This is a genomic window from Pararhodobacter sp. CCB-MM2 (assembly GCF_001691415.1).
Lineage (GTDB): Bacteria > Pseudomonadota > Alphaproteobacteria > Rhodobacterales > Rhodobacteraceae > Pararhodobacter.
In genome coordinates this window covers 1-57,089 of the sequence record NZ_LRRR01000026.1, presented here as the reverse complement: position 1 = coordinate 57,089, position 57,089 = coordinate 1, and the positions used below count along the sequence as shown (strand labels likewise).

47 protein-coding genes and 1 tRNA gene (1 of these 48 running past the window's edge) are annotated in these 57,089 nt (G+C 66.7%); 31 read left to right on the top strand and 17 right to left on the bottom strand.

Annotated features, from left to right (window positions below; translation table 11 throughout):
- Nucleotides 1–338, bottom strand: partial view of a DUF2125 domain-containing protein gene (locus tag BCY78_RS19115; RefSeq protein WP_068305042.1) — the start only. Its footprint begins 643 nt before the window's first position; 338 of the gene's 981 nt are visible here — the first part of the coding sequence; its start codon is at nt 336–338; its stop codon lies beyond the left edge, outside the window.
- Between the two features lie 106 nt (nt 339–444).
- Here BCY78_RS19115 and BCY78_RS19110 point away from each other — a divergent pair, with 106 nt between their 5' ends.
- From BCY78_RS19110 to BCY78_RS19090, 5 genes are all read left to right on the top strand, one after another.
- Nucleotides 445–984, top strand: coding sequence for a gamma-glutamylcyclotransferase (locus tag BCY78_RS19110; RefSeq protein WP_068305040.1), 540 nt, complete (start codon nt 445–447; stop codon nt 982–984).
- Between the two features lie 142 nt (nt 985–1,126).
- Nucleotides 1,127–2,263, top strand: a complete 1,137-nt coding sequence (locus tag BCY78_RS19105; RefSeq protein WP_233499443.1) for a biopolymer transporter ExbB — start codon at nt 1,127–1,129, stop codon at nt 2,261–2,263.
- Nucleotides 2,263–4,668, top strand: coding sequence for a peptidoglycan -binding protein (locus BCY78_RS19100; protein WP_068305038.1), 2,406 nt, complete (start codon nt 2,263–2,265; stop codon nt 4,666–4,668). The genes BCY78_RS19105 and BCY78_RS19100 overlap by 1 nt, the downstream gene beginning before the upstream one ends.
- 86 nt (nt 4,669–4,754) lie before the next feature.
- Nucleotides 4,755–5,849: an ABC transporter permease gene (locus BCY78_RS19095; RefSeq protein WP_068305036.1), complete on the top strand. Its 1,095-nt coding sequence runs from the start codon at nt 4,755–4,757 to the stop codon at nt 5,847–5,849.
- Entirely contained in the window at nt 5,846–6,511 is a 666-nt protein-coding gene (locus tag BCY78_RS19090; protein ID WP_083195155.1) for a TetR/AcrR family transcriptional regulator, read from the top strand. Before BCY78_RS19095 ends, BCY78_RS19090 begins: the two co-directional genes overlap by 4 nt.
- Nucleotides 6,512–6,701: 190 nt before the next feature.
- Here the strand turns inward: BCY78_RS19090 and nusB are convergent, their stop codons facing one another.
- The 3 genes from nusB to ribB are packed head-to-tail and all read right to left on the bottom strand — an operon-like array spanning nt 6,702 to nt 8,827.
- Nucleotides 6,702–7,169, bottom strand: coding sequence for a transcription antitermination factor NusB (gene nusB / locus BCY78_RS19085; RefSeq protein ID WP_068305035.1), 468 nt, complete (start codon nt 7,167–7,169; stop codon nt 6,702–6,704).
- Nucleotides 7,166–7,705, bottom strand: a complete 540-nt coding sequence (locus BCY78_RS19080) for a 6,7-dimethyl-8-ribityllumazine synthase (protein ID WP_068305031.1) — start codon at nt 7,703–7,705, stop codon at nt 7,166–7,168. Before BCY78_RS19080 ends, nusB begins: the two co-directional genes overlap by 4 nt.
- 3 nt (nt 7,706–7,708) lie before the next feature.
- Nucleotides 7,709–8,827, bottom strand: coding sequence for a 3,4-dihydroxy-2-butanone-4-phosphate synthase (gene ribB, locus BCY78_RS19075; RefSeq protein WP_068305027.1), 1,119 nt, complete (start codon nt 8,825–8,827; stop codon nt 7,709–7,711).
- Between the two features lie 313 nt (nt 8,828–9,140).
- Here ribB and BCY78_RS19070 point away from each other — a divergent pair, with 313 nt between their 5' ends.
- From BCY78_RS19070 to BCY78_RS19060, 3 genes are all read left to right on the top strand, one after another.
- A complete protein-coding gene (locus BCY78_RS19070; RefSeq protein WP_068305025.1) occupies nt 9,141–9,857 on the top strand; it encodes a hypothetical protein in 717 nt (238 codons plus the stop codon).
- Between the two features lie 294 nt (nt 9,858–10,151).
- A complete protein-coding gene (alaS, locus tag BCY78_RS19065) occupies nt 10,152–12,803 on the top strand; it encodes an alanine--tRNA ligase (RefSeq protein WP_068305024.1) in 2,652 nt (883 codons plus the stop codon).
- Nucleotides 12,803–13,105 carry a DUF1330 domain-containing protein gene (locus BCY78_RS19060; protein WP_068305023.1) on the top strand — a complete coding sequence of 101 codons (303 nt, stop codon included), beginning with the start codon at nt 12,803–12,805 and terminating at the stop codon, nt 13,103–13,105. The genes alaS and BCY78_RS19060 overlap by 1 nt, the downstream gene beginning before the upstream one ends.
- A 215-nt stretch (nt 13,106–13,320) precedes the next feature.
- Here the strand turns inward: BCY78_RS19060 and BCY78_RS19055 are convergent, their stop codons facing one another.
- A complete protein-coding gene (locus BCY78_RS19055; protein ID WP_083195154.1) occupies nt 13,321–13,776 on the bottom strand; it encodes an Lrp/AsnC family transcriptional regulator in 456 nt (151 codons plus the stop codon).
- Between the two features lie 118 nt (nt 13,777–13,894).
- Here BCY78_RS19055 and BCY78_RS19050 point away from each other — a divergent pair, with 118 nt between their 5' ends.
- Genes BCY78_RS19050 through BCY78_RS19035 form a run of 4 tightly spaced genes read left to right on the top strand, consistent with a single transcriptional unit; the run spans nt 13,895 to nt 18,282 of the window.
- On the top strand, nt 13,895–14,101 hold the full coding sequence (locus BCY78_RS19050) for a DUF6356 family protein (protein ID WP_068305021.1): 207 nt from the start codon (nt 13,895–13,897) through the stop codon (nt 14,099–14,101).
- Complete coding sequence (locus tag BCY78_RS19045; protein ID WP_068305019.1) at nt 14,102–14,896, top strand: class II glutamine amidotransferase; 795 nt, start codon at nt 14,102–14,104, stop codon at nt 14,894–14,896. It abuts the gene before it with no gap.
- Between the two features lie 32 nt (nt 14,897–14,928).
- Complete coding sequence (locus tag BCY78_RS19040) at nt 14,929–15,825, top strand: fatty acid desaturase (protein WP_139103227.1); 897 nt, start codon at nt 14,929–14,931, stop codon at nt 15,823–15,825.
- A 57-nt stretch (nt 15,826–15,882) separates the two neighbouring features.
- Nucleotides 15,883–18,282, top strand: coding sequence for an ATP-dependent helicase (locus BCY78_RS19035; protein ID WP_068305017.1), 2,400 nt, complete (start codon nt 15,883–15,885; stop codon nt 18,280–18,282).
- 755 nt (nt 18,283–19,037) lie between these two features.
- Here BCY78_RS19035 and BCY78_RS19030 read toward each other — a convergent pair.
- Nucleotides 19,038–19,259, bottom strand: coding sequence for a DUF1127 domain-containing protein (locus tag BCY78_RS19030; protein WP_068305016.1), 222 nt, complete (start codon nt 19,257–19,259; stop codon nt 19,038–19,040).
- Between the two features lie 390 nt (nt 19,260–19,649).
- Between BCY78_RS19030 and BCY78_RS19025 the strand changes: the two genes are divergently transcribed.
- The 12 genes from BCY78_RS19025 (at nt 19,650) to BCY78_RS18970 (ending at nt 35,791) form a co-directional block, all read left to right on the top strand.
- Nucleotides 19,650–20,753 (top strand): Mrp/NBP35 family ATP-binding protein, encoded by a 1,104-nt coding sequence (locus BCY78_RS19025; RefSeq protein ID WP_068305014.1) that lies wholly within the window; start codon nt 19,650–19,652, stop codon nt 20,751–20,753.
- Between the two features lie 1,094 nt (nt 20,754–21,847).
- Entirely contained in the window at nt 21,848–22,270 is a 423-nt protein-coding gene (locus tag BCY78_RS19020) for a division/cell wall cluster transcriptional repressor MraZ (RefSeq protein ID WP_369808713.1), read from the top strand.
- Between the two features lie 11 nt (nt 22,271–22,281).
- A complete protein-coding gene (gene rsmH / locus BCY78_RS19015) occupies nt 22,282–23,274 on the top strand; it encodes a 16S rRNA (cytosine(1402)-N(4))-methyltransferase RsmH (protein ID WP_068305012.1) in 993 nt (330 codons plus the stop codon).
- Entirely contained in the window at nt 23,274–23,597 is a 324-nt protein-coding gene (locus BCY78_RS19010) for a hypothetical protein (RefSeq protein ID WP_068305010.1), read from the top strand. The genes rsmH and BCY78_RS19010 overlap by 1 nt, the downstream gene beginning before the upstream one ends.
- Before the next feature lie 3 nt (nt 23,598–23,600).
- The gene (locus BCY78_RS19005; RefSeq protein ID WP_068305009.1) at nt 23,601–25,376 is read left to right on the top strand and encodes a penicillin-binding protein 2; all 1,776 of its coding nucleotides are present in this window, start codon (nt 23,601–23,603) and stop codon (nt 25,374–25,376) included.
- A gap of 30 nt (nt 25,377–25,406) precedes the next feature.
- Nucleotides 25,407–26,879, top strand: a complete 1,473-nt coding sequence (locus BCY78_RS19000) for a UDP-N-acetylmuramoyl-L-alanyl-D-glutamate--2,6-diaminopimelate ligase (RefSeq protein ID WP_068305008.1) — start codon at nt 25,407–25,409, stop codon at nt 26,877–26,879.
- A 1-nt stretch (nt 26,880) separates the two neighbouring features.
- Entirely contained in the window at nt 26,881–28,311 is a 1,431-nt protein-coding gene (gene murF, locus BCY78_RS18995; protein WP_068305007.1) for a UDP-N-acetylmuramoyl-tripeptide--D-alanyl-D-alanine ligase, read from the top strand.
- Between the two features lie 3 nt (nt 28,312–28,314).
- Complete coding sequence (gene mraY / locus BCY78_RS18990; RefSeq protein ID WP_068305004.1) at nt 28,315–29,400, top strand: phospho-N-acetylmuramoyl-pentapeptide-transferase; 1,086 nt, start codon at nt 28,315–28,317, stop codon at nt 29,398–29,400.
- A gap of 116 nt (nt 29,401–29,516) precedes the next feature.
- Nucleotides 29,517–30,917, top strand: coding sequence for a sigma-54 dependent transcriptional regulator (locus BCY78_RS18985; RefSeq protein ID WP_083195153.1), 1,401 nt, complete (start codon nt 29,517–29,519; stop codon nt 30,915–30,917).
- Between the two features lie 24 nt (nt 30,918–30,941).
- Entirely contained in the window at nt 30,942–32,888 is a 1,947-nt protein-coding gene (locus BCY78_RS18980; protein ID WP_068305002.1) for a HAMP domain-containing sensor histidine kinase, read from the top strand.
- Between the two features lie 270 nt (nt 32,889–33,158).
- Nucleotides 33,159–34,880, top strand: a complete 1,722-nt coding sequence (locus tag BCY78_RS18975) for an OFA family MFS transporter (protein ID WP_068305000.1) — start codon at nt 33,159–33,161, stop codon at nt 34,878–34,880.
- 134 nt (nt 34,881–35,014) lie between these two features.
- On the top strand, nt 35,015–35,791 hold the full coding sequence (locus BCY78_RS18970; RefSeq protein ID WP_068304998.1) for an enoyl-CoA hydratase: 777 nt from the start codon (nt 35,015–35,017) through the stop codon (nt 35,789–35,791).
- 147 nt (nt 35,792–35,938) lie between these two features.
- Here the strand turns inward: BCY78_RS18970 and BCY78_RS18965 are convergent, their stop codons facing one another.
- The 4 genes from BCY78_RS18965 to BCY78_RS18950 all read right to left on the bottom strand — a co-directional run bounded on the left by BCY78_RS18965 (nt 35,939) and on the right by BCY78_RS18950 (nt 39,853).
- Nucleotides 35,939–36,199, bottom strand: a complete 261-nt coding sequence (locus BCY78_RS18965) for a DUF6455 family protein (protein ID WP_068304996.1) — start codon at nt 36,197–36,199, stop codon at nt 35,939–35,941.
- 123 nt (nt 36,200–36,322) lie between these two features.
- Nucleotides 36,323–37,795, bottom strand: a complete 1,473-nt coding sequence (der, locus tag BCY78_RS18960; protein ID WP_068304994.1) for a ribosome biogenesis GTPase Der — start codon at nt 37,793–37,795, stop codon at nt 36,323–36,325.
- 59 nt (nt 37,796–37,854) lie between these two features.
- Nucleotides 37,855–39,165: a PQQ-like beta-propeller repeat protein gene (locus tag BCY78_RS18955; RefSeq protein ID WP_068304992.1), complete on the bottom strand. Its 1,311-nt coding sequence runs from the start codon at nt 39,163–39,165 to the stop codon at nt 37,855–37,857.
- Between the two features lie 28 nt (nt 39,166–39,193).
- The gene (locus tag BCY78_RS18950) at nt 39,194–39,853 is read right to left on the bottom strand and encodes a tetratricopeptide repeat protein (RefSeq protein WP_068304990.1); all 660 of its coding nucleotides are present in this window, start codon (nt 39,851–39,853) and stop codon (nt 39,194–39,196) included.
- Between the two features lie 382 nt (nt 39,854–40,235).
- On the opposite strand from BCY78_RS18950, the gene BCY78_RS18945 reads away from it, so the two are divergent.
- Together BCY78_RS18945 and BCY78_RS18940 are read left to right on the top strand one after the other, a co-directional pair.
- Entirely contained in the window at nt 40,236–41,387 is a 1,152-nt protein-coding gene (locus tag BCY78_RS18945; RefSeq protein WP_068304988.1) for an efflux RND transporter periplasmic adaptor subunit, read from the top strand.
- A complete protein-coding gene (locus BCY78_RS18940) occupies nt 41,384–45,094 on the top strand; it encodes an efflux RND transporter permease subunit (RefSeq protein WP_068304986.1) in 3,711 nt (1,236 codons plus the stop codon). The genes BCY78_RS18945 and BCY78_RS18940 overlap by 4 nt, the downstream gene beginning before the upstream one ends.
- A gap of 32 nt (nt 45,095–45,126) precedes the next feature.
- On the opposite strand, the gene dddP is transcribed toward BCY78_RS18940, so the two are convergent.
- A complete protein-coding gene (gene dddP / locus BCY78_RS18935; RefSeq protein WP_068304985.1) occupies nt 45,127–46,461 on the bottom strand; it encodes a dimethylsulfonioproprionate lyase DddP in 1,335 nt (444 codons plus the stop codon).
- A 51-nt stretch (nt 46,462–46,512) separates the two neighbouring features.
- On the opposite strand from dddP, the gene BCY78_RS18930 reads away from it, so the two are divergent.
- On the top strand, nt 46,513–47,319 hold the full coding sequence (locus tag BCY78_RS18930) for a DUF3445 domain-containing protein (protein ID WP_233499442.1): 807 nt from the start codon (nt 46,513–46,515) through the stop codon (nt 47,317–47,319).
- Nucleotides 47,320–47,326: 7 nt separating this feature from the next.
- On the opposite strand, the gene BCY78_RS18925 is transcribed toward BCY78_RS18930, so the two are convergent.
- The 4 genes from BCY78_RS18925 to BCY78_RS18910 form a co-directional block, all read right to left on the bottom strand.
- Nucleotides 47,327–48,172 (bottom strand): hypothetical protein, encoded by an 846-nt coding sequence (locus BCY78_RS18925; RefSeq protein WP_068304981.1) that lies wholly within the window; start codon nt 48,170–48,172, stop codon nt 47,327–47,329.
- 151 nt (nt 48,173–48,323) lie between these two features.
- Nucleotides 48,324–48,731, bottom strand: coding sequence for a hypothetical protein (locus BCY78_RS18920; protein ID WP_068304979.1), 408 nt, complete (start codon nt 48,729–48,731; stop codon nt 48,324–48,326).
- Nucleotides 48,732–48,871: 140 nt separating this feature from the next.
- On the bottom strand, nt 48,872–50,278 hold the full coding sequence (glnA, locus tag BCY78_RS18915; RefSeq protein ID WP_068304977.1) for a type I glutamate--ammonia ligase: 1,407 nt from the start codon (nt 50,276–50,278) through the stop codon (nt 48,872–48,874).
- A gap of 34 nt (nt 50,279–50,312) precedes the next feature.
- Nucleotides 50,313–50,651 (bottom strand): P-II family nitrogen regulator, encoded by a 339-nt coding sequence (locus BCY78_RS18910; protein ID WP_068304975.1) that lies wholly within the window; start codon nt 50,649–50,651, stop codon nt 50,313–50,315.
- 157 nt (nt 50,652–50,808) lie between these two features.
- Here BCY78_RS18910 and BCY78_RS18905 point away from each other — a divergent pair, with 157 nt between their 5' ends.
- Nucleotides 50,809–52,395, top strand: a complete 1,587-nt coding sequence (locus BCY78_RS18905) for an NAD(P)H-hydrate dehydratase (RefSeq protein WP_255403163.1) — start codon at nt 50,809–50,811, stop codon at nt 52,393–52,395.
- 4 nt (nt 52,396–52,399) lie between these two features.
- Here BCY78_RS18905 and BCY78_RS18900 read toward each other — a convergent pair whose 3' ends face one another.
- On the bottom strand, nt 52,400–52,912 hold the full coding sequence (locus BCY78_RS18900) for a Hint domain-containing protein (protein ID WP_068304973.1): 513 nt from the start codon (nt 52,910–52,912) through the stop codon (nt 52,400–52,402).
- 240 nt (nt 52,913–53,152) lie between these two features.
- Here BCY78_RS18900 and BCY78_RS18895 point away from each other — a divergent pair.
- A tRNA-Leu gene (locus BCY78_RS18895) sits at nt 53,153–53,236 on the top strand.
- 17 nt (nt 53,237–53,253) lie between these two features.
- Here the strand turns inward: BCY78_RS18895 and BCY78_RS18890 are convergent.
- Nucleotides 53,254–54,276: an AraC family transcriptional regulator gene (locus BCY78_RS18890; protein WP_068304971.1), complete on the bottom strand. Its 1,023-nt coding sequence runs from the start codon at nt 54,274–54,276 to the stop codon at nt 53,254–53,256.
- A 135-nt stretch (nt 54,277–54,411) separates the two neighbouring features.
- Between BCY78_RS18890 and BCY78_RS18885 the strand changes: the two genes are divergently transcribed.
- Together BCY78_RS18885 and tig are read left to right on the top strand one after the other, a co-directional pair.
- Complete coding sequence (locus BCY78_RS18885; RefSeq protein WP_068304970.1) at nt 54,412–55,485, top strand: prolyl oligopeptidase family serine peptidase; 1,074 nt, start codon at nt 54,412–54,414, stop codon at nt 55,483–55,485.
- A 97-nt stretch (nt 55,486–55,582) separates the two neighbouring features.
- Nucleotides 55,583–56,914: a trigger factor gene (tig, locus tag BCY78_RS18880; RefSeq protein WP_068304968.1), complete on the top strand. Its 1,332-nt coding sequence runs from the start codon at nt 55,583–55,585 to the stop codon at nt 56,912–56,914.
- The last annotated feature ends 175 nt before the right edge of the window (nt 56,915–57,089 follow it).

Sequence of the window (57,089 nt, the reverse complement as noted above, 5' to 3'; positions counted from 1 at the left end):
TCCTCGGAATGGATCAGCAGCTCCTGCCCATTGGCGTTGAGGATCTGGTCGGGGGCCATCACGGCCACCAGATGCTGCGGCTTGTAGGTCAGCGCGAAGAGCTGCAGGAACGGGGTGCTCCAGCTGACGCCTGCCGCCTCGATGCGGGGGGCGTCGAAGGTCACGTCGAAGCGGTTGGGGAAGCCGTGGATCTCGTAGCTGTCGACCTGAACCTCGGGCCGATGGGCAAGGCCCGCCGAGATCGCGCGATCCAGCGCGCGCACGCCGATGAACCAATAGGCACCCCAGGCCAGCACCGCCAGAACCGCCAGCACGGTCAATCCCTTGATGGCCCGCATTCCGGCCCCCCGTTGTTCTTTTGTCCCCCGCTGTGTACAGCCGGGATCGGCGCGCGGCCAGTCCCGCATCGCGCCGATCACCTTTGTCTGACTGTCGGAGACGACGATGCGCCCGCTTTGGGTCTTCGGATATGGCTCGCTGGTGTGGAATCCGGGCTTCGCCTGGACCCAGCGACAGGTCGCGGTGCTCAAGGGCTTCCGCCGCTCCTTCTGCATGCTGTCCATCCATCACCGCGGCACCGAGGAGCTTCCGGGCCTCGTTCTGGCCCTCGACGCCGCCGAGGCCGAAGCCGAATGTCACGGCGTCGCCTTCGAGATCGCACCCGAGATCGCCGATGAGACGCTGGAATACCTGCGGGCGCGCGAGTTGATCTCGGCTGCCTATCTGGAGGAATGGCACCCGCTGACGCTGGAGGACGGCCGCGAGGTCGAGGCCGTGGTCTATGTCATCGACCGCGCGCATGAGCAGTATCGCGGTGACCTGACGCTGGAAGATCAGGCGCAGCGCATCGCGCGGGCCACGGGCGGGCGTGGGCCCAACTGCGAATACCTGCACCAGACGGCCGCGCATCTGGCCGCGCTGGGCCTGCGTGACCCCGAGCTCGACTGGCTCTCGGATCGCGTGAAGGTGTTGAAAGGCGAGTAAAACCCGGTTGGCAAAGCCGGAAACGCCCTTTAACTTTCCCCAAACTTTGCAGGTGCAGCGAATGGCCAGACAGTTGAGAGCAGGGGCTCTGGGACCGATCGGACGGGTCCAGTTCACACCGCCCTTGCGCCAGCTCACGCTGATGCTGATTTCGCTGGCGCTGGTGGGTTCTGGCGTCGCGCTCGCCTATCCGCGCATCTCGGGCATCTTCCTCGCCAATATCTGGCTCAATGGTTTCATCGCACTGGTCTTCGTGATCGGTGTGCTGGCGACCTTCTGGCAGTTGCTGCAGCTGTTCTCGTCGGTGCGCTGGATCGGCGGGTTTGTCGCCGGAACGCCGGGCCATCAGGTCACCATCGCGCCGCGGCTTCTGGCACCGCTGGCCTCGCTGCTGCGGCAGCATGGGTCGGGCAGCCATATCTCCTCGACCTCGGCGCGGTCCATTCTGGAATCCGTCGGCACGCGGATCGATGAGGAACGGGACATCACCCGATACCTCGTCAACCTGCTGATCTTCTTGGGTCTTCTGGGCACCTTCTACGGCCTCGCCACCTCGGTTCCGGCCGTGGTGGAGACCATCCGCTCGCTGGCCCCGCAGGAGGGTGAGAGCGCGCTGTCCGGCTTCGGGCGGCTGATGAGCGGGCTCGAGGCGCAGATGGGCGGCATGGGCACGGCCTTCTCGTCCTCGCTGCTGGGCCTTGCGGGCTCGCTGGTGGTCGGCATCCTCGAACTCTTCGCCTCGCAGGCGCAGAACCGTTTCTACCGTGAGCTGGAGGAATGGCTGTCCTCGATCACCCGTCTGGGCACGGCGCTGAACGACGGCGAGAGTGGCGGCATGGGTGCGGTGGCCGAGGTGCTGGACGCGCTGGGAGAGCAGATGGAGGCCATGCGCCTCGTGCAGGAACAGGCCGAGGAAAGCCGCGCGCGGCTGGACGATGCGCTGCAGACCTTGGCGCAGGCCGTCACCCGGCTGGCCAAGCGCGGCGAGGATGGCTCGACCGAGGCGCTGCTGCGCGTCGCCGAGGGGCAGGACAAGCTTCTGGCGCAGTTGCAGGGCATGGCCGAGAGCGAAGCCTCGGGCGAGGCGGAGCCGCATATCGAGGCCGAGACGCGCCTGCGCCTGCGTTCGATGGACGTGCAACTGGTCCGAATCCTTGAGGAACTTTCCGCCGGCCGACAGGAGGCCATGGCCGACCTGCGCTCGGATCTGGCGATGCTCACGCAGGCCGTGCGCCAGCTCAACCGTCAGCACCCGCCCTCGATCGAGGACGAATACTGATGGGCCTTTCGCGCCGATCGAACCAACGGTTCTCGGCCTCGATCTGGCCGGGCTTCGTCGACGCCATGACGGCGCTGCTGCTGGTGCTGATGTTCGTGCTGTCGATCTTCATGATCGTACAATCGGTGCTGCGCGAGACGATCACCAATCAGGACACCGAATTGCAGGGCCTGACCGAACAGGTCGCCGGCCTGACCGATGCGCTGGGCCTGTCGCGCGCCCGCGTCGGCGCGCTGGAAGGGCAGGTGGCGGGGCTGAACAGCGACCTTGACGCGCTGCGTAGTGAGTCCGAACAGCAACTCGCCCAGATCGCCGCGCTGGGCCGGGATCTTCAGGCTCGCAGCGACGCTTTGTCCGCGGCCGAGACCCGCATCACCTCGTTCGAGGCGCAGGTCGCGGCGCTGATCGCCGAACGCTCGGATCTGACGGACCGTCTGGCCTCGACCGAGGCGCGGCGCGATGCGCTGATCTCGGAATCCGAGGCGTTGAACCTCGCGCTGGCACAGGCCCGCGGCGAGATCGACGCGCAGGCCGAAGCCGCCCGGTTGGCCGCCGCCGAACGCGAAGCCGTTGAGGCCGCCTTGGCCGAGATGCGCGCGCGGGCCGAGGCCGGCGAGGCCTCGCTGGCGCAGATGCTGGCGCAATTGACCGAGACCCAAACCGCTCGGGACGAGGCGCTGGCTTCGCTCACGCAGACGCAGCAATCCCTGCAGGCGCTGCAGACCCGTCAGGACGCGACACTGGCGCAGGTCACCGCCCTGCAATCGGACCTGAGCGCCGCCCAATCGGCTCGGGACGCTGCCGCCGCCGACCTTGCCGCGCGCGAGGCCGCCTTGGCTGAACTCGCCAGCCAGTCCGACGCCGATGCCGCCCGCATCGCCGCCCTCGACGCGCAGCTGTCGGATGCAGAGCTGGCTCGCCAACGGGCGCTGGCGGAACTGGCCGCATTGGATGACGAGACCCGCGCCCGCCTCGAGACCCTGCAGGGCCAACTGACCGAGGCCGAGGCCGCGCGCCAACGCGCGCTGGCGGAATTGGCAACGCTGGACAGTGACCTGCGCGCCCGGATCACCGAGCTGGAAGCGCAATACAGCGACGCCGATCTGGCCCGTCAGCAGGCCCTCGCGCAGTTGGCCAGCCTTGATGGCGAGACGCAGGGCCGCATTGCCGCCCTCGATGCCCAGCTGACCGATGCCGAGGCCGCGCGTCAGCAGGCGCTGGCCCAACTCGCCACCCTGTCGGATGAGACCCGCGCTCGCATCGCCACGCTGGAAAGCCAGTTGTCCGAGGCCGAGTTGGCCCGCCAAGCGGCGCTGGCGCAGGTCGCGCAGTCGGAGACGCAACTGACCGAGGCCGAGCGGGCGCGTCTGGCCGAAGTCGCCGCCGCCGAGGCCCTGCGCGCGCGTCTGGCCGAGGTCGAGGGATCGCTGTCGGCGGAAGAACAGGACCGTCTCGCACAAGCCGCCGCGGCCGAGGCCTTGCGTCAGCGTCTGGCGAACTCCGAGACCGAATTGACCGCGATGACTCTGGCGCTGGAGGAACAGCGCCGCCGGGCCGAGGAGACGCTGACCCTGCTCGCCGCCGCTCAGGCCGCCCGGGACGAGGCGCAGGCCGCCCGCGACCAAGGCGTGACCGAGGCCGAGACCCGCGCCGCCCTTCTGGCCTTGGCCCAGCAGGAATTGACCGATGCTCAGGCCGTCTCGGCCGAGGATCAGCGCCGCCTCGCGCTGCTCAACCAGCAGGTCGCGCAATTGCAGCGGCAGGTGGCAGGGTTGCAGGACCTTCTGGGCGAGTCGCGCGCCCGGGAATCCGAGGCCTCGACCCAGATCGAATCGCTGGGGTCCGACCTGAACGCCGCCTTGGCCCGCGTCGCGGCCGAGGAACGCCGCCGCGCGCAGCTGGAAGAGGCCGAGCGCCGCCGACTTGAAGCCGAGGCTGCCCGACTGGAACGCTATCAGTCTGAATTCTTTGGCCAGATGCGCGAGATCCTTGATGGCCGCGAAGGCGTGCAGGTCGTCGGCGACCGCTTCGTCTTCCAGTCCGAAGTGCTTTTCCAGCCGGGCTCGGCGGATCTGTCCCCCGCCGGTCAGGCACAGATCGCCAATGTCGGGCGCATCCTCCTCGATGCCGCGCGCGAGATCCCGGACAGCATTGACTGGGTGCTGCGGGTCGACGGCCATACCGACGATGCCCAGCTGCGGCCGGGCGGGGAATATGCCTCGAACTGGGAACTCAGTCAGGCGCGCGCACTGTCGGTTGTCCTCTATCTCATTGACAACCTTGACTTCCCGCCCGCGCGCCTCGCCGCCACCGGCTTTGGCGAGTTCCGTCCCGTGGTGCCCGGCTCCTCGGCCGAAGCCCGCGCGGCGAACCGTCGGATCGAGCTGAAACTCACCGAACGCTGAGATCTGAAAACCCGCGAAACGGCAGGGGATTGACGCAGTGCAGAAATGTGAGTAATCACTCACTCGCAAAATCTGGAGCCCTCCCCATGACCTTCCTCTCCGCCGCGCTGCGCGAGCGCCCGATCCTGCGCGGCGCCTTGATCGTGCCTTCGGTCATCGCGCTGATCTTCTCGCTCTTCAACCTGACCGTGGCCCCCGATCCGGCCGCCATGGCCGCGCATGTCACCATCGCCACCGTCAACGAGGACACGGGCCTGCCGTTCCCGCCGGTCAACATGGCCAGCCGCATGATCGAAGGCCTTGGCAGCCGCCTGCCGATGCATCTGCAGGCCTTTGACACCGAAGCCTCCGCCCGCGCGGCGCTCGAGGCGGAAGAGGTCGCGGCGCTGATCGTGTTCCCGGCAGATTTCTCGACGGCGATCGCAGGACAGGGGCCGGTGCCGCTGACGCTGGTGACCTCGGGCAGCCTGACGATGGGCGAGGCACAGATGACCGGCGCGCTGCCGGCAATGCTGGAATCGGGCGTGGCCTCGGCGGTGCAAGGCATCCGCCTCGCGCTGGCACAGGGCCGCATGCCGGACATGACCCCGCCCGTGGCCCTGCAATCCGAGGTGCTAAACGCCCCGGTCAACGCCGCAGCCCGCATGGCCCCCTTCATCGCCAACTTCGTGACCGCCCTGTCGGCGCTGGTCGGCGGGATCATCGGCTGGGTCGGCACGCGCGGTCTCGCGGGCACCCGTGGTGCCGCGCTGCGCACGTTGTTCCCGGTGATTGCGCTGCCCCTGTCGGCCGCAGTGCTGGCCGCCATCGTCACCAGCCTGGCCGGCGGAAGCTTCCTCGCGCTGTGGCTGGCCGTCGCGGGTCTCGGCATTGCCTTCGGCTGGTTCTTCGCGGGATCGCTGGCACTGTTCGGCCCGCTTGCCCTCGTGGTGCTGGTGCCGCTGGTGTTCTGGCAGCCGGCTCTGGGTGGTGCACAGATGCCGCTGGCCGCGGGGCCGGCTTGGCTGCAGAACGCGTCGGTGCTGGGCCTTGACCAGATCGGCGGCCATTACCGCGCAATCCTGCTCGGCGGCAGCACCGGCTTCCCTTGGGCGCTGGCGGGCATCGCCGCGGTGGCCGGCCTGACGATGATCTGGCTGCGCGGCGCGCTGGTGCGTCAGACCGCGCCGGTCGCGGCATGAGCGGCAGCGATCCCGTTGCGGTAACCGAGGCGGTGGCGGCCGTGATCGCCGCCGTCGAGGCCGAGGAGGGCAAACTCGCCCCCAAGAAACGGGCGGTCCTCGAGGCCGCCCTGTGCTGCTTTGCCGAGCAGGGTTTCGCCGCCACCTCGACCCGTTCCATCGCCGAGCGGGCCGGCGTGGCCGAGGCGACGATCTTCCGCCACTTCGCCTCGAAGGAGGACCTTCTGCTGCGCATCGTCCGACCGCTGGGCATGCGCCTGATGGCCCCCGCTGTCGCCGAAGCCGAGGCCGTCTTCGCGCAGGCGGATGGCGACCCCGAGGAGATGATCCGCGGCATCTTCCGCGCGCGCCTTGCCTTTGCCGACCGCTACGCGCCGCTGGTGCGCATCCTGCTGCAGGAACTGCCGGTGAACCCGGCCCTGCAGGGGCTGCTGCAGGAAGGCGTTATCGCCCGTCTGGCCCGCTTTGCCGAGGACCGCCTGACCCGCGAAGCCGAGCAAGGCCACATCCGGCCGATCGCCGCGGGACGCTTCCTGCGGATCGTCGCCTCGGTACTGATCGGCTATTGGGTCTCGCGCTCGATGGTCGCGCCGGGCGACTGGGATGACGAGGCTGAAATCGCCGTCATGGCCTCGGTCCTCGCCCGCGGCCTGCAACCCTGACGGTCGAAACGCAAAAGACGGCGCCGTTTCTCCGGCGCCGCCCCTTTGATCCCATCCGGACGGGAAATCTCGCAACGCGTCCCCAAGACCCGCCGCCCCTTTTTCCTATCTTCGTTCTGAAAATATCCTCGGGGGTGAGCCCGAAGGGCGAGGGGGCAGACAGCCCCCTTCTTCTTCTCAGCCCGGACTTTTACGCAAACGCCTCGGGCTTCGCCTCGCGCGCCATGTGATCCAGCACCGCGTTGACGAACTTGCTTTCCTTGCCTTCCGGGAAGAAGGCCTGCGCCAGCTGCACGAATTCGACGATCACCACGCGCGGGGGCGTGTCGCATTCCACGAACTCGGCCCCGGCCGCGCGGAACAAAGCGCGCAGCGTCGGGTCGATGCGCGCGATCGGCCATTTCGCCACCAGCGCGCGGTCGGTCATCTGGTCGATCTTCGCCTGTTGGTCCACGGCCATTTCCAGCAGCGTCCGGAACAGGGTGATATCGGCCTCGACCCAAGTCTCATCCTCGCCCTCGGCGCCGATGCGGAAGTTCTCGAACTCGGCGCGGACCTTCTCGACGGTCTGGCCCGAGGTCTCCATCTGGAACAGGGCCTGAACCGCGTAAAAGCGGGCGGCCGAGCGCAGCGCGCGTTTTTCGTCAGCCTTGCTCATGCCTTGGCACTCCCTTCGGCCAGTTGGATCGTCTCGCCCAACGGCCGGAAACCGATCGAGCCCTTCGAGCCACCCCATTTGCGTTGCAGCGCCACCAGATGCAGGGCCGCCGCGGCCGCGCCGCCGCCCTTGTTCTGATCGGTCGGGTTGGCCCGGACGGCGGCCTGCTCGTGGTTCTCCACGGTCAGGATGCCGTTGCCGAGGCAGCAGCCCTGCAGGGACAGCAGCGTCAGCCCGCGCGAGCTGTCATTGCAGACTGTGTCGTAATGCGTGGTCTCGCCACGGATGACGCAGCCCAACGCGACAAAGGCGTCGAAATTCGTCATGCGCCAGGCTTGGCTGATGGCGGCCGGGACCTCGAGCGCGCCGGGAACCTCGATCAGCTCCCAGCTGGCGCCGGCTTCTTCCAGCGTCGCCTTGGCGCCGGCGATCATGTCATCGGCGATGTCGCGGTAATAGGGCGCGACGACGATCAGGGCCTTCACCGGCTTCTCGAAGCTCGGCAGCGGCAGGGTGTAGTGGCTGGCTCCGGCCATGGCTCACTCCTTGGGAATGGGGCGGGTGCCCGCGATATTGAGCCCGTAGGCATCGAGGCCCACCACACGCGGGGTGGGCGAATTGGTGACCAGCGTCAGGTTGTGCAGCCCCAGCGCGGCGAGGATCTGCGCGCCGAGCCCGTATTGGCGCAGCGTTTGCGGCGAGGAAGCGTCATCCAGCGCCAGTTTCATGTCGGTGTCACGCAGCAGCACGACCACGCCACGGCCCTCGGCGGCGATCAGCTTCATCGCGCGCTGCAGGTCGCCGGCATGGCCCGCGCCGATGCCAAGCACGTCTTCCAACGGGTTCAGCGCGTGCATCCGCACCAGCACCGGCGCCGGATCGGTCAGGTCGCCCATCGACAGGACGACATGCTCGCTGCCCTGCGTCTGGTCGGTAAAGACGCGCATCATCCACTCGCCGCCATGCACCGAGGCGACCGAGCGCTGCGCGGTTTCGCGCACGAGGTTGTCGTGGCGACGGCGGTAGGCGATCAGGTCCGAGATCGTGCCGATCTTCAGATTGTGCTTCTGCGCGAAGGCCACGAGGTCCGGCAGACGGGCCATCTCGCCATCGTCCTTCATGATCTCGCAGATCACGCCCGAGGCATTGAGGCCCGCAAGGCGCGAAATATCAACGGCGGCTTCGGTATGACCCGCGCGGACCAAGACGCCGCCCTCACGGGCGCGCAGCGGGAAGATATGGCCGGGCGTGGCGATATCGGCGCCGGTCTTCGACGGGTCGATCGCCACGGCGACGGTGCGCGCGCGGTCATAGGCCGAGATGCCGGTGGTCACGCCTTCGCGGGCCTCGATGGACACCGTGAAGGCGGTCTCGTGGCGCGAGGCGTTGTTCGTCGACATCAAGGGCAGGCCGAGCGCGTCGATCCGGGCGCCGGGCATCGACAGGCAGATCAGCCCGCGGCCATGGGTGGCCATGAAGTTGATCGCCTCGGGCGTGGCCATCTGCGCCGGGATCACGAGGTCACCCTCGTTCTCGCGGTCCTCGTGGTCGACGAGGACGAACATGCGACCATTGCGCGCTTCGTCGATGATCTCCTCGATCGAAGAGATCGCGTCGCGCCAGTTCTCCTCGACGGGGCCGGGATTTTCGTAGTCCATCGCGGAATCCTTGGGTCAGGGGCGAGAGCGTGTGTGGGCTGCAGATAACGCAAGGTCGGTGTCTGTGAAAGGGGGAGGGCGCCTGCGACGCTGGGACAAAAGCCTGCAAAGCTGCACATCCGGCGTGCAGGAGCGCCCGAGGCGGTCTGTGACGGGCCGTCGGGTTGCCGGATCGGCGAAGAGATGCTGCGGATGCGAGGATGCGGCTGCGGAATCTGGACTTGGCGGTCAAATGGTGCGACTCAGGACGTTCCCGCATCGCGGGTATTCCCATTCCCTTGTCCGATCCCTTTCAGCGCCGAGCCTTGTCCCGATGGAAACGCATACGATTATCGCCTACCACCTTTGTACTTACACTTGGGCACTGACCTATATCGGCATCATCTACCGGGGCTTCAAAGACCAGTCCTACGGCATGCCGATCGTGCCGCTGACGCTGAACCTGGCCTGGGAGATCGTCTTTGCGCTGTTCATCCCGCCCTATGGCAGCGCCGACAGCGAGCTGATCCCCTACGGTGGTCTGAAGGCGCAGGTCATCTTCCTGATCTGGGCCACGCTGGATATCGTGATCCTGTATACGTACTTCAAATACGGCCACAAATATTTCCAGCGTTCCTATAATCTTAGCAAGGGGCACTGGATCGGCTTTACCGTCTTCATGATGATCTTCTCGTTCTTCATCATGTATTACGGCGGGCTCTTCTTCTGGCAGTTCGAGGTCTATTTCAACAACGACCAGATCGAGGGCGCGAAGATGATTGCCTTCATCCAGAACGCCATCATGTCGATCTCGTTCATCGCCATGTATTACATGCGTGGCAACACCGATGGCCAAAGCTTCACCATCGCCTGGGCGAAGTGGATCGGCACCTCGATGACCGGGGGCATCATCTACATGCTCACCCGCCCTGAGGACGGGAAGTTCGTCATCACCTTCATCGTCGCGATCTTCGTGGCCGACGTCTATTACATGTGGCTGATGTACCGGGCGCTGAAGAAGCAGGGCATCAACCCCTGGACGCGGCTCTGAGCCACCGTCTGGCGTTTCATCGCAACCCGGTGGCGCAACCCTGAGCCGTGGCAGCGCAAGCGCCGGCCCGTCCCCACGGGCTGGCGCTTTGGGCATCCACCCGCGCCGATCAGCGCTTCCGCGGATTTGGCGCGATAAAGCGCTTCGCTCCAACGGTGCTGCGCCATCCCACGGGCCGGCGCTCGCGCGGCTTGTGCCCCGTGACGGGTGTGTCCCATGCGATTCCCCTTGGAACACCGGCGGGATTTCCTCTAAATGGCCCCCAAACCCGCAGACCGAAGGGCCCCCTCGCCAATGGCAAGCCTCAACGACATCCGCTCGACCTATCTCGACTATTTCCGCCGTCAGGGCCACGCCGTGGTGGACAGCTCGCCGCTGGTCCCGCGCAACGACCCGACGCTGATGTTCACGAACTCGGGCATGGTCCAGTTCAAGAACGTGTTCACCGGCCTCGAACACCGCCCCTACCAGCGCGCGACCACCTCGCAGAAATGCGTCCGCGCCGGCGGCAAGCATAACGACCTGGACAATGTCGGCTACACCGCGCGGCACCACACCTTCTTCGAGATGCTCGGCAACTTCTCGTTCGGCGATTACTTCAAGACCGAAGCGATCCCCTTCGCATGGGAGCTGCTGACCAAGGATTTCGGCATCGACAAATCGCGCCTGCTGACCACGGTCTACCACACCGATGACGAGGCCTTCGAGATCTGGAAAAAGGTCGGCGTGCCCGAGGACCGGATCATCCGCATCGCCACGGATGACAATTTCTGGCGCATGGGCCCGACCGGTCCCTGCGGCCCCTGCACCGAGATCTTCTACGACCACGGCGACCATATCTGGGGCGGCCCTCCGGGCTCGGCCGACGAGGATGGCGACCGGTTCATCGAGATCTGGAACGTCGTGTTCATGCAAAACGAGCAGTTCGAGGACGGCTCGATGCGCCCCCTCGACATGCAGTCGATCGACACCGGCATGGGGCTGGAGCGGATCGGCGCGCTGCTGCAAGGCAAGCACGACAATTACGACACCGACCTGATGCGCGGCTTGATCGAGGCCTCGGCTAATGTCACCGACGGCGCGCCGGACGGTCCGGGCAAGACCCATCACCGCGTGATCGCCGACCACCTGCGCTCGACCGCGTTTCTCATTGCCGACGGCGTCATGCCCTCGAACGAGGGTCGCGGCTATGTGCTGCGCCGCATCATGCGCCGCGCTATGCGCCACGCCCATATGCTGGGCGCGCAGGACCCGGTGATGCACAAGCTGGTGCCGGCCCTCGTGCGCGCCATGGGCGGCCACTACACCGAGCTGAAGACCGCCGAGGCGCTCATCACCGAGACGCTGAAGCTGGAGGAAACCCGTTTCCGCACCACGCTGGACCGGGGACTGAAGTTGCTCGACGGCGAACTCGACAAGCTGGCCGACGGTGCCAATCTGCCGGGCGAGGCCGCGTTCAAGCTGTACGACACCTACGGCTTCCCGCTCGACCTGACGCAGGACGCCCTGCGTGAGAAGGGCCGCGCGGTCGACACCGCCGGCTTCGACGCGGCGATGGCGGAACAGAAGGCCAAGGCCCGCGCGGCCTGGTCGGGCTCGGGCGATACCGCCAATCAGGCGGTCTGGTTCGACGTGGCCGAGAAGCACGGTGGCACTGAATTCCTCGGCTATGACACCGAAACCGCCGAGGGCGTGGTTCTCGCGCTGGTCGAGGGCGACACGCAGGTCGACGAAGCCAAGGGCGAGGTCTCGGTCGTCGTGAACCAGACCCCGTTCTACGGCGAATCCGGCGGTCAGGTCGGCGATACCGGCTTTATCCGCTGGGATGGCGGCGCGGCCCGCGTGAAGGACACGAAGAAGGTCAATGGCGTCTTCGTGCATCAAGCCGTGGTCGAGGAAGGCGCCCTGCGCAAAGGCGCGGCGGTCAAGCTGGAGGTGGAGCATTCCCGCCGCTCGGCCATCCGCGCCAACCACTCCGCCACCCACCTGCTGCACGAAGCCCTGCGCCGCGCGCTGGGGGATCATGTCGCGCAGCGTGGCTCGCTCAACGCGCCGGATCGCCTGCGCTTCGACTTCAGCCACACCAAGGCGCTGGAGCCGGCGGAGCTGGTCTCGGTCGAGGCCGAGGTCAACGAATTCATCCGCCAGAACGGCGCGGTGGACACGCGGATCATGACGCCCGACGACGCCCGCGCGCTGGGCGCTCAGGCGCTCTTCGGCGAGAAATACGGCGACGAGGTTCGCGTCGTCTCGATGGGCTCGCTGCTGGATACCGGCAAGGGTCAGGACGGCAACACCTATTCGCTGGAGCTCTGCGGCGGCACGCATGTGAAGCGCACCGGCGATATCGGCGCCTTCGTGCTGCTGGGCGATTCCGCCTCCTCGGCCGGCGTCCGCCGGATCGAGGCGCTGACCGGCGAGCCCGCTCTGGCCTATCTGCGCGCGCAGGAGGCCCGTCTGGCCGAGGTCGCGGCGCTGCTGAAAACGCCGATGGCCGATGTCGTCGAGCGGGTTAAGGCGCTGGCCGACGAACGCCGGGCGCTGTCCAACGAGGTGGCGCAATTGAAGCGCGACCTCGCCATGGGCGGCAGCTCGGGCGGTGGCGTGGAAACCAAGGAGATCAACGGCGTGAAGTTCATCGCGCAGGTGCTCTCGGGCGTCTCGGGCAAGGACCTGCCGGCGATGATCGACGCGCTGAAGGATAAGCTCGGCTCGGGCGCGGTGCTGCTCATCGCGGACACCGGTGCGAAACCGGCGGTGGCGGCGGGCGTGACGGACGACCTGACTGGCGCGCTGTCGGCAGTGGACCTGCTGAAAGCGGCCGTGGTCGAGCTGGGCGGCAAGGGCGGCGGTGGCCGTCCGGCCATGGCGCAGGGCGGCGGCGCGGATATCGCCGGGGCCGAGAAAGCCATCGCCGCGGCCGAAGCCGTGATCGGAGGGAAGTGATGCCTAAAGCGCTCTGGATTGCCCACGTCGAAGTGACGGATGCCGAGGCTTATGGCCGCTACGCCGAAGGCGCTGGTCCGGCCATCGCCAAGCACGGCGGCAAGTTCATCGCCCGCGCGGCACGCTATGTGACGCTCGAAGGCGCCGACCGCGCGCGCCATGTCGTCTCGGTCTTCCCGTCGCTGGAACAGGCCGAGGCCTGCTACCATTCGCCGGAATACCAGGCGGCGTTGGACCATGCCCGGGGGGCCTCGGTCCGCGATCTGGTGATCGTGGAACTGGTGGACGACGCCGAACTCTGATCCACGCCGCGCGCGGGGTGGAAAGACCCAAAGGGGGCTGTCTGCCCCCTCTGGACACCCCCGAGGATATTTCGGGAGTAAAGATGCGGGCCTAGCCTGAGGATATGCGCAACTTGATATAAATTGCCCATCTTTACTCTTTAAATATCCCGGGGGGTGAGCCCGAAGGGCGAGGGGGGCGGCCCCCCCCTTTTTTCGTCTCTAGGTCTGCTTTCTTAGAGGGGTAGGGCGGTCGTGTCCTTCAGATCCTCCATCACGAAGCTCGCCGAGACATCCGCCAGATCTACGCGCCGGATGAGCCGCTGGTAGAGCGCATCGTACGCCTTCACATCCGCGACGCGCGCCTTGATCAGGTAGTCGAGATCGCCGGTCATCCGGTAGGCGCCGAGGATCTCGGGCAGGTCTCGCGTGGCCTTGGCGAAGCTCTCCAGCCAGCCCGGCCGGTGGTCCGAGGTCCGCACCATCAGGAAGACGGTCAGGCCCAGCCCCAGCGCCTCGGGGTCCAGAAGGGCCACGCGGGCGCGGATGATGCCGGCCTCCTCCATCAGCTTGATGCGCCGCCAGACGGCGTTGCGCGACAGGTGCACGCGGGTGCCGATCTCTTCCAACGGCAGGGCGGCATCCTGTTGCAGAAGGGCGAGGATGCGGCGATCCATCTCATCAAGTGTCATACGATATGCCATAAACGCGGGACATTATCCCGTCATTCTGCCGCATTCCCCGGATCTTTGCGACCCCTTCCCGCCGCCCGGCGGGTAGAATGTTCGCAACAAACCGGGAGATACGACAATGATCCAGCGCCTGTTCCTCGAACATCCTTCCTCCGTCGACGAAAGCTATCTCGAGCATGCGCGCTTTGCCGCCGGTTTCTCGGGCTGGCTGCTGCTGGCGGGTCTGGCGGCCGCCGTTCACGCCGTGTTACCCTTTGCCTGCGAAACTACCGCGAGCAGGATCGTCCGTCGCCTGCATACGCGCATCGAGAACCGGAGCCGCTGAATGTGCCGCTGGGCCGCCTATATCGGAACGCCGATCTTCCTTGAGGATGTCGTCAGCCGGCCCGGCCATTCGCTGATCCACCAGAGCCATTGCGCGACCCAGTGCAAGACGGCGATCAATGCCGACGGCTTCGGCATCGCCTGGTATGGCGAGCGTCCGGAGCCCGGCCTCTACCGCGACATCTACCCGGCCTGGTCGGACCCCAACCTGCGCTCGATCACCGCGCAGGTGCGATCAAGCCTGTTCCTCGCGCATGTCCGCGCCTCGACCGGCACCGCGACCAGCCGCAACAATTGCCACCCTTTCGCGGTCGGTCGCTGGAGCTTCATGCATAACGGCCAGATCGGCGGCTATGACAGCTTCCGCCGCGACGCCGACATGATGATCCCCGAGGATCTGTACCCGTATCGCAAGGGCGCAACCGACAGCGAGGCGCTGTTCCTCATCGCTTTGGCCGAGGGGCTCGATGCCGATCCGCAGGGCGCGCGGGAACGGGCCGCCGCGCGACTCATCGCGCTGAGTAAGGCGAAAGGGCAGGGGCCGCATCTGCGCCTCACCTGCTGTTTCAGCGATGGCGAGACGCTTTATGCCGTGCGCTATGCCTCGGACGACATGGCGCCGAGCCTCTGGCACCGCTGGTCCGACACGCGCGGCGGGCGGGCCGTGGTCTCCGAGCCCCTGGAAGCGGACGAGGCCGATTGGGAGCAGATCCCGCAGGGCTCGTTCTGCCTGTTCCGCGGTCAGTCCGTCGAAATCCGCCCCTTCGCCCCGAGCGCGCTGCAGCAGGCCGCTTGACAGGCGAGGGGCGCGTTGTACAGCTTTGTACAATGACCGAGACGCCCCTGACCCATTCGGATTTCCTCCGCACCCTTCCGGCCGAGACCCGCGCCGCGCTGACCCAGCGGTCGGCCCGTGCTGGGCTCTGGCATTTGGCCGGGCATGGCGGGTTGATCTTGCTCATCGGCGCCTTGATCGCGATGAAAGTGCCGGGCTGGTGGGCGCTCCTGCCCGTGCAGGGCGTGCTGATCGTCTTCCTCTTCACGCTGGAACATGAATGCACGCATAAGACGCCCTTCGCCTCGGATGTCCTGTGCGACCGCGTGGGTTCCGTCTGTGGCGCGCTGATCCTCAACCCCTTCCAATGGTTTCGCTATTTCCACCTCGCGCATCACCGGCACACCAACACGCCGGGCGACCCCGAGATTGCTTATCCCAAACCCCAGACCCGCGCCGACTGGATCAAACATGTCTCGGGCCTGCCGCTCTGGCTGGCCTCGGGGCAGCTGATCCTCCGGCTGGCCTTAGGGCGTGAGCGTCCCGCCTACCTGCCCGACCGCGCCCGCCCGCGGGCCGAACGCGAGGCGCGGATCCTGCTGGCGGTCTATGCGCTGGCGGCCCTGAGCTTCCTGTGGACCGACCTGCTGCTTTGGGTCTGGATCGTCCCCATCCTTCTGGGCCAACCCTTCCTGCGCCTCTACCTGCTGGCCGAGCATGGCGATTGCCCGCAGGTCGCAGACATGTTCCTCAACACCCGTACGACCTTCACCAATGCTGTCGTGCGCTTCCTCGCCTGGAACATGCCCTACCATGTCGAGCATCACACCTTCCCCAGTGTTCCCTTCGACAAACTGCCCGCGCTCCATCGCCTGATGCGCGATCACTTGGGCGTCACCGCGGACGGATACGTGGCATTTTCCCGCGCCTACCTCGCCCGTCACCGCTGACGGGGCTTGCACCCCGGGCCCAAGACGGGCATGACGGGAACAAGTGGGGAACGATGCATGAGTGAACGCAGCCTCTCGGAAATGGCCATGGGCGGCATCGCCGCCAGCCGGTCGGCCTCGTTCGTCGAGGGCCTGAACCCGGCGCAGCGCGAGGCTGTCGAGACGCTCGACGGCCCGGTCCTCATGCTGGCCGGCGCCGGCACCGGCAAGACCAAGGCCCTGACCGCCCGCATCGCGCATCTCATTGCCTCGGGCAAGGCGCGCCCGAACGAGATCCTCGCCGTCACCTTCACCAACAAGGCCGCGCGCGAGATGAAGATGCGCGTCGGTGCCCTTTTGGGCGACGCGGTCGAGGGGATGCCCTGGCTCGGCACCTTCCACTCGGTCGGCGTGCGCTTCCTGCGGCGGCATGCCGAGCTGGTGGGGCTGAAGCCGAATTTCACCATCCTCGATACCGACGACCAGCTACGGCTGATGAAACAGCTGATCCAGGCCTGGAACATGGACGAGAAGCGCTGGCCGGCGCGGCAGCTGGCAGCGCTGATCGACAATTGGAAGAACCGCGCGTGGCGGCCCGAGCAAGTGCCGGGCTCGGATGCGGGGCATTTCAACAACCGAGGCACGGAGCTTTACGCGGCCTATCAGGAGCGTCTGCGGACGCTGAACGCCTGCGATTTCGGCGACCTGCTGCTGCATGTCGTGACGATCCTGCAGAAGAACCCCGACGTGCTGGCGCAATACCAGCGCTGGCTGCGCTACATCATGGTCGACGAGTATCAGGATACCAACGTCGCCCAATACCTGCTGCTGCGGCTGCTGGCGCAGAGCCATCAGAACATCTGCTGCGTGGGCGATGACGACCAGTCTATCTATGGCTGGCGCGGCGCCGAAGTCGGCAACATCCTGCGGTTCGAGCGCGATTTCCCGGGCGCCAAGGTGATCCGGCTTGAGCAGAATTACCGCTCGACCCCGCATATCCTCGCGGCGGCCTCGGGCGTGATCGCGGGCAATGAGAACCGGCTCGGCAAGACGCTGTGGACCGAAGTCGAGGAGGGCGAGAAGCTGCGCCTGATCGGCCATTGGGACGGCGAGGACGAGGCCCGCTGGGTCGGTGAGGAGATCGAGGCGCTGGAGCGGGGCACGCGGGGCATGGCCCCGGTCAGCCCCGACGGCATGGCGATCCTCGTGCGCGCCTCGCACCAGATGCGCGCCTTCGAGGATCGTTTCCTGACCATCGGCCTGCCTTATCGCGTCGTCGGCGGCCCGCGCTTCTATGAACGGCTCGAGATCCGCGATGCCATGGCTTATTTCCGGCTGGCCGTGTCGCCGACCGACGATCTGGCCTTCGAGCGCATCATCAACACCCCCAAGCGCGGCATTGGCGACAAGGCGCGCCAGACGATCCAGCGCGTCTCGCGCGAGGCGGATTTGCCGCTTCTGATGGGCGCGGCTCTGGTGCTGCGCGATGGGCTCTTGGGCGGGAAAGCGGCCGGCAACCTGCGGGAATTCATCGAGAACATGGCGCGCTGGCATGACATGGTGCGCAGCCCGGTCGCGGCGCTCAGCGAAGACGCGGTGATCGAGCCCGACGAGCCCGAGGGCAATGGCGTCAACCATGTCCGCCTCGCCGAGATGATGCTCGACGAATCCGGCTATACCGCCATGTGGCAGAACGAGAAGACGCCCGAGGCCGAAGGGCGGCTGGAAAACCTCAAGGAATTGATCAAGGCGCTGGATGAGTTCGACAGCCTGCAGGGCTTCCTCGAACATGTCGCGCTGATCATGGACAACGAGAGCGAAGAGACGCAGGAGAAGGTCACGATCATGACCCTCCATGCGGCCAAGGGTCTGGAATTCCCCGTGGTTTTCCTGCCGGGCTGGGAAGACGGGCTGTTTCCCTCGCAACGCTCAATGGATGAAAGCGGGCTGAAGGGGCTCGAGGAAGAGCGCCGGCTCGCCTATGTCGGCATCACCCGGGCCGAGGAGTTGTGCCTCATCTCCTTCGCCGCGAACCGCCGGGTCTTCGGCCAGTGGCAGAGCCAGTTGCCCAGCCGCTTCATCGACGAATTGCCGCGCGACCATGTCGAGGTGCTGACCGCGCCCGGCCTGCACGGGGGCGCCTATGGCGCGGCCTCGGCGCATTCGGCGGGGCCGTCATCGTCCTCCAGCGCCTTGGAAACCCGCGCGACGAAGGCCGATGTTTATAACGCGCCCGGCTGGCGACGCATGCAATCGCGGGTGAAAACCACGCCGGCAGTGCCAGCGGAAGTGCGCGGTCCGGCGGCGGATGTGCATTTCGCACCGGGTGAGCGGGTCTTCCACCAGAAGTTCGGCACGGGCACGGTGATGGCTGTCGATGGCGACAAGCTGGCGGTGACCTTTGACCGGGTGGGCGACAAGCATATCGTCGCGCGCTTCGTGGTCCCCGCCGACGGCATGGATGACGTGCCGTTTTGACTCTGCTCACTGAATGGGCAATCGCCCGTTTGTGACGGATTTATTATAGTCATTGAAGAAATGATGTCGGCCTTCGCGCGATGACGCGAAGGCTGTGTCGTCATTGCCGCCAATAACGGCGCGCCAGATCGCTGAAAGCGGCATCGGGCGACGGTGCCGGCCACGAAAAACAACTGTCGGAAAATGAAAAGCGCGGTTGCCCAGGGAGGAGGAGGGGCAACCGCGCTTTGGGTCACGGCCATCGGGGGAGGAGGATCCGAGGGCCGGATGGGGAGGGCGCGGCGCTCCTAGGGAGGAGGAGTGGAGCGCCGCGCCTCTAACGGACAGCCCAGGGAGGAGGAGAGGGCGTCCGCATCTGCTTGGGGCATCGTGCCCCGGAATTCTGGCGCGATCACCCAGGGAGGAGGAGGGGCGACCGCGCTAACCGGGATCGCGGGAGGAGGTGCGACCCGGATGTTTTCGGCGCGACCCCCGAGGGAGGAGGAGAGGGTCGCGCCGCTGACGGATGCCGAGGGAGGAGAGAGGCATCCGGTCTCTGTCGGGGTGATAAACCCCTGAATTCGGGGCGCGGTTCCCAGGGAGGAGGAGGGGAACCGCGCCGGAGTGCATTCGGCCCAGGGAGGAGGGGGGGCCTCAGCAACTGGTCGGAACCTGGCCGCAGGGAGGAGGAAGCGGCGGGGTTCCTTGCACGATCGGCCCAGGGAGGAGGAGGGGCCGGCTCGTTTGGTGACCGGACCCTGAGGTCCGGGAATTCGTCAGGCGTCGCGGCCGTAGGCGGCTTCGTACGCGAGGCGCGTGATCATCGAGCGCGAGATGCCGAGGTCGGCCAGTTCGCGGGTGCTCAGCGCGCTGAGTTCGTTGTAGGTCCGCATGTAGACGCGCGAGCGGGTCCAGGCGGTGCGGAGCGAGGCGATGCCGTCGGCGATCGAGCCGAAGATGCCGGCGCTGCGGGTCTGATGAGCAGAGGCGAATGCCATGATTGCTACCTTTCGTTTCGTTGGCGTTAAGTCCGTCGGGCGGTCCCGACGAATTTCTTCCGCCGTTGAAGCAAAGATGGCGTAATTGCTGCATCTGCACAATCCCTTTCCTCGGCATTGCTGCTATGCAGAAACGGCATGGCGACGTAGGGGAAACCGGGGATTGGCGCCTTTTCCTACGACCAAGGTCGCGACTTTTCCAGCCCAACCTTGCATCCCTGTCAGCTTTCTCGCGCACGGCCGATTCCCTGTAGCAGCGGACAAATCTTTTCGCGCGTGCGCGCGCGTGTGCGAAAGCTTTTGCGCAGGGATGATTCTTGGGGGTTGTCTTGCGCCGATTCCTGGACAGGTTAGGGCCAACGACAGACGACCCTCGAACAGGAGACTTCCATGCCCGCCAGCCCCACGCGCGATGACATCCTCGCCACTCTCGGGCGCATCGCCTTGCCGCAGGGCGGCACGCTGGTCAGCGCCGATCTTGTGCGGGCGCTGGTGGTCGACGGCGGCGTCGTCCGCTTCGTCATCGAGGCCGAGAACCCCGATGCCGCCCGCGCTTTGGAACCCGTGCGGGCCGAGGCCGAGCGGGCCGTGGCGGCGATGGCCGGGGTCGACAAGGTGTCGGTGGCGATGACCGCCCATGGTCCCGCACCGAAGCAGGCGCCGCATTCCCATTCGCATGCTGCGCCGCAGGGCGAGGCCCCCTCGCTGAAGATCGGCCGACACCCGACGGCCGGTCCCTCGGAAGTGCCGGGGGTGAAGCGCATCATCGCCGTGGGCTCGGGCAAGGGCGGTGTGGGGAAGTCGACGGTCTCGGCCAACCTCGCCGTGGCGCTGGCGCGAGAGGGCTGGAAGGTCGGGCTGGTCGATGCCGACATCTATGGCCCCAGCCAGCCGCGCATGATGGGCGTGACGAAGAAGCCGGCCTCGCCCGACGGCAAGACGATCATCCCGCCGGTCGCGCATGGCGTGCGGGTGATCTCCATCGGGATGATGCTGCCCGAGGATCAGGCGCTGATCTGGCGCGGCCCGATGTTGATGGGTGCTCTGCAGCAGTTGATGACGCAGGTGGCCTGGGGCGATCTGGATGCGTTGGTGATCGACATGCCGCCGGGGACGGGGGATGTGCAGATGACGCTGTGCCAGAAATTCCCGGTGACCGGCGCGATCGTGGTGTCGACCCCGCAGGACGTGGCCCTTCTGGATGCGCGCCGCGCGCTGAACGCCTTCGAGGTGTTGAAGACGCCGGTGCTGGGCCTGATCGAGAATATGTCGACCTTCATCTGCCCCAACTGTGGGCATGAGGAGCATATCTTCGGGGATGGCGGTGTCGCGCGCGAGGCCGAGAAGCTGAACCTGCCGTTCCTTGGCTCGCTGCCGCTGGCGGTCGAGGTGCGCTTGGCCGGCGACGGCGGTCTGCCGGTCGCCGCAACGGACAGCCCCAATGCCGAGGCCTACCGCCGGATGGCCAAGGGGCTCATTGGCCAGCTGGCCTGACCCCGGCGCCATTTCCAAGCTTTCGATCCCCGGCCGGCCCTGCGCCCGCCGGGGTTTTTCATGCGGTGCCGGATTGTGCCACGCCGTGACGGGCGTTCGGGCCCCAACACTGGAGGATCGCAGCCCCTTCGAGGATTGGCTTTGGGATTTCATGGCCCGCGGTGGGTGAGGGGCCCTTCAGGTGGGGGTGAATGACCCTCGGTGCCGGGAATTCCCGGGACGCGGTGCCATGAGGTGCCGACAGCGCGCCGTATCTTGGGAATTTCCGGCACCGGATCGAAGCGTTCTGCTTCTGGATTGGGAATTCCCGGCACCGATCTTTCGCGGATCAGTCTCACAGACTCCTCTCGACTCTGTGAGCGGGATGCGACTCGGAGAGGCTGCTCCGATTCGAGGGCGAGAATCGGGGTGAATCGCGTCGATTCAGGGGGTTCCGGGGCGAAGCTGATCGGATGCGCCAGAACCTGCCATTGGGATCGGTGAGACGAATCGCGAACATAGAAAGTTATTCACAGGCCTGTTATCATTTGCCTGTGTCGCATGGGCCACAGGGCGGATTTTCGGCTCCGATTCTCTTGCGGTGATTGTTGCATCTCTGCGCGCATCATTTGGTGCGGCATGCCCCGTTTGCGTCAACATCTAGGCATTTTCGGCCGTCCGACTCGGGATCTAGGGGTGGGGCTGCCTCGATTGTTCCACAAAAAGGACAGTCGGTGCCGGAAAATGCCATTGAATGCCGGGTGCTGCCATGGCATTCCTAGTTTCACGGAAGCGGAACAACAAACCAAACGCTCCGTAAAGGCAGACTACAGGCAACCACCAATGACAAGAATCTAGAGCGTAGCGAGCAGACGTCTTCGACCCCCCCCCAGTAAGACGGTTACGCATCTGGACGACCCCAGGAATGGGACGAGGGCGCCGGCCCGGGTATGGCAGCACCCGGGTCGGCGTTACTCATTTCTGGCCCCGGATTTATGGGCCCTTCACCGGGCCGTGACATGAGGCGCATCACCGTGGCGCGTGGCTTTCGCGGAAGCGAGACACAGACGATCGACGCAAAGGGGCGGGTATCCATACCGGCCTCTTTTCGGCGTGTGATCGAAGCCGGTGACCCGACATGGCAAAGCGGTGAACGTGCGAACATGGTGATCGTCTATGGCGGGCGGACCCAGGATCACCTGAAGTGTTACACCCTTGAGGGAATCGAGGGAATCGAGAAACGAATCAAGTCGCTGAAACTTGGCTCGCCCGAGCGCAAGGCGCTGGAACGCATCTATCACGGTCAGTCCTGCGAGGTTCAGGTCTTCGAGGATGGCCGCATCCAGCTGCCGCAGAAACTGCGCGAGAAGTTGGAGCTGGGCAAGCAGGCCTTCTTCACCGCCGCATCGGACAAGTTCCTGATCTACAACCCGGATGTCTTCAGCGAGCAGGAAGACGATATCGACAGCTGGATCGAGGAACAGGGCGAGGAATTCGACCCCGAGACCCTGCTGCCCGAACTTGAAGACATTGAATGACGGGAGGTCCCATGCCTGCTGAACCTTCCGACGCCCCGCATATCCCCGTTCTTCTCGGCCCGATCCTCGAGCGCATTGCGCCGGTGTCGGGCGTCTGGCTCGATGGCACGCTTGGGGCCGGCGGCTATACCCGTGGCTTGCTCGAGGCCGGAGCCGACACGGTGATCGGCATCGACCGTGACCCGCTGGCGCTGGACATGGCGGCCGTGTGGGGCAAGCCCTATGGCGACCGGCTGCGCGTGGTGGGCGGCACGTTCTCGGACCTCGATACGCTGGCCGGCGAGGCGCTGGACGGCGTGGTGCTGGATCTCGGCGTCTCGTCGATGCAGCTCGATCTGCCGGAGCGCGGCTTCTCCTTCATGAAGGACGGCCCGCTGGACATGCGCATGAGCCAGTCAGGCCCCAGCGCGGCCGACATCGTCAACACCGAGGATGAGGGCGCGCTGGCCGACATCCTCTACCATTACGGCGAAGAGCGCGCCTCGCGCCGGATAGCGCGGGCCATCGTCAAGGCGCGTGACGAGCAACCGATTGAAACCACGCTGCAATTGGAGAAGATCATCTCCTCGCAGCTGCCGCGTCCGAAGCCGGGGCAGAGCCATCCGGCGACCCGGTCGTTTCAAGCCTTGCGCATCGCGGTGAATGCCGAGTTCCACCAGCTCGCCGATGGTCTGGAAGCCGCCGAGCGCGCGCTGAAGCCGGGCGGCTTGCTGGCGGTTGTCAGTTTCCACTCGCTCGAAGACCGGATCGTCAAACGCTTCTTGCAGCTGCGCTCGGGCCGGATGGGGCAGGGCAGTCGTCATGCGCCGGTGACCCAGCAGGATGAGCCGCGGTTCGAGACGCTGACCCGCAAGGCCGTCAGCGCCGATGAGGCGGAATGCGCCGCCAACCCGCGCTCGCGCTCGGCGCTGCTCAGGGTGGCGCGCCGGACGGCGGCACCGGCCGGACCGGTGGATCGCAGCGGGCTGGGCCTGCCGCGACTCGCGTTGAAAGGAGAGCGTTGATGCGGGCGTTGTTCTATCTTCTCACGGCCTTCGGGGTGATTGGCCTTGCGATCTGGGCCTATGACCAGAACCAGCAGACCCAGACCGCGCAACGCGATGTGCGCCGTCTGCGCGCCGAGATCCGCTCCTTGCACGAATCCATCGACGTACAGCGCGCGGAATGGGCCTATCTGAATCGCCCGCAGCGCCTGCGCGCGCTGGTGCAGATGAACTACGCGCGGCTGGAATTGCTGCCGCTGGAGGGCTCGCGCTTCGGCCGGGTCGAGGAAATTCCCTACCCGATGATCGCCCCCGCCACTGACGGCGCCGGGCAAGAGGGCTGACCCATGATCCGTACCCCGCTTCGTCCGCTTGCCCGTATCCTCGACGCCCGCGAACAGGGCGTGAACCCGCAAAGCATCGAGCGTGAGAACCTGCGCCTGCGCCGGGAACAGGCGCGCGATGCCGGTCGGCGCCGGGCGGAATGGCGGCTTCTGTTCCTCGCCGTAGCCTTCTTCGCCGGCTATGCGGCGATCGGCGCGAAGATGGGGATGCTGGCGGCCTCGCCGGTGGTGGAATCGGAGCCCTACGCGGGCGAGGGGATCTCGGGCGCGCGGGCCGATGTGCTGGACCGCAACGGCCGGATTCTGGCGACGAACCTCGTCACCCATTCGCTCTATGCCGAGATGCGCTACATGATCGACGGCGCCCGCGCCGCGCATGAGCTGGTGCAGATCTTCCCCGATCTGGAGGAAGAGAGCCTTTCCCAACGCCTGACCGATCCGCGTCGTCGCTTCACCTGGATCCGCTCGCGCGTTTCGCCGGAACAGGCGCAGGCGACGCATGACATCGGGGAGCCCGGCCTGCTGCTGGGCCCGCGCGACATGCGCCTCTATCCGAACGGCGAGCTGGCCGCGCATCTGATGGGCGGCACCAGCTATGGCGAGCAGGGCGTGACCGCGGCCGAGATCCAGGGCGTCGCCGGTCTGGAATACACGCTGAACGAACGCCTGTCGGATGCCGATCTGGCCGATGTGCCGCTGTCCCTCGCGCTTGATCTGCCGGTGCAGGCGGTGGTCGAGGAAGTGCTGGCCGACGGTCTGCAGATGTATAATGCCAACGGCGGCTCGGTGATCCTGATGGATGCCCATACCGGCGAGCTGGTGGCGATGGCCTCGGCCCCGACCTTTGATCCCAACAACCGCCCGGCCCCGGCGCTGACCGGCGATCCGGCGGATTCGCCGCTGTTCAACCGCGCGGTGCAGGGCCTTTACGAACTCGGCTCGGTGATGAAGGTTTTCGCCGTGGCGCAGGCCCTTGAGCTGGGGCTGGTCACGCCCGATACGATGATGGACACGCAGGGTCCGATCCGCTTCGGCCGCTTCCGGATCTCGGACATGCACAGCATGCCGTCGCGGATGTCGGTGACCGATGTGCTGATCGAAAGCTCGAACGTCGGCACGGCGCGTCTGGCGCAGATGATCGGCGCGCCGCAGCAACGAAGCTTCCTGCAAAGCCTCGGCCTGCTGGACTATCTGCCGATCGAGCTGCCGGAATCCACCCGCGTTCGCCCGCAATATGATGAGCGTTGGTCGGAAATCTCGATGATGACCATCAGCTACGGCCACGGCCTGTCGATCACGCCGCTGCATCTGGCCGCGGCCTATGCGGCGATGGTGAACGGGGGCACCATGGTGCAGCCGACCTTGCTGCGCCGTCCCGATGCGCCGGTGGGTCGCCGGGTGATCTCGGAGCAGACCTCGCTGCAATTGCGCCGGATGCTGCGCTCGGTCGTGACCGAGGGGACGGCTTCGTTCGGGGAGGTCGAGGGCTATTTCGTCGGCGGCAAGACCGGCACGGCCGACAAGCCCAACCCGCAGGGCGGCTATTACGAGGACCGTACCGTCGCCACCTTTGCCGGCGCTTTCCCGATGAACGACCCGCGCTACGTCTTCGTCGTGACGATGGACGAGCCCACGATCTTCGCCGCCGGCGAGAACCGGCGCACGGCGGGTTGGACAGTGGTTCCGGTGGTTGCGCAGATGGTGCGCCGCGTGGCACCGATGCTGGGGCTTCGCCCGCAGGACGCAGCAGACGTTGATGCGGAGCTTGGCCTGCGCTAGGCACGTCTCAAGTGCTGCAAGGGGCTGAGGATGACCGGAAAGACGCTGGCCGAACTGGGATTGACGGCCAAGTCGGGCAATGCCCGGGCAAGTATTGACGCGGTGACGCTGGACAGCCGGGCGGTGAAGCCCGGCACTTTGTTCGCGGCGCTGCCCGGAACCCGTTTCCACGGCGCCGAATTCGCGGATCCCGCCTTGCGGATGGGCGCCTCGGCGCTGCTGACCGACCGCGAGGGCGCCAAGATCGCCGCCGACGCGTTGGCACGCCATCCCGAGGTTGCGCTGGTCGTGGCCGAGGACGCGCGCGAGGCGCTGGCCATGGCCGCCGCCCTGTTCTTCGGCGCCCAGCCCAAGACCATGGTCGCGGTGACCGGCACCAACGGCAAGACCTCGGTCGCCAGCTTCACCCGGCAGATCTGGCAGTCGATGGGCCATCCGTCGATCAACGTCGGCACCACCGGCGTCGAGGGCTCGTGGGGCCGTCCTTTGGCCCATACCACGCCCGACGCCGTCACCTTGCAAGAGCTTCTGGCCGATGCCGCGACGGCCGGGATCACCCATGCCGCGATGGAGGCCAGCTCGCACGGGCTGGACCAGCGCCGGCTGGAGGGTGTGCGGCTGATGGCGGCGGGGTTCACCAACCTGACGCAGGATCACCTCGATTATCATGCGGATATGGAGGGGTATTATCAGGCCAAGGCCGGGCTCTTCTCACGGCTGCTGCCGGACGAGGGCGTGGCGGTCATCAACACCGATGATCCCTATGGTGCGCGTCTGGCCGAGGAAGTCTCGCAGCCGGTGCTGCGCGTGGGTTCGGCCCCGGATTGCGACCTGCGGCTTCTGGCGCAGCGCTATCACGCCCATGGTCAGACCCTCCGGTTCGAGCTGAAGGGCCGCCCGCATCAGGTGGAGCTGGGGCTGGTCGGCGGGTTCCAGGCGGCGAATGCGCTGGTGTCGCTGGGGCTGGTCGTGGCGACGGGTGGCGAGGCCTCGGAAGTGATCGCGGCGATGGCCAAGCTGGAGGGCGTGCGTGGCCGGATGCAGTTGGCGGCGACGCGCGACAATGGCGCGCCGGTGTTCGTCGATTACGCCCATACCCCGGCAGCGGTGGAGACGGCGCTGAAGGCGCTGCGCCCGCATGTGATGGGGCGGCTCATCGTCGTGCTGGGCGCCGGGGGCGACCGCGATAAGACCAAGCGCCCGCTCATGGGCAAGGCGGCGGCTGAGAATGCGGATGTTGTTTTTGTGACAGACGACAACCCGCGTAGTGAGGATCCAGCCACGATCCGTGCAGAAATACTGAAAGCCGCGCCGGAAGCGACCGAGATCGGCGACCGTGCCGAAGCGATCCTGCGCGCGGTCGATGCGCTGGAGCCGGGCGACGCCCTGCTCATCGCCGGGAAGGGGCACGAGACCGGCCAGAAGGTTGGCGACGTGGTCTATCCTTTCGACGATCTTGAACAGGCCAGCGTGGCGGTGGCCGCGCTCGACGGGAAGCTCTGACATGCCCCTTTGGACCCATCTGGCGGCCGAGGCCGCGACCGGCGGCACAGCGACCGCGCCTTTCGAGGTCTTCGGCCTGTCGATCGACACGCGGACGATCCAGAAGGGCGATCTGTTCATTGCCCTGAAGGCCGCGCGCGACGGGCATGATTTCGTCGCCCAGGCTTTCGAGAAGGGCGCCGCCGCGGCCCTCGTCACCCATGTGCCCGAGGGCGTGACCGGCCCCTGTCTGCTGGTGGACGACGTGCTGAAGGGCCTCGAAGCCCTCGCGGTCGCCGCCCGCGCTCGCGCGAATGCGCAGGTGATCGCGGTGACGGGCTCGGTCGGCAAGACCTCGACCAAAGAGATGCTGCGCCACATCCTGTCCAAGCAGGGCGCGACCCATGCCGCCGAGGCCAGCTACAACAACCATTGGGGCGTGCCGCTGACCCTAGCCCGGATGCGGCCGGAGACCGAATTCGCGGTGATCGAGATCGGCATGAACCACCCCGGCGAGATTGCGCCGCTGGTTGCGCTGGCCCGCCCGCATGTGGCGCTGGTCACCATCGTCGCCGCCGCGCATCTGGAGGCCTTCGATTCGATCGAGGGCATCGCGCGTGAGAAAGCGGCGATCTATTCAGCGCTGCAACCCTTTGGGACTGCGATCTATAATGCGGATCTGCCCGTGTCGCCGATCCTGCGCGACGCCGCCGAGAAGGCAGGCCGTGCGCTGGGGTTCGGCATGGCCGAAGGTGTGGCCTTGCATGTCGAAGACATCGCTCTGACGGCCGAAGGCTGCGTCGTGCGCGGCGTGACCACGGCGCATGAGGACACGACACCCACGCCCTTCCTGTTCAAGACCGCGGCCCCCGGTCGGCACATGGCGATGAACGCCGTCGCCGCCTTGGCCGCGGCCGAGGCCGCCGGCGCCGATTGGGACATTGCCTGTCTCGACATCGCCGATTGGCGCCCGCCCGCGGGGCGCGGCCAGCAAGAGGTGATCCGCCTCGATCCGGTCGACGACGAGGCCTTCACCCTGATTGACGACGCCTTCAACGCGAACCCGGCCTCGCTGGCGGCGTCGCTTGATGTGCTGGCCTCGATCCAGCCGGGACCGGGCGGGCGGCGCATCGCCATCCTTGGCGACATGCTGGAACTGGGCCCTGAGGAAGACGCGCTGCACCGCGCCGTCGCCGATCAGCCCGCGCTGGCCGAGGTGGCGCAGGTGCATTGCGTCGGTCGTCGGATGCAGGCGCTGCATGACGCGCTGCCGACCCATCGCCGGGGCCTTCAGGTGCTGGAAGCCGACGACCTTGGTGCACAGGTGCATCAGCTGGTGCAACCCGGGGATGTGGTGCTGGTGAAGGGCTCGAAAGGCAGCTATGTGTCCCGCGTGGTCGACCGCCTGCGCGACCTCGATCACCCGACCCAAGAGGAGCCGACGAGGGACTGACCCATGCTCTACTGGCTTGCCGAGTTTTCCGAGGCCTTCATCGGCTTCAACCTGTTCCGTTACATCACCGTCCGCGCTGGCGCGGCGTTTTTCACGGCTCTCATTTTCGGCTTCGTCTTCGGCAAGCCCTTGATCAATTTCCTGCGCAAGCGTCAGGGCAAGGGCCAGCCGATCCGCGAGGACGGGCCGCAATCGCATCTGCTGACGAAGAAGGGCACGCCGACGATGGGCGGGCTGCTGATCCTGTCGGCGCTGTCGGTGTCGACCCTGCTGTGGGCGCGGCTCGACAATCCCTATGTCTGGATCGTCATGGGCGTGACCTGGGGCTTCGGCCTGATCGGGTTCGCGGATGATTATGCCAAGGTGACCAAGGCGAATACCAAGGGCGTCTCGGGCAAGATCCGCATGGGTCTGGGCCTGCTGATCGCGCTGATCGCCGGCGTTCTCGCCGCCTGGGCGCACCCGGAGGAGCTGTCGGGCCAGTTGGCGATGCCGGTGTTCAAGACCGTCCTTCTGGATCTGGGCCTGTTCTACGTGCCGTTCTCGATGCTGGTGATCGTGGGCTCGGCCAATGCGGTGAACCTGACGGACGGGCTTGATGGGTTGGCCATCATGCCGGTGATGATCGCAGCGACCACGCTGGGGGTCATTGCCTATGCCGTCGGCCGCGTAGACTTCACCTCGTATCTGGATGTCCACTACGTCCCCGGCACCGGCGAGCTGTTGATCTTCACCGCCGCGCTGGCCGGCGGGGGCCTTGGCTTCCTGTGGTACAACGCGCCCCCCGCCGCCGTGTTCATGGGCGACACCGGATCGCTGGCCTTGGGCGGCGCCTTGGGGGCGATTGCCGTCTGCATCAAGCATGAGATCGTGCTGGCGATCGTCGGCGGTCTGTTCGTCGTCGAGGCGATGTCGGTCATCATTCAGGTCGCCTATTTCAAGCGCACGGGGCGCCGGGTCTTCCTGATGGCGCCGATCCACCACCATTTCGAAAAGCGGGGCTGGGCCGAGCCGCAGATCGTCATCCGCTTCTGGATCATCAGCCTCGTCTTGGCGCTTATCGGCCTCGCGACGCTGAAAATCCGCTGAACGCTTGAAACCCCGCTGCTCACCGGGCGGGGTTTTCCGTTTCCCCTCCCTCGGAATGCCGTTTGCCGACCCGCGCCGTGCAGGCTAGTCTCGCCCGGCGCAGGGGAGGAGACGCCATGATCGGGAACGGGGCACAGGCCGCGAGGGCTGAAGCTGTTGACGGCGCAAGTCTGCCCGCCGACGGCAAGGTCGACATCCTGAAAGGCGCCAGCATCCTCATCGTCGATGACGAGCCGGGCATGCGCCACTTCCTGACCCGCACCCTGCAGCCGCTCTGCCGCCATGTCGACGAGGCGCCGAATGCCGAGGCCGCCGGTGCGCTGCTGAAGCATCGGCAGTATGACGTGATGGTGTTGGACAATATCATGCCGGGGCAGAAGGGGCTCGACTGGCTGGCCGCGCAGCGCGCGCAGGGCGGGTTTACCGATACGATCCTGATCACGGCCTATGCCGACCTTGAGACTGCGATCGAGGCTTTGCGCGCAGGGGTTTCGGACTTCGTGCTCAAGCCTTTCCGCTCCAACCAGATCCTGACCGCCTTGCGCCGCTGTCTGGAGATGGCGCGGCTGCGGCGGGAGAACCGGCTGTTGCGGCGTGAGCTGGAGACGGTGGGCCTGGGTCGTCGCCGCCGGCACGAGCTGGTCGGCGGGGATACGGCGATCGAAGTGGTGCGCGGGATGCTGGACCGGGTCGCGCGGGTGTCGACCCCGGTGCTGATCACCGGCGCCTCGGGCAGCGGCAAGGAGGTCGCCGCGCGCCATCTGCATGCCCGCTCGCCCCGCGCCGAGGCTCCGTTCGTGCCGATCCAATGCGGCTCCATCCCCGAGGACCGGATCGAGGTCGAGCTGTTCGGCCATGCCGCCGGCGCTTACCCCGGCGCGCAGGCGGGGCGCGAGGGGTTGCTGGCCTCGGCCAATGGCGGGACGGTGTTCCTTGATGAGGTCGCAGAGCTGAGCCCGGCCGCCCAGAACGCCCTGCTGCGCGTGCTGGAGGATGGGGTGATCCGCCCCGTCGGCACCGAACGCGCGATGCAGCTGGACCTGCGCTTCGTGCTGTCCTCAAGCCGCCCGCTGCAGGCCGAGGTCGAGGCCGGGCGCTTCCGCGAGGACCTGTTCTTCCGCGTCACGGTGGTCGAGATCCCGATGCCGCCCTTGGGCGCGCGGGGCGGCGACATCATCGATCTGGCCGAGCTGTTCCTGACCGAAATCGCCGCCGCCCTTCAGCTGCCGGCGCTGGAGATCACCCAACCCGTCCGCGCGGCGCTGTTGCGGCACGACTGGCCGGGCAACATCCGTGAGCTGCGGAATTTCATCGAACGCTCGCTGATCTTCGGCCGCTTCCCGCTGGAGACGCTGGCCCCGCCGCCTGAGGCCGGGATCGCCCCGCTGGAAGAGACCGAGCGCCGCGAGATCCTGCGCGCGCTGGAGCTGGTCGGCGGCAACCGCAGCGAGGCCGCGCGCCAGCTTGGCGTGTCGCGCAAGACCATCGACCGCAAATGCGCTCAATGGGGGCTGTGACGGGTGAACCGGCTCAAGCCCTGGATGGATTCCGTGCGCGTCAGGCTTCTGGTTATCGCGCTGCTGCCGATGCTGGTGCTGTTGCCCCTGATGCTGGGCGGCACCATGCTGCGTTGGGCGGCGAAGATCGACGATATCCTGATCAGCAAGGTGACGGGAGATCTGACCATCGCCGACCAGTACCTTGCGGGGCTGGTGGAGCTGTCGGGCGAGCGCGTCGATGCCGTCGCGCATTCCACCGCCCTGCAGGCGGCGTTGCAGGGACAGGGCAGCGATGACTACCTCGCCCAGCAACGGGCGCGGCTGGGTTTGGATTTCCTCTATATTCTTGACGGGGCGGGGGACAGCGGGGCGTTTGGCGCGGAGGACTGGCCGGTGATCGCCTCGGCGCTGGAAGGCGAATGGCGTTCGGCGGTGGATATTGTCGAGGGGCCGCTGCTGGCCGCGCTGGACCCGGCCTTGGCCGCGCGGGCCGAGGTGGCGCTGGTCTCGACCCGTGCGGCCGTGCCGACGGACCGGGCGACCGAGACACGGGGCATGATCATCCACTCCGCCGCCCCGGTGACCCTGCCGGACGGGCGGCGCAGCGCGCTGGTGGGGGGCGTGCTTCTCAACCGCAACCTCGGCTTCATCGACACGATCAACGGGCTGGTCTACCGCGAGCAATCCCTGCCCGAGGGCAGTCAGGGCACGGCGACGCTGTTCCTTGAGGACGTGCGCATCTCAACCAACGTTCGCCTGTTCGAGAATGTCCGCGCCTTGGGCACTCGGGTCTCCGCCGCCGTGCGGGCGCAGGTGCTCGATGAAGGGCGGATCTGGCTCGACCGCGCCTTTGTTGTGAATGACTGGTACATCTCGGCCTACGAGCCGATCCTCGACAGCCACGGCGCGCGGGTCGGGATGCTCTATGTCGGTTTCCTCGAGGCACCTTTCGCGCTGGCGAAGCGCAACTCCGCCTTGGCGCTGATCGCGGCCTTCGTGGTGATCGCCCTGCTGTCGATCCCGATCTTCCTGCGATGGGCCGGGCGCATCTTCCGCCCGCTCGAGGCCATGACCCGGACCATCGCGCAGGTCGAGGCCGGCGATCTGACCGCGCGCAACAACCCCGGCCGCGAGGGCGGCGAGATCGCGCAGGTGGCGGCGCATCTCGACGAGCTTCTGGATCAGGTGCAGGCCCGCGACCGCCAGCTGCGCGATTGGGCCGAGGGGCTGGAGGCGAAGGTCGACGAACGCACCGCCGATCTGCGCGAGGCCAACCAACGGATCGAGCGCACGACCGAGCGGCTGATCATGTCCGAGAAGCTGGCAGCGGTCGGTGAAATCACGGCCTCGGTCGCGCATGAGATCAACAACCCGGTGGCGGTGATTCAGGGCAATCTGGACCTCGCCCGCGATCGGCTGGGCCCGGCCGCCGACCCGGTGCACGAGGAATTCCGCCTCATCGACGATCAGGTCTACCGCATCGGCGTCATCGTGCAGAAGCTGCTGCAATTCGCCCGGCCAGAGGATTACTCAGGCGCGCATGCGCTGATCGATCCGGCGGCGCTGGTGTCCGATTGCCTCGTGCTGACTCGCCACCAGATCGAGAGCGCCGGCATCACCGCCGAGACGCAACTGGCCTTCACGCCGCCCCTGCGGATGTCCCGGACCGAGCTGCAACAGGTGGTGGTGAACCTGATCCTGAACGCGGTGCAGGCGATGGGGCAGGGCGGGCGGCTGACCCTCTCGACGGCGCAGCGCGACGGGATGGTGGTGATCGGCGTGCGCGACACCGGCAGCGGTATCCCGCCCGAGATCCTGCCGCGGGTCTTTGATCCCTTCTTCACCACGAAGCAGGCGCAGGGCACCGGGCTGGGGCTGTCGATCAGCCAGCAGTTGGTGACGCAAGCGGGCGGGCGGATCACCGTGCAATCCGTCGAGGGAGAGGGCAGCACCTTCGAGATCGCGCTGCCGCCCGCACCGGGCACCTGAACGGCGCTGACCCCGCAAAAAGTTCGTATCGGACAGAATGACCCAATCTTCCGTCCTGCGCAGGGCCGGCTGCGGACAAAATGTCTCAATTTGGGATGTTGGGGTGGTGGCGCTCAGACAGATTGTCGTCTAACATATTGATATAGTTAGATTAATTTCTTGACAATGCAAGGGTAGATGGTCCCATTTCCTCCGTGGCATGCCGTCGCATGCCGCCCAGAGGAGCCGCGGCGGGAGGCTGCGCCCTCGGGATTTCAGGGAGGGAAAGCTATGAGCAACGCATCTGGCGGCGCGCTGGGGTTCTTGCACAAGAGCCACATTACCGCCGAACCCGGTTACAACCGCTGGCGGGTTCCGCCGGCATCGATCGCCATCCACCTTTGCATCGGCTCGGTCTACGCCTGGTCGGTCTTCAACCCGCCGCTGACGCGCGAGCTGGGCGTCGTGGCCTCGGCCGCCGATGACTGGTCGCTCAGCTCGGTCGTGTGGATCTTCTCGGTCGCCATCGTCTTCCTCGGCCTTGCCGCGGCTTTCGCCGGCAAATGGCTGGAAGAGGTCGGCCCGCGCATGGTCGGCGTCGTCGCCGCGATCCTGTGGGGCGGCGGCTTCATCATCGGCTCGTTCGGGATCTCCAGCCACCAGCTGTGGATGATCTACCTCGGCTACGGCGTGCTGGGCGGCTGTGGCCTGGGTCTGGGCTATGTCTCGCCCGTCTCGACGTTGATCCGCTGGTTCCCCGACCGTCGCGGCATGGCGACCGGCATGGCCATCATGGGCTTTGGTGGCGGCGCGATGATCGCGGCCCCGGTCAAGGGCTGGCTGCTGGGCCTGTTCCAGAAGGCCCCCGACTATCTGGGCGCACAGGACGCCGTGGCGACGGTCGTGGAGAACGGCCGGATGTTCGCCGAAACCGCGGCGGGTCGGGTCGAGGTCGTGCTCGCCAACGCGACGCAGGCCGCCGGCTTTGGCGGTGAGGCCGGGCTCTATGCCGTCGGCACCGGCAACACCGGCGCGGCACAGACCTTCCTCGTCCTCGGGGTGGTCTATTTCGTCGTGATGATGATCGCGGCCTTCCAGTACCGCGTCCCCGCGGCCAACTGGAAGCCCGAGGGCTGGCAGCCGAAGCCCGTCGCCTCGGGCATGGTGTCGCAAAACAACGTGCATATCGATCAGGCGCTGAAGACCCCGCAGTTCTGGCAGCTGTGGATCATGCTGTGCTTCAACGTGACCGCCGGTATCGGCGTGATCGGGGTCGCCAAGACCATGATGTCCGAGATCTTCGGATCGGTCATGCCACTGGTGGTCACCGCCGCCTTCGCCTCGACCTACGTGCTGATGATCTCGGTCTTCAACATGGTCGGCCGTTTCTTCTGGGCCTCGACCTCGGACTACATCGGGCGCAAGGCCACCTACATGTGCTTCTTCGTGCTGGGCACGCTGCTGTACCTGTCGGTGCCCTATTTCGCCTCGGCCGTGGCGACGAACCCGTCGATGGTCTACCTGCTGGGCTTCTACGCCGCGACGATGATCATCTTCTCGATGTATGGCGGCGGCTTCGCGACGATCCCGGCCTATCTGGCCGACATGTTCGGCACGATGCATGTCGGCGGCATCCACGGCCGCCTGCTGACCGCCTGGTCGGTCGCCGGTGTGCTGGGCCCGCTTGCCATCACCTCGCTGCGTGAGATGTCGGTGAACAGCGCCATTGCCGACCTATCGACCCGTGTCGATCCGGCCGCCTTCGCCGAGCGTTTCGGCGCCCCGCTGGCGCAGCTCGACCAGCTGGTCGCGGCACGCACGGTGACCATCGCCCGGCTGATGGAGATCGCGCCCGCCGGCACGATCGACCCGACGCCTTCGCTGTACAACACCACCATGTATTGCATGGCGGCGCTGCTGGTCGTGGCCTTCTTCGCCAACCTCTTCATGCGCCCGGTGAAGGACCACCACCACCACGAGGCCCCGAAGATGGCCCCGGTGCCCGGCGAGTGATCCATCCCGCGTGCTGAGACAGGGAAGGGGCGCCGCAATCGCGGCGCCCCTTTCGTTATGGCGTCACGTCACCCCTTGTCGCCGTTGCGCCCAGACGGGACAGTGGCGCCCAGCATCAGGGCGGAGGGGCAGCGATGACGGAATCCATGGGCATTCGGGTGGAAAAGGGCGACGGCATCCTGTCGCTGATCTTTGACCGGGCCGAGAAGAAGAACGCGATCACTGCGCCCATGTATGCCGCGTTGGCCGACGGGATCGAGGCCGCGGATGCCGATCCGGCGATCCGCGTGGTGCTGATCCGGTCCGAGGGCGATACCTTCTCCGCCGGCAACGACATCGCCGATTTCGTCAAGCGCGGCTCGTCCGAGGGGGCCTCGACCGCCGAAGTGCTGCGCTTCCTGCAGGCCTTGGCGCGCGCGAAGAAGCCGCTGGTGGCCGCCGTGCAGGGCAAGGCGGTCGGCGTCGGCACGACGATGTTGCTGCATTGCGACTATGTCATCCTCTCCGACGACGCCGCGCTGATCACGCCCTTCGTCAACCTCGCGCTGGTGCCCGAGGCCGCGTCCTCGCTGCTGTTGCCCGCGCGGATCGGCCATCTGCGCGCCTTCGGCATGTTCGCGCTGGGTGAGCCTTGTCTGGCCCCGCAGGCGCTGGCCTGGGGCTTGGCGAACCGGGTGGTGCCGCTGCACGAGCTGCACGAGATCGCCCTCGGCGTCGCGGCCCGTCTGGCGGCTCAGCCTCCGGCCGCCGTGCAGATCTCGAAAAGCCTGATGCGCGAAAGCGAAGCACTGGTTGCCCGCATGGCCGAGGAGGGCGCGCACTTCAACGCCCAGCTGCAAAGCGGCGAGGCGCAGGAAGCCTTCGCCGCCTTCGCCGAGCGCCGCAAGCCGGATTTCAGCCGCTTCGGCTGACAGAGAAAAGGGGCGGCGGCAGGGGGTTAGCCTGCCAGCCGCCCGTCCCGGCGTGCCTGCTCCGACGACCGACAACGCCGTCCCCCACAAGGTTGTCCGCGTGTTGCACCACGCGACAGCCCCGCTCCCCGGGGGATTTCGTGGGCGTCAGCCGGCCTGCTGCAGCCGCGCCATCAGCCCGGCATTCCGGCAATAGCCCGGCGTGGCGTCAGCCCCGGCCTTGTGCGCCTCAAGCCACTCGGCACAGTCGCAGACGCCTTCACAGCCCATGCAGGCCATCACCGCATTGCGCAGCTCCTGACCCGAGAGCTGGCCATTGGCCATTGCCTCGGTCAGGTCGACATGCACCGTCTCGGCCATCGTGCCGATCAGGCCGCTATGCTTGTCCAGCTTGCTGAAAAGTCCCATGGTGCGTCCCCCGGATGATCCCGTTGCATTTGCAACCACAATAGGGGGCAGGCCGGGAGCTGCCTTGATGCAGATCAAGCTAGAGGGCCAAAGCAAAAGGGCCCTTGAGGGCCCTTGAAGGGGTCAGTGCCCCGGCTTGATGTGTTTCTTCAACCGCGAGGGCTGGGCAGTCTTGCGACCCTTGAACGGGTTCGACTTGCTGTCCGAGCGGAAGAACAGCCGGATCGGCGTGCCCGGCATATCGAAGGCCTCGCGCAGGCCGTTCACCAGATAGCGGCGGTAGGCCTCGGGCAGCTCGTCGGGATGCGAGCATTTCACCACGAAGCCCGGCGGACGCGTCTTTGCCTGCGTGATGTATTTCAGCTTGATGCGGCGGCCGCCCGGCGCAGGGGGCGGGTGGGCCTCGGTCATCGCGCCCAGCCAGTTGTTCAGGCGCGAGGTGCCGACGCGACGGTTCCAGATCGCATGCGCGCGCAGGATGGCGTCATGCAGCCGGTCCATGCCGCGCCCGGTCTTGGCCGAGACGGTCACCAGCGGCGCGCCTTTCAGCTGCGGCAGCATCCGCTCGAAACCTTCGAGCAGGTGCTTCAGCTTGTCCTGCTTCTCGTCCTCGAGATCCCATTTGTTGACCGCGACGACGACCGCACGGCCCTCGGTCTCAGCCAGATCGGCGATGCGCAGATCCTGCGTCTCGAAGGGGATGGCGGCATCGAGCAGCACCACCACGACCTCGGCGAATTTGACCGCGCGCAGACCGTCCGCGACCGAGAGCTTCTCCAGCTTGTCGGTCACGCGTGAGCGGCGGCGCATGCCCGCGGTGTCGAACAGCCGCATCGGCGTGCCGTTCCAGACGAAGGGCACGGCGATCGAGTCGCGGGTGATCCCGGCCTCGGGGCCGGTCAGCAGGCGGTCCTCGCGGATGATCTGGTTGATCAGCGTCGACTTGCCGGCGTTGGGGCGGCCGATGACGGCGACCTGAAGCGGACGATGCTCGGTCGGGGCCCAGGTCGGGGCCTCTTCGCCCTCGGTGTTGTCGTCTTCGCTGTCCTCGGCGATGGAGACATCGGTGACAGGCGCCTCGGCCTGCGAACGCTCCTCGAAGCCCTTCGCCAGCGGCAGAAGCTGATGGTACAACTCGTCAAGGCCTGCGCCATGCTCGGCCGACATGCTGATCGGCTCGCCCAGACCCAGCGACCAGGCCTCCAGCGCGCCCCCTTCGCCGGCACGTCCCTCGGCCTTGTTGGCAGCGAGGATCACGTGGCGGGCGCGCTTGCGCAGGATGTCGGCGAAGATCTCGTCGGCCGGAGTGATGCCGACGCGGGCATCGACCATGAACAGGCAGACATCGACCATCTCGACCGCGCGCTCGGTCAGGCGGCGCATGCGGCCCTGCAGGCTGTCGTCGGTGACATTCTCAAGGCCGGCGGTGTCGATGACGGTGAACCGCAGGTTGTTCAGCCGCGCTTCGCCCTCGCGCAGGTCGCGCGTGACGCCGGGCTGGTCATCGACCAGCGCAAGCTTCTTGCCGACGAGGCGGTTGAAGAGCGTGGACTTGCCCACGTTGGGCCGGCCCACGAGGGCAAGGGTGAAGGACATGGCGGACTCTCAAGGCGGAAGCCGCCGCAATAAGCGGCGGCACGCGGATTGTAAAGCCGTCAGCGATAGGCCAGCAATTGCCCGTCACGGTTCAGCACATAGAGGATGCCGCCCGCCACGATCGGACCCGAGGCGGCGCCACCGGGGATCGCCACCTCGGCCACGGTGCTGCCCGAGACCGGATCGAAGCCGCGCAGCACGCCGTCGCCCGACGCGACCCAGAGGCGGCCGCCGGCCAGGATCGGGCCGTACTGCGGGAAGATGCGGGCCTGACGGCGGGTACGGGTGGTTGTGAACAGCGGCAGATCCTGTGCCCAGATCACCGTGCCGTCCGAGGCGTCGAGGCGCATCAGGCGGTTCTGATCCGAGATCAGGAAGACCGAGCCGCCGACAGGCCAGACCGGCCCGTTGGCGCCTTCATCCGTGGTCCAGATGGCACGGCCGGTTGCGGCCTCCAGCGCGAAGGTGCGGCCCGACTGGTTGGCGGCATAGAGGCGGCTGCCATCGACGACCGGGTCCCCGGTGATGGCGCTGATGATCCCCAGCGCGGCGCCGGTGCGGCGGCCGACGGCACTGGTGGTCCAGGTCTGCCCACCGTTCGAGCGGCGCACGGCGGTCAACTCGCCCGACTGGGTCGGGAAGATCACCAGATCGCCGGCGATCGCGGGGGCCGAACCACCGGCGACGGCGCTGCTGGCCGGGGTGCCGGGGATGGTCCAGCGGATCCGCCCCGAGGCCGCGTCCAGCGCGGTCAGCGTGGAATCGATGCCCGAGAGATAGACGGTGTCGCCGCTGATAGCGGGCGAGCCGGTCAGCGGGCTGTCCATGTCGACGCGCCACAGCTCTTGGCCGGTGGACGCGTCCAGCGCGGCGACGAAGGCGGCGGCCGAGGTGACGTAGAGCCGCCCGCCCGCGACAGCCAAGGCACCGCCCGAGGCCGACGACCGGGCTTCGCGCGCGGTGGTCAGGTCAACCGACCACAGCACGGCGCCCGAGGTCGACGTCGCCTGCACGCGCTGCGCGGCGTCAAGGGTATAGACGCGGCCATCGGCGGCTACGGGATCGGTGGACAGGCGCCGACGGCGGCCATCGCCTTCGCCGATCGGGGTGCTCCAGATCAGTTGCGGGTTGGCCGAGAGGGCAGGGTGGCCCGGACGCGCGCCTGCGGTACCCTGACGCTGGGTCCAGCTGCCATTGGCGCTTTGCGCGGGCAGCGAGATCGGCAGCGCGCGGTTCTGCGTTGCGCCTTCCGTCTGGCCCCAGGGCGCGCGGATGTCGAGGCGTTCGCCCTCCAGCGGGCGCTCGCGGTTGCACGCGGCGGCGGCAAGCACCACGAGCCCGAGCAGGGCGGCATTGCGGATCGCGGACATGGCGGTCTCTCCTCTGCGCGGGCTGGTCTCAGCCGAGGTCGGTCGGTTGCTCGCCCCCGAGGACGACGATGATCTGCGCCACGCGGCGACGCAGGCCGGCGGTCAGGTCGGGTTCCTGCAGCAGCGCCTGCGCCTGCGTCAACGCAGCCTCGCGGTCGCCGGTTTCCATGGTCAGCAGCACTTGCTGCTCCATCGCCAGCGCGCGGAACGGGTTGCCGGGCGTGGCCAGTGCCTGAAGGGTCGCGGCACGCTCATCCGCGGGGATCAGCTCCCCACCGATGATCACGCGCTTCAGACCGGCCAGTTGGCGATAGCTGGCGGGCAGGGTCGAGTCGTTCTCGACCAAGGCCAACGCGGCGATCGCGTCGGGGCGGTCCTCGGCGGCGACTTCGGCTGCGCCCAGCAGCAGGTTCAGGATGCCGGCGCGGTCACCGGTCGCCTGAATGGCGGACAGGGCCTCGGCGCGGGCGGCGGGATCTTCCGATTCCAGCGCGGCCACGACGCTGTCGCCAAAGGCCTGCGCCTCGGCGGTGGCCTGTGCCTTGCGGTATTCGTTGTAGGTGGCGCCGCCGACCAGCACGACGACGCCGACCACGGCGATCCAGCCATACTTGCGCATCGCGGCGAACAGGCGGTCGCGCTTGAGTTCCTCGTTGACCTCGTCGATGAAGCTCTCGGGGTTGCTCACGTCTGGCCTCCTGCCTTCTTGCCCTGCGTCTCCCGGCCGCGAAACCGGCAGCGGTGCCCGCCACTCTTAGCCCGGAAGACGCAGGCTTGCCAAGGGCGCTGGCCGGGGCCGTGCAAGGCTTTGCCGCTTTTCCCATCACGTCTTTGCAAGCCTGCCCTCTTGATCTGCCGCGGTGCAGAACAAACATTCGAGAGGCACCTTGACGCAGGCGCAAAAGGCCCTCGGGAATTGCATTACGCGGGCGTCAGCGGTAATCCGGCGGAAACCCGCTGCGTATAGAAGACAGGTAAAGACCTGCTCCCGCGAACGGGAGCGGCATCCGGTAAAGCGAAAATCGCCCGAAGGACCGCAGAGGCGGCGACGGGCGGCGAAAGGTGTAAGCATGCGCGTCGTCCCCCTGATCACTGCCACCCTGGTGCTGGTCATCCTCTACATGTTCGTCATGGAGCGTGAGACGCTGCTGTCCTGGGCGGGTGTCGAACCCGGCACCGCGGAAGCCGCCACGCCGGTCGAGGCCCTGCCCGAACCCGATGCCGACGCGCCCTTCGCCGTGGTTGTCGAGCGGATCGCCGAACAGGATCTCGAAAGCGCCATCGTGCTGCGCGGCCGCTCGGAAGCCTCGCGCTCGGTCGAGGTGCGGGCCCAGACGCAGGGGCTGGTGCTGTCGACACCGCGCGCCCGCGGCACGCAGGTCGCCGAGGGGGATCTCCTGTGCGAGCTTGATCCCGGCACGCGCTCTGCCTCTCTGGCCGAGGCACAGGCGCGGCTGTCTGGCGCCGAGGCCGGTCTCGCCGAGGCCGAGCTGAACCGTACCACCGCCTCCCGTTTGGCCGAGGGGGGCTTCCGCGCCCAGAACACCACCGCCACCGCCGAGGCCGCCGTCAGCGCCGCCCAAGCCAACGTGCAGGCCGCCAATGCCGCCGTCGCCGCCGCGCAGGCCGAGCTGGACCGCCTGACCATCACCGCCCCCTTCGCCGGTATCCTTGAAGACGACTCGGCGGAAACCGGCAGCCTGATGCAGGCGGGCGGGCTTTGCGCCACGATCTACCAGCTGGACCCGATGCTGATCGTCGGTTTCGCCGCCGAGGCGCAGATCGACCGCCTCGCCGTCGGCGCCATGGCCGGCGCGCAGCTGTCGAACGGCCAGCGCGTGCAGGGGCGGGTGACCTTCCTCGCCCGCGCCGCCGATGCCGCGACCCGCACCTTCCGCGTCGAGATCACCGTGCCGAACCCCGACCTCGCCATTCGCGACGGGATGAGTGCCGACATGCTGGTCGCCGCCACCGCGACGCGCGGGCATCTGGTGCCGGGCTCGGCGCTGACCATCGACGACGAGGGCGTGTTGGGCCTGCGGCTGGTCGATGAGACGAACCATACCTTCTTCGCGCCGGTGCGCGTGCTGCGCGATGCGCCGCAGGGCTTTTGGGTCTCGGGCCTGCCCGAGACGGCCGATGTCATCGTCGTCGGGCAGGAATACGTGACCGACGGGATCGAGGTGCGCGTGAGCCGCCGTGACGAGGGGGCCTCGGAATGAGCGGCATGATCGATTGGGCCGCCGCGCGGGCGCGGATGGTCCTGGCCTTTGTCGCCCTGACGCTGGGCGCGGGGATGATGGCCTATGTCGGCCTGCCCAAAGAGGGCGAGCCGGACATCGAAGTGCCGGCGCTGTTCATCTCGGTGCCGTTCCAAGGCATCTCGGCCGCGGATAGCGAGCAATTGCTGGTCCGGCCGATGGAGCAGGAGCTTTCGGGTATCACCGGCCTCACCGACATGACCGCGACGGCCTATCAGGGCTATGCCTCGGTCGTCTTGGAGTTCGAATTCGACTGGGACAAGACCGCGACCATCGCCGACGTGCGCGACCGCATGAGCCGCGCCGCCGCGAATTTCCCTGAAGGCGCGGACAATTACACGATCAACGAATTCAACTTCAGCCAATTCCCCATCGTCTTCGTGGCGGTGTCCGGCGATGTGCCTGAACGCACCCTGATGCGCGCCGCCCGCGATCTGGAGCGCGCGATCGAGGGGGTCGAGGCCGTGCTCAGCGCCGACGTGGCCGGCACGCGCGAGGAAATGGTCGAGGTGGTGATCGACCCGATGGCGCTGGAGGCCTACAACGTCAGCGCCGGCGAGCTGATCAACGCCGTGACGATGAACAACCAGCTGGTTGCCGCCGGCGAGATCGAGACCGAGAGCGGGCGCTTCTCTCTGTCGCTGCCCGGCTCGTTCGAGGATCCGCAGGACATCTACGACCTGCCGATCAAGGTGAACGGCGACCGCACGGTGACGCTGGGCGATCTCGCCACGATCCACATGACCTTTCAGGACCGCGAGGGCACCGCGCGCTTCAACGGCGAGCCGACGCTGGCGCTGCAGGTCGTGAAGCGCAAGGGCTTCAACCTGATCGACACCGTCGACGAGGTCCGCGCCGCCATCGACGCTGAAATGGCTGCCTGGCCCGCCGATCTGCGCGACGCGGTGCATGTGACCACGGCGCTGGACCGCAGCTATCAGGTCGCCTCGATGATCTCGCAGCTGGAAGGCTCGGTTCTGACCGCCATCGCGCTGGTGATGATCGTCGTGCTGGCCTCGCTCGGCACGCGCACGGCGCTGCTCGTGGGCTTCTCGATCCCGGCGTCGTTCCTTCTGTCCTTCATCCTGCTGGGCATCATGGGGGTGACGATCTCGAACATCGTCATGTTCGGCCTGATCCTGGCCGTCGGCATGCTGGTCGACGGCGCCATCGTCGTCGCGGAATATGCCGACAGCGAGATCTCGCAGGGCAAGGGGCCGATGCAAGCCTATACCACCGCCGCCAAGCGCATGTTCTGGCCGGTCATCAGCTCGACCGCGACAACGCTGTGCGCCTTCCTGCCGATGCTGTTCTGGCCGGGCGTCGCCGGTGAGTTCATGGGCATGCTGCCCGTCACGCTGATCTTCGTGCTGTCGTCGTCGCTGATCGTCGCGCTGATCTTCCTGCCGGTTCTGGGCGGCGTCACGGGCCGCATCGCCCGCCGCTTCGACCAGATCGCCGGTCGCCTGCGCCGCCTGCCGTGGCTCCTGCGCCTGCCGTTCATGGCCGTCGCACTGGCGATGCTGGTCTGGGGCCTTGCGCTGATGCTGAACCCCGGCCTGCTGGGGGGCGAGGGGCCCGCGCTGGTCGCCGTCTCCCTCGGAGCGGTCATCATGGCGCTGGGCTCGGCGGGCATGTCGATCACCCTCACCGCGCTGAAATTGCAGCCGAAACCGCAGGCGATCCAATCCGGCTATCGGCATTCGCCCTTCGGCTGGGTGATCAAGGGGATCGTCGGCAACCCGGTAATGCCCTTCGTCGTCACCGCCGGCATCGTCTTCGGTGTGATGCAGGTCTTCAGCTATTACGGCGAGAACAATTACGGCGTCGAATTCTTCGTCGACAGCGAGCCCGAGCAGGGCATCGTCTATGTCCGCGCGCGGGGCAACCTGTCGCTGGCCGAGGAAGACGCGCTGCTGCGGCAGGTTGAGGACATCGTCCTCGCCGAGCCGGGTATCTCCGCCAGCTTCGCCTTTGCGGGCGAGGGCGGGCTGAACTCGAACACTGGCGGCGGGCAGGCCCCGCGGGACGCCATCGGGCAGGTCCAGTTCGAACTGTTGAACTGGGACCAGCGCGGCGACGACCCGGCGCTGCGCGGGCAGGTGATCCTCGACCGGATGGAAGCGCAGTTCCGCCAGATCCCCGGGATCATTACCGAATATATGATCATGTCGGGCGGGCCGGCCTCGTCCAAACCGATCCATCTGCGCCTGACCGGCATGGATTTCGAAACGCTCGGGCAGGCCGTGGAAACGGTCGAAGCCCGCATGCACGAGATCGGCGGGATCACCGGCATCGAGGACAGCCGCCCCTTGCCCGGCATCGACTGGGAGATCCGCGTGGACACCGCCACCGCCGGCCGGTTCGGCGCCGATGTGGCGACGGTGGGCGGCATGGTGCAGCTGATCACGCGCGGCATCATGCTGGACACGATGCGCGTCGATACGTCGGACGAGGAGATCGAGATCCGCGTTCGCCTGCCCGAGGATGACCGCCTGCTGGCCACGCTGGACACCCTGCGCGTGCCGACGTCGCGCGGGATGGTGCCGCTGTCGAACTTCGTCACCCGCGAGCCCGTTGCCCTGCGCGGCACCATCGACCGCTTCGGCGAGGAGCGCTATTTCGACGTGAAGGCCGATGCCGCGCCCGACATGGTCGCGTTGACGGATGTCGACGGCAATGTCGCTCGTCTGGCCCCCGCCGCCGAGTTCGACTGGCGCCTGCATCCTGAGGGCTCGGCCGCGGCCGACGCCGCCCGCGACGCCCGCGCTGCCTTGGCCGACGAGGGGCTGCACATCGTGCCCGTCACCCCGTCCGAGCGTATCGCGGCCCTGACCCAATGGCTGGAAGCCGAGGAGCCTCTGCCCACCGGGATCGGCTGGCAATGGACCGGCGAGCAGCAGGATCAGGAGGAGACCGGAGCCTTCCTCGGAGTGGCGTTCGGGGCGGCGCTGGGCCTGATGTTCATCATCCTGCTGGCGCAATTCAACAGCTTCTACAACGCCTTACTGGTGCTCTTGGCGGTGATCCTGTCGACCGCAGGGGTGCTGATCGGCATGCTCTACATGCAGCAGAGCTTCTCGATGATCATGACCGGGACGGGGATCGTCGCCTTGGCCGGGATTGTGGTGAACAACAACATCGTGCTGATCGACACCTATCAGGAATTCGTGCGCTACATGCCGCGGCTGGAGGCCATTGTCCGCACGGCCGAGCAACGGATCCGCCCGGTGATGCTGACGACGATCACCACCATGGCGGGCCTCGCGCCGATGATGCTGGGGCTGTCCATCGACTTCGTGAACGGCGGCTACACCATCGACAGTCCGACCTCGCTGTGGTGGAAGCCGCTGGCGACGGCGGTGGTCTTCGGCCTCGGTGTCTCGACGGTGCTGACGCTGGTGCTGACGCCGGCGCTGCTGGCCGCGCGGATCTGGATCGAGGCGCTGTTCACCAAGGCGCTGCCGCTGATGCGGGCGGCCACCGATCGTCAGGTGCGTGAGGACTTCCGCCTGACCCGCCGCGCCCGCAAGGTCCGCCATGCCGAGATCATCTGGGATCCGATGATGGACATCCCGCGCCCTGCCCAGCCGCGGCCTGAGCCCGCCGAAAGCCCCGAGGCCGACGGCGAGGGCGACAGCCGCAGCCCGCGACACGCGGCAGAATGAGGGACCGGGGCGCTGGACGCCCCGGTTTCGTTTCAGCCCACCAAGGCGGGGTCGAAGGGATAGCGCGTCAGGTTCTCGTAGCCTGTGTCGGTGATGAGGACCTGCTCCTCCAGCTTGATCGAGAAATCCCCACCCTCGGGCGAGACCAGCGCCTCGACACAGAGCACCATGCCGGGCTCCAGCACCGCGTCGAAGGCGCCGGGAACCCAGGCATCGGGGTAGGGGACATAGGGCCATTCATCGCAAAGCCCGACCCCGTGCATCTTGCACGAGTACTTCTGCGCCCAGTGCCGCGTTTCCAACTGGTGGCCGTTGTGCACCAGATGCTCGATGCTGACGCCGGGTTTCAACATCGCCATATTCTCGCGGATATGGTCCAGCCCGTGGTTCATCGCGGCAATCATGTCCGGCCGCGGCGGCTGATCCCCGATCCACCAGGTGCGCGAGATGTCGATGCAGATGCCGTAGCAGCCGATGAGGTCGGTATCGAAGGCCACGATCTCATTGGGCTGTATCAGACGCGGCCCGCATTCCTGAAACCACGGATTGGTCCGGGGCCCTGAGGCGAGGAGCCGCGTCTCGATCCATTCGCCACCGCGGCGGATGTTCGCTTTATGCAATTCCGCCCAGACGTCATCTTCGGAAACATGGCCTTTGGGGATCTCAGTCCGTGCGAAATGTTCCATGTCAGACATCGAGGCCTCGCAGGCCCAATGCGCGCATCGCATCGCCAGAATCTCGTCCGGGCCCTTGATGGCGCGGGCGCGTTCCGTCACCTCCTCGCCCTCATGCACCTCGAAACCGGCCCGCTCCAGCGCCTTCAACCCGTGGATCTGGATTTTGTCGATGGCCAGCCGCCGGTTCGATCCGGCATGAGCGCGCATCACCTCATCGACCTGACCGGCAAAGCTGCGGGCATCCTCGGCCCCACGGTCACCGGAGACGGCGTAGAAGAAGGACGCACCGTGGCGCAGCTCGGCCACCAGCGGATTGAAGGTCACGAGGAAGGGCGCGTTCTTGTATTCCCAGACCACCATATGGCCGTCGGCGCAGACCATGCAGGCGCGGAACGGGTTGTGGCTGTTCCACAGCTGCATATTGGTCGTGTCGGTGGCGTAGCGGATGTTCAGCGGATCGAACATCAGGATCGCGCCCAGATCCCGGGCCTGCAGCGCCTCGACCAGCCGTTGCAGGCGGTAGGCGCGCATGCGGGGCAGGTCGGGGAGGGTAAGGCCCGCGGCCTCCCATTCCCGGAACGCCAGCTGCGTCGGCCCGATCTCGACGCGGTCATTGTCATTGGGGGTGCCATCGCCCAGAAAGGCCCCGCGGCTGGGGTCGATCTTGCGCCGCTCGACGTAGTGATCCATTCTGCACACTCCTGTCCTGAAGCGAGGCTGGCGCAGCCCTTCAGGCCGGTCTTGCCCAGCAGCGACGAGAAGGACGAGTTGATGGCGGTTTTGCACGATGCGCTGCCGGTGAAACCCTGGATGGACCCGCGGCTGAAGCGCCTGCCGGGGATCCTGCCGATGGATCCCGACGATTGGCTGCGTGTGGACGAGGCCTATGCCGGCCAGATGACTGAGCGCGAGCGGTTGCTGGGGGCGATTCCGGACAAGGTGCGCGGGGCGATGCCGGTGTCAGCCCCGGCGCTGGCCGAGCTGGCCGAGACGGTGCAGGCGCGGCTTCCGGGCTTGGGCTTTCGGCGCGACGGGGCGGCGTGGCGCTGTCCGGACGGGCGGTTGGTGGCGGATGATCTGCCGGTTCTCGACCGTCTGGGGCGCTTGGTGCAGGAAGACCTCTGCGTGATGGAGGCCGGGGCGGATGGTCACCATGTCCTGACCGCCGCGGTGCTGTGCTTTCCGGCCAGCTGGACCCTGTCCGAGAAGCTGGGCCGAGGGTTGCCCGGTATTCATCGGCCGGTCGCTGTGTACGACACCGGGCTGGCCAGTCGGGTGCAACGCCTGTTCGACGCGATCCGGCCCGAGCAGCCGCTATGGCGGATGAACATGCTGGATTACGTGGATTCCGCCCTCTATCAGCCCCGGCGCGAGGATGAGGTGCGGCCGCCCGATACCCGTCGCCGTGGCTATATCCGCTGCGAGCGGCAGGGGCTGATGCGGCTGCCGACGACGCGGGCGGTCGTGTTCTCGATCCACACTTATCTAGTGACGCGCGAAAGCCTGACGGCCGAGGAAGAGGCCGCTTTCGACGCCCGGCACGACTGACCGCGTGTCAGGCAGACCCCGACGAGGATCTGAGGCTGGTCCAGACGGCCCGCTTTCGAGGGGCGGGGGCGTCATCGGGTTGACGCAGGGCTGCGGCCACCCGCTCGGTCGAGCGGTCGAGGCGGGGCAGGACAGGCGGGCGGTCGACGTCCTTGGCGAACAGCTTGCCCAGCGAGCGCGCTTCGTGCCGCGCCGCGCGTGAACCGGGCTTCGGCGGGGCCTCGTCCACGGGTTTGGGCGCCGCGAAGGGCGAGGGGGCGCTGGTGTCCGTGAGCCCCATGTCGGGGCGGGGCAGGCCCAGCCGCTCGATCGGCGGGATGCTCAACGGCGCCGAAGCATCACCGGGGGTCAGCAAGACCTGCGTATCGGCGCGGCGGAATTCCTCGGCCGTCAAGACGAGGCTGCCGGGCTGCCAGACCAGAAGCGAGGGCGTCGCGGCCTCGATCACCGACAACAGGCAGAATTGCCCCTCATGCGCCAAGGCACGTAGGGCCTCGTCGACATCGGGCAGCGGTGCCCCCCTGCGCCGGACGAGGAAGCCCATGGCGTGGCTGTGCAGCCGCAATGTCCGCCCGATATGCACCCGCGCGAAATCCGGCGTCTCGCCGACTGGGGGGCGTAAAAGGCCCTGCATGGAGGTCTGAGGAACCGGACCTTGGGCGACCGTCAGGATCAGCTCATAAGGATCGGTGCGCACCCGCAGGGTCGAAGGCGTCAGCTTCATCGCCGCGATGCGCCGCCCCTCACCGCGCAGGTCGTCCACCAGATACTGCATCGCCAGCACGAGGTCGGGCTGACCGTCGCGTGGTTCAAACAGCAAAGTGGCCCCGGCGATGCCCGTACCCGTGCGCATGACTCTCCTTTTCCGCGCGGGCAAGCCCCGAGCTTGAAAGGACAGAATAGCAGAATGCAAAGATCAGATCGCGAACGAAGTCCTTACAATTTCTTACACTTTCGAAAACCGGAATGAGTGCAAGCCTCTGAGAAGGCGTCTGTTTCCCGGCTCAGAACGGGATCGGGATGCCCGCGTTCCACAGCGCCGCGCGGATCGTGCGCCACAGATCGTAGAGCGGGCCCTGAAGCTCTCGGCCAAACAGCGTGAGGAACAGGCCGATGAAGAAGATCCACCGCAGCAACTTCGCCAGACCACGCCCCTTGTTGAGGTTGGCCTCGGCCACGGCGGCGGGCGTGCTCGGCTGGCTTTTGCCCCAGGGCGCGCTGGTGGTGCCGGAGGAGACGCTGCGCGCCGTCACCGTGCGCGCGGGGCGCGGCTTGGTCTCGGCGCCGTCCAGCTGGGTGACCGGGGTCAGGGCCGTTTCCAGATCGCGCGCGGGCGGGTCCAGCAGGAAATTCCGCTTGCGATACGCACGGTTCGAGGGGTGACGGACATCAATCGGGTGGTAGCGGCTCATGGCGGGCTCGGCAAAGGAATGGCTGGAAACGACGCCAGTCTAGGCCTTTCCGAGCGCGCTGCACAGCCCCCGGTCCGCGGGGCCGCGCCATGCGAAAGGGGCGCCCGAAGGCGCCCCTTGATGCCGTGATCCGAAAGGGATCAGCAGCTGTAGTACATCTGGTACTCGACCGGGTGCGGGGTGTGCTCGTAGGCGTAGACTTCGTCCCACTTGAGGGCGATGTAGCCTTCCAGCTGGTCCTTGGTGAACACGTCGCCGGCGAGCAGGAAGTCCATGTCCTTCTCCAGCTCCTCCAGGGCTTCGCGCAGCGAGCCGCAGACGGTCGGGATCTGGGCCAGTTCTTCCGGCGGCAGGTCGTAGAGGTCCTTGTCCGAGGCTTCGCCCGGGTGGATCTTGTTCTTGATGCCGTCGAGGCCAGCCATCAGCAGAGCTGCGAAGGCCAGGTACGGGTTCGCCGAGGGATCCGGGAAACGGGCTTCGACGCGCTTGGCTTTCGGCGATTCGGTCCACGGAATACGGACGCAGCCCGAGCGGTTGCGAGCCGAGTACGCACGCAGAACCGGGGCTTCGAAGCCGGGGATCAGGCGCTTGTACGAGTTGGTCGACGGGTTGGTGATGGCGTTCAGCGCCTTGGCGTGCTTCAGGATGCCGCCGATGAAGTACAGGGCTTCCATCGACAGATCGGCATACTGGTCACCCGCGAAGAGCGGCTTGCCGTCTTTCCAGATCGACATGTTGACGTGCATACCCGAGCCGTTGTCGCCCTTCATGGGCTTCGGCATGAACGTCGCGGTCTTGCCATAGGCGGCGGCGACGTTGTGGATGATGTACTTGTACTTCTGGATGTTGTCGGCCTGCTCGACCAGACCACCGAAGATCATGCCCAGCTCGTGCTGGCAGGTCGCGACTTCGTGGTGGTGCTTGTCGACCTTCATGCCGATCGACTTCATGGTCGACAGCATTTCCGAGCGGATGTCCTGGGCTTCGTCGATCGGGTTGACCGGGAAGTAGCCACCCTTGTGGCCGGCGCGGTGGGCGAGGTTGCCGCCTTCGAATTCCGCATCGGTGTTCCAGGCCGCCGCATCGGCGTCGATCTGGTAGCCGACTTTCGCCGGGGTGACCGAGTAGCGCACGTCGTCGAACAGGAAGAATTCAGCTTCCGGACCGGCGTAGAAGGTGTCGCCGATACCCGAGGATTTCAGGTAGGCTTCGGCCTTCTTGGCGGTCTGACGCGGGCAGCGGGCATAGGCTTCGCCGGTGTCGGGCTCGACCACGTCGCAATGGATCGCGATGGTCTTCTCGGCGTAGAACGGGTCGACATAGACGCTGCTGAGGTCGGGCATCAGTTTCATGTCAGACTGGTCGATCGACTTCCAGCCCGCGATGGACGAGCCATCGAACATGAAGCCTTCTTCCAGGAAGTCCTCGTCCACGATGTCAACGATCACCGTGACGTGCTGCAGCTTGCCTTTCGGGTCGGTGAAACGAATGTCCACATATTCGACCTGTTCGTCGGCAATCAGTTTGAGAACCGATTCAACGCTCATACTTTTTCCCCTAGTTAGTGAGAGAGTTCGCAGATCACACGGCGTCCTCACCGGTCTCGCCGGTGCGGATGCGGATCACCTGTTCGACGGGCGAGACGAAGATCTTGCCGTCACCGATCTTGTCGGTGCGTGCGGCAGAGATGATCGCCTCGATGGCGGGCTCGACCATGTCGTCGGTCAGCACCACCTCGATCTTGACCTTGGGAAGGAAGTCCACGACGTATTCTGCGCCGCGGTACAGCTCCGTATGACCTTTCTGACGGCCAAAGCCCTTCACTTCGATCACCGAAAGACCCTGGATGCCGATTTCCTGAAGGGCTTCCTTCACTTCATCCAGCTTGAAGGGTTTGATGATGGCTTCGATCTTCTTCATACGGCTCCCCCGTCCGGTTTCGGTGGCCCCTTGATGGGTCCCCGTTCTCGGGCTCGACCCCACTGACCACTTTCCCAAGCATGCCACAATCCGCTAGCCTGTCGCAGGCTGCAATTCCCGATATTGGCGCAGGGATTTGCTACAGGCCGCACAAATAATGTGCAAGTGGCGCGGTGTTTGGGCGATTCTAGAACGGCTGTCGGGTGAAGTGATGGATTTGGTGACATCTGCTCAAATGCGCAGCATCGAGCGTCGGGCGATTGAGTCGGGCGCCGTCACCGGATCGACCTTGATGGAGCGCGCCGGGCAGGGCGTGGTGGAGGCCACGCTGCGCCATTGGCCGGCCTTGGTCGAGGCGCCGGCGGGGGCCGTGGCGCTGGTCTTGTGCGGGCCGGGAAACAACGGTGGCGACGGGTTCGTGATTGCCCGGCTGCTGGCCGAGCAGGGCTTTTCTCCACGTGTCCTGCTTCATGCCGAGAGCCCCAGATTTCCGCCTGATGCCTTGGAAATGCAGAACAAATGGCGCGAGATGGGAGAGGTCTCCTGGCTCTCGGCGCTTTACGATTTACTGCGGGGCGAGCCGCCGGCGCTGATCGTCGACGCCTTGCTGGGGACCGGGCTGACCCGTGAAGTCACAGGCCCGATCGCCTGGGCCCTCTACGAGCTGGCCGAGGCCTGCGAGGGACCTTGGCGCGGGGTGCCGGTGGTGGCTGTGGATGTGCCCTCGGGCCTCTGTGCGGATACAGGCGAGGACCGCGGGCCGATTGTACCCGCCGACCTCTGTGTGGCGTTTCATTGTGCAAAGCCCGGACATTTCCTGTCGAAGGGACCCGATTTTTGTGGCGCCCTGACGGTGTACGACATCGGCCTGCCCCCCGTTAACGAGGGGGCGGTGCCTATGGTTGCGGCACCCGATCCGGCGCTTTTGCGCAAAGGGGGCGGCCATAAGTACGACCACGGCCATGCGCTCGTGTTGGCTGGCGGTGCCGGACGCGGGGGCGCGGCCCGGATGGCGGCACGGGCCGCGTTGCGGATCGGTGCGGGGCTGGTGACCTTGGGGGTGCCGCCTGCGGCGCTGCAAGAGAATGCCGCGCGCCTCGATGCCGTCATGTTGCGCCGCGTCGGTGATGCTCCCGCCTTGGCGGAACTTCTGGCGGATGCGCGCTTCTCGGCGCTGTGCCTTGGGCCGGGGCTGGGCCTCGACCGCGCACCGACGTTGGTGACGGAGGCGCTGGCCTCGGGCCGGCCCTGCCTGCTGGACGCAGATGCCTTGAGCGCCTTTGCCGAGGTGCCGGACGCGCTGTTCACCGCGCTGACGCCGGGCTGTGTGCTGACCCCTCATGACGGCGAGTTCCGCCGATTGTTTCCCGATCTGTCGGAGCGGATGGCGGCAAAGGAGGCCCCGTTCTTTTCACGCATCGACGCTGCGCAGGCGGCGGCAGCGCGGGCCGGGTGCGTGGTGCTGCTGAAGGGCCGGGACACGGTGATTGCAGCGCCGGACGGACGGGTGGCCCTGCACGCGGCGGCATATGAGCGCCCGGCGCCGTGGTTGGCGACGGCGGGCGCGGGCGACGTTCTGGCGGGGATGATCTGTGGGTTGCTGGCGCGCGGCGTGCCAGCCTTTGATGCCGCCTGCGCGGGCGCATGGCTGCATGTCGACTGTGCGCGGGAGGTCGGTCCCGGCCTCATCGCCGAAGACCTGCCCGAGGCCTTGCCGGGCGTACTGCGCCGTTTGCTGGGCTAAGAGGTCAGTGCAGGAAGGTACGGGCGGTCGGCAGAGGGGCGCGGCTGCGGGCGCTGGCCAGTTCCAGCCCGCCGGCTTTGATCACCTGCGGCGCATCGAAATGCAGGCGGAACAGGCGCAGGCTTTTCCGGGTCTCACGCCGGATGGTGATGTCATCGACCAGCGAGGACACCGGCGTCAGCATCTCTTCCTGTCCATGCAGGATCATCGCCCGCCAGTCGCGCACCAGCACTTGCTGGCTGGCCGGCAGAACCATCGTGTCCGCCAGCGGATCGGTTTGGCAGGCGGCCTCAGGGTCGATGACGACCACATCCATCTCCAGCGCCTGCAACACCGAGGTGCCGCGCAATTCGATCAGGCCGTTGCGGGTCAGGATCTTGTCGCCGCTGAGCAGGAACTCCACCGGGATCGCCCCCTCGGAGGTCATCACCATCGTGCCTTCGGTCAGGCCGGTCGGCCGCGAACGTCGCGTGACGCGGGGCAGGGGAGCGAGCTGGGGAACGAGCTGGTGCAGCATGGCGAGAACCTCTGTCGAACGTGAGGGCGGTGATCGTAACGGCGTACTGTTTCCAGCTTGGCGACAAACTTGACGGGAATGTGGCAATCGTCGCGCGATTTCGGGGCTTATGGCCCGGACCGACGGGGCGAAGGGTGATTCCCTACGACCATCCTTCCGGGCGCGCGCGGGAAGGTCTAGCGATTAAGCGTTAAGGTTGTCTTGTGCAGTCCGAAGAAGCCGGATATTTGGGCAGCTGATGCGGGTGTGGCGGAATTGGTAGACGCACCAGATTTAGGTTCTGGCGCCTTTGGCGTGGGGGTTCGAGTCCCTTCACCCGCACCATCCCCTCCTTTCTGACCTCAAGCGGTGGCTGACGCCTTGCGCCATGCCGTCGGGCTTTGTCCGGTCACCCGCGCGAATTCGCGGTTGAAGTTAGACTTCGAGGCAAACCCCACCGTCAGCGCGATTTGCAGGACGCTTTGATCCGAGTAGCGCAGCAGCTGACACGCGTCCTTGATGCGGAAATCATTGACGAATTGCGACAGGTTCTGCCCGCGAAGCCGGTTCACACTCTCGGAGACCCGCCTATCCGGAACACCCAACCGTCGCGCAAGTTTGCGCAGGCTGAGGTCCTCATCGCGGTGCAATCCGCCTTCTGTGAACAGCGCCTCAAGGCGGGTGAGCAACGCCTGCATCTCGGCGTCGTCGGGCTGTGCGTCAGGCATCGGGGCCGGGTCTTCTATCGTCGGCGCGTCGGCCTCCGGGCTTGAACGCCCGAAAAGCGCGGCGACGCCGACCAGTAGGATGAAGCCGGTCTGCACGATGGACACGGCCTGTCCGACGCTTTGGCCTCCTGTTCGGATGAAATCGTAAAGGATGAAACCATCGGTCATGGCCGAGGTGACCAAGGTGCCGCCGATCACCCCCATGGCGAGACGGGTCTGACGGGCATTGCCCAGAGGTGTCAGCGCCGGCGGCTCGTTCTCGCGCAGCACTTGCAGCAGAATCAGCAGCCCGAACCCGAGATAGACCAGCGGAATGAAAAGGTCGGCGAGATCCGGCGCCACCACCAGCGCGGCCCAGCCCCCGAGGGCCGGGATCAAGGCCATGCCGATCACTTGTCGCGACAGCCCGGTCAGCGCCCGAAATGCCAGCCATGTACACGACGGGATCAGCGCGGCGACCAATCCCATCGGCAGGCGCAGCGCCGTCCACTCATAGCCCCACCGCAACGACACCAGCAGGCTTTGCAGCAGGTACAGGGTGACCAAGGCGATGAAGATCCGGTTGGCGGTGACGCGCAGATCCCGGTTGGCCAGCAGGTATCCAAGGATGATGGCGAGGGCGGCACTGGCGAACAGGGTGACGGGGACAAGCAGCATTGGGCAATTCCAAGGGGATCAACGCCTTGGTCGTAACCCGGATCGCGATCCGGGACGACCTAGAACGTGATCTGGGACGCCATGAAGGGTCGCGTCGGGCAGGACAATCGCATCAACGATCCACGGAGAACCACGATGCGCAAGCTCATCCCCCTCACTGCCGCCGCCCTCTGCCTTGGAGGCCTCGCTTGGGCCGGCACCGAGCTGCTCCGCGAGCCCTATGCCGGTACCGTCGGCATCACCTACACCGAAGTTCCGGCGCCTTTGCGGCAAACTTCGCTCGATCTGCACCTGTGGTATCCCGCGCAGCCGGGCGGCAGGGCGGTCACGGTGGGCGGCAACGGCGTCTTCTACGGCACACCGGCGGGCCGCGATGCGCCGATGGCCGAGGGGCGGCACCCGCTGATCCTGATCTCGCACGGGGCCGGGGGCAATGCCGGGCAATTCGGCTGGATCGCCGCGCAGCTGGCCGAGGCGGGCTATGTCGTCGCCCTGCCGAACCATCCGGGCAGCACCTCGCGCAATGCCTCGGCCGAGGCCGCCGTGCGCATCTGGGAACGTCCGCAGGACCTGAGCGCGGTGCTGGACGAGATCACCGCCAACCCCGAGGCCTATCCCTTCATCGACCCGACGCGGATCGGGGTCCTCGGCTTCTCGGCGGGCGGCTACACGGCGCTTGCGGTCTCCGGTGCGCGGGTGGACCCCGACCGCTTGGCGGCCTTCTGCGATCAGGGCGGGCGCGGCATGTCCGATTGTGACTTCTTCGCCCGCTTCGGGGTGGATCTGCACCGGATGGACCTGCAACCGGCCGGCCAAGACCTGCGCGATCCCCGTATCAGCTTCGCGGTGGTCGTCGATCCGGGCATCGTCGAGACCCTGACTGAGGAGAGCCTCGCTGCGATCGACATCCCGATGTTGGTGCTCAATCTAGGCGCTGAAGCCGAGGTGCCCGCGCCGGTCCATGCCCGCACCGTGGCCGAAACCATCGCGCGGGCGGAGTACCATCTGGTGCCCGGCGCGCTGCATTTCTCCTTCTTGGCTGAATGCAAAGCCGCTGGCGCGCAGATCCTTGCGGATGAAGGTGAGGCTGATCCGCTCTGCGCCGACGGGGCAGGGGGCGAGCGCACGCGCGCGCAGCTGCACGCCGATATGGCCGAGAGGATCCTGACCTTCCTGCAGGGCGTCACGGGGGGCGCGCGTGGCGCGTGACGGATTCAGGGTTGATCCGCCCCGTCGCGCACTCTAGGAAGACGCTGATTTCTTCAGGCCGCCACCGGGCGGCCTGTCAGCATATGCGAGGACAAGGATGCAAGTCACCGAAACCCTGAACGACGGCCTGAAGCGTGGCTACACGATCACCGTCACGGCCGCCGAGCTGGCCGAGAAGGTGGACGCGAAACTGCGCGAAGCGCAGCCCGAGGTTGAGCTCAAGGGCTTCCGCAAGGGCAAGGTGCCGATGGCCATGCTGAAGAAGCAGTTCGGCCCGCGCGTTCTGGGCGAAGCGATGCAGGAAGCCGTCGACGGCGCCATGCAGGCCCATTTCGACGAAACCGGCGCCCGCCCGGCGATGCAGCCGAAGGTCGAGATGCAGGACGGCGAGACCTGGAAAGAGGGCGACGACGTGATCGTCAACCTCTCCTACGAAGCCCTGCCGGAAATCGCTGATCCCGACTTCTCGGGCATCGCGCTGGAGCGTCTGGTCGTGAAGGCCGAGGACGCCGCCGTTGACGAGGCTCTCGAGAACCTCGCCAAGCAGGCGCAGTCGTTCGGCGACAAGGACGGTGCGGCCGAGGACGGCGATCAGGTCGTGTTCGACTTCACCGGTCGCGTCGACGGCGAGGCCTTTGAAGGCGGCGCTGCCACCGATTACCCGCTGGTGCTGGGCTCGGGTCAGTTCATCCCCGGCTTCGAAGAGCAGCTCGTGGGCGTGAAAGCCGGCGACAGCAAAGACGTCACCGTCACCTTCCCCGAGAACTACGGCGCCGCCCATCTGGCCGGCAAGGAAGCCGTGTTCGAATGCGTGGTGAAGGGTGTGAAAGCGCCGGAAGCCGCCGAGCTGAACGACGAGCTGGCCTCGAAATTCGGCGCCGAGTCGCTCGACGCGCTGAAAGGTCAGATCCGTGAGGGTCTGGAAGGCGAATACGCTCAGGCGTCGCGCGCGGTCGTCAAGCGCGCCCTGCTGGACAAGCTGGACGCTGACGTGTCGTTCGAGCTGCCGGAAGGTCTGGTCGAAGCCGAAGCCTCGCAGATCGCTCACCAGCTGTGGCACGACGAGCACCCGGAAGTGCACGATCACAACCACGGCGAGATCGAGATCTCGGACGAGCATCGCAAGCTGGCCGTGCGCCGCGTGAAGCTGGGTCTCCTGCTGGCCGAAGTGGGCCGCAAGGCCGAGGTCACCGTCTCGGACGCCGAGATGACCCAAGCGATCCTGCAGCAAGCGCGTCAGTATCCGGGCCAGGAGCGTGAGTTCTTCGAATTCGTGCAGAAAAACGCCCAGATGCAGCAGCAGCTCCGCGCCCCGCTGTTCGAGGACAAGGTCGTCGACATGATCCTCGGCAAGGCCACCGTGACCGAGAAGGACGTCTCGAAAGACGACCTGAAGGCCGCGCTGGACGCGCTGGAAGCCGAAGTCTGATCCAACCGACTTCTGCGACAAGAAAAGCCCCCCGTGCCAGTGATGGCGCGGGGGGTCTTCGTTGCGCAGGGTGGAAAACGCGCGGCCGAGGCACGCTCCCGCCCACCCATCCCGCGCGCCTCGGCCGCGCCCGCCATGACGGCCCTTGCGATCGGTGGATAAGGCCTGCCTCTTT

What these genes read in the sequence shown, in the direction of transcription:
- BCY78_RS19110 (WP_068305040.1), top strand. Translation starts at nt 445, where the DNA reads ATGCGCCCGCTTTGGGTCTTCGGATATGGCTCGCTGGTGTGGAATCCG.
- BCY78_RS18910 (WP_068304975.1), bottom strand. Translation starts at nt 50,651, where the DNA reads ATGAAGAAGATCGAAGCCATCATCAAACCCTTCAAGCTGGATGAAGTG.
- nusB (WP_068305035.1), bottom strand. Translation starts at nt 7,169, where the DNA reads ATGAGCAAGGCTGACGAAAAACGCGCGCTGCGCTCGGCCGCCCGCTTT.
- BCY78_RS19050 (WP_068305021.1), top strand. Translation starts at nt 13,895, where the DNA reads ATGATCCAGCGCCTGTTCCTCGAACATCCTTCCTCCGTCGACGAAAGC.
- BCY78_RS18905 (WP_255403163.1), top strand. Translation starts at nt 50,809, where the DNA reads ATGTGCAAGTGGCGCGGTGTTTGGGCGATTCTAGAACGGCTGTCGGGT.
- der (WP_068304994.1), bottom strand. Translation starts at nt 37,795, where the DNA reads ATGTCCTTCACCCTTGCCCTCGTGGGCCGGCCCAACGTGGGCAAGTCC.
- BCY78_RS19030 (WP_068305016.1), bottom strand. Translation starts at nt 19,259, where the DNA reads ATGGCATTCGCCTCTGCTCATCAGACCCGCAGCGCCGGCATCTTCGGC.
- BCY78_RS18965 (WP_068304996.1), bottom strand. Translation starts at nt 36,199, where the DNA reads ATGGGACTTTTCAGCAAGCTGGACAAGCATAGCGGCCTGATCGGCACG.
- alaS (WP_068305024.1), top strand. Translation starts at nt 10,152, where the DNA reads ATGGCAAGCCTCAACGACATCCGCTCGACCTATCTCGACTATTTCCGC.
- BCY78_RS19090 (WP_083195155.1), top strand. Translation starts at nt 5,846, where the DNA reads ATGAGCGGCAGCGATCCCGTTGCGGTAACCGAGGCGGTGGCGGCCGTG.
- BCY78_RS18945 (WP_068304988.1), top strand. Translation starts at nt 40,236, where the DNA reads ATGCGCGTCGTCCCCCTGATCACTGCCACCCTGGTGCTGGTCATCCTC.
- BCY78_RS19025 (WP_068305014.1), top strand. Translation starts at nt 19,650, where the DNA reads ATGCCCGCCAGCCCCACGCGCGATGACATCCTCGCCACTCTCGGGCGC.
- BCY78_RS18890 (WP_068304971.1), bottom strand. Translation starts at nt 54,276, where the DNA reads ATGCTGCTTGTCCCCGTCACCCTGTTCGCCAGTGCCGCCCTCGCCATC.
- BCY78_RS19055 (WP_083195154.1), bottom strand. Translation starts at nt 13,776, where the DNA reads ATGACACTTGATGAGATGGATCGCCGCATCCTCGCCCTTCTGCAACAG.
- BCY78_RS18900 (WP_068304973.1), bottom strand. Translation starts at nt 52,912, where the DNA reads ATGCTGCACCAGCTCGTTCCCCAGCTCGCTCCCCTGCCCCGCGTCACG.
- BCY78_RS18940 (WP_068304986.1), top strand. Translation starts at nt 41,384, where the DNA reads ATGAGCGGCATGATCGATTGGGCCGCCGCGCGGGCGCGGATGGTCCTG.
- BCY78_RS18985 (WP_083195153.1), top strand. Translation starts at nt 29,517, where the DNA reads ATGATCGGGAACGGGGCACAGGCCGCGAGGGCTGAAGCTGTTGACGGC.
- rsmH (WP_068305012.1), top strand. Translation starts at nt 22,282, where the DNA reads ATGCCTGCTGAACCTTCCGACGCCCCGCATATCCCCGTTCTTCTCGGC.
- BCY78_RS18925 (WP_068304981.1), bottom strand. Translation starts at nt 48,172, where the DNA reads ATGCGCACGGGTACGGGCATCGCCGGGGCCACTTTGCTGTTTGAACCA.
- BCY78_RS19000 (WP_068305008.1), top strand. Translation starts at nt 25,407, where the DNA reads ATGACCGGAAAGACGCTGGCCGAACTGGGATTGACGGCCAAGTCGGGC.
- mraY (WP_068305004.1), top strand. Translation starts at nt 28,315, where the DNA reads ATGCTCTACTGGCTTGCCGAGTTTTCCGAGGCCTTCATCGGCTTCAAC.
- BCY78_RS19100 (WP_068305038.1), top strand. Translation starts at nt 2,263, where the DNA reads ATGGGCCTTTCGCGCCGATCGAACCAACGGTTCTCGGCCTCGATCTGG.
- BCY78_RS19040 (WP_139103227.1), top strand. Translation starts at nt 14,929, where the DNA reads ATGACCGAGACGCCCCTGACCCATTCGGATTTCCTCCGCACCCTTCCG.
- BCY78_RS19095 (WP_068305036.1), top strand. Translation starts at nt 4,755, where the DNA reads ATGACCTTCCTCTCCGCCGCGCTGCGCGAGCGCCCGATCCTGCGCGGC.
- BCY78_RS18975 (WP_068305000.1), top strand. Translation starts at nt 33,159, where the DNA reads ATGAGCAACGCATCTGGCGGCGCGCTGGGGTTCTTGCACAAGAGCCAC.
- BCY78_RS18920 (WP_068304979.1), bottom strand. Translation starts at nt 48,731, where the DNA reads ATGAGCCGCTACCACCCGATTGATGTCCGTCACCCCTCGAACCGTGCG.
- tig (WP_068304968.1), top strand. Translation starts at nt 55,583, where the DNA reads ATGCAAGTCACCGAAACCCTGAACGACGGCCTGAAGCGTGGCTACACG.
- dddP (WP_068304985.1), bottom strand. Translation starts at nt 46,461, where the DNA reads ATGGATCACTACGTCGAGCGGCGCAAGATCGACCCCAGCCGCGGGGCC.
- BCY78_RS19070 (WP_068305025.1), top strand. Translation starts at nt 9,141, where the DNA reads ATGGAAACGCATACGATTATCGCCTACCACCTTTGTACTTACACTTGG.
- glnA (WP_068304977.1), bottom strand. Translation starts at nt 50,278, where the DNA reads ATGAGCGTTGAATCGGTTCTCAAACTGATTGCCGACGAACAGGTCGAA.
- BCY78_RS18980 (WP_068305002.1), top strand. Translation starts at nt 30,942, where the DNA reads ATGGATTCCGTGCGCGTCAGGCTTCTGGTTATCGCGCTGCTGCCGATG.
- BCY78_RS19105 (WP_233499443.1), top strand. Translation starts at nt 1,127, where the DNA reads ATGCTGATTTCGCTGGCGCTGGTGGGTTCTGGCGTCGCGCTCGCCTAT.
- BCY78_RS19035 (WP_068305017.1), top strand. Translation starts at nt 15,883, where the DNA reads ATGAGTGAACGCAGCCTCTCGGAAATGGCCATGGGCGGCATCGCCGCC.
- BCY78_RS19005 (WP_068305009.1), top strand. Translation starts at nt 23,601, where the DNA reads ATGATCCGTACCCCGCTTCGTCCGCTTGCCCGTATCCTCGACGCCCGC.
- ribB (WP_068305027.1), bottom strand. Translation starts at nt 8,827, where the DNA reads ATGGACTACGAAAATCCCGGCCCCGTCGAGGAGAACTGGCGCGACGCG.
- BCY78_RS19045 (WP_068305019.1), top strand. Translation starts at nt 14,102, where the DNA reads ATGTGCCGCTGGGCCGCCTATATCGGAACGCCGATCTTCCTTGAGGAT.
- murF (WP_068305007.1), top strand. Translation starts at nt 26,881, where the DNA reads ATGCCCCTTTGGACCCATCTGGCGGCCGAGGCCGCGACCGGCGGCACA.
- BCY78_RS19080 (WP_068305031.1), bottom strand. Translation starts at nt 7,705, where the DNA reads ATGGCCGGAGCCAGCCACTACACCCTGCCGCTGCCGAGCTTCGAGAAG.
- BCY78_RS18970 (WP_068304998.1), top strand. Translation starts at nt 35,015, where the DNA reads ATGACGGAATCCATGGGCATTCGGGTGGAAAAGGGCGACGGCATCCTG.
- BCY78_RS18885 (WP_068304970.1), top strand. Translation starts at nt 54,412, where the DNA reads ATGCGCAAGCTCATCCCCCTCACTGCCGCCGCCCTCTGCCTTGGAGGC.
- BCY78_RS19010 (WP_068305010.1), top strand. Translation starts at nt 23,274, where the DNA reads ATGCGGGCGTTGTTCTATCTTCTCACGGCCTTCGGGGTGATTGGCCTT.
- BCY78_RS18955 (WP_068304992.1), bottom strand. Translation starts at nt 39,165, where the DNA reads ATGTCCGCGATCCGCAATGCCGCCCTGCTCGGGCTCGTGGTGCTTGCC.
- BCY78_RS19060 (WP_068305023.1), top strand. Translation starts at nt 12,803, where the DNA reads ATGCCTAAAGCGCTCTGGATTGCCCACGTCGAAGTGACGGATGCCGAG.